Genomic DNA, 55,970 nt, shown 5'->3' on the forward strand with positions numbered 1-55,970 from the left:
CGGGCCGACGGTGTTCATCTGCGACGAATGCGTCGAACTGTGCATGGACATCATCCGCGAGGAGAACAAGACCTCGATGGTGAAGTCGCGCGAGGGCGTGCCGACCCCGCAGGAAATCCTCAAGGTTCTCGACGACTACGTCATCGGCCAGCCTTACGCCAAGCGCGTGCTGTCGGTGGCCGTCCACAACCACTACAAGCGCCTCGCCCATGCCGGCAAGAACAACGACGTCGAGCTGGCGAAGTCGAACATCCTGCTGATCGGCCCGACCGGCTGCGGCAAGACGTTGCTGGCGCAGACGCTGGCCCGCATCATCGACGTCCCCTTCACCATGGCCGACGCGACGACGCTGACCGAGGCCGGCTATGTCGGCGAGGATGTCGAGAACATCATCCTGAAGCTGTTGCAGTCGGCCGACTACAATGTCGAGCGCGCCCAGCGCGGCATCGTCTATATCGACGAGATCGACAAGATCTCGCGCAAGTCGGACAATCCCTCGATCACCCGCGACGTCTCGGGCGAGGGCGTGCAGCAGGCACTTTTGAAGATCATGGAAGGCACTGTCGCCTCCGTGCCGCCGCAGGGCGGCAGGAAGCATCCGCAGCAGGAATTCCTGCAGGTCGACACCGCCAACATCCTGTTCATCTGCGGCGGCGCTTTCGCCGGCCTGGACAAGATCATCTCGGATCGCGGCAGGAAGACCTCGATCGGTTTCGGGGCCATCGTCGCTTCGCCCGAGGATCGCCGCACCGGCGATGTTTTCCGCCTGGTCGAGCCTGAGGATCTGTTGAAGTTCGGCCTCATTCCAGAGTTCGTCGGCCGTCTGCCTGTCTTGGCGACGCTGGAGGACCTCGACGAGCCGGCGCTGATCCAGATCCTGACCGAGCCGAAGAACGCGCTGGTCAAGCAGTATCAGCGGCTGTTCGAGATGGAGAATGTCGACCTGACCTTCCATGAGAACGCGCTGTCGGCGATCGCCAAGCGCGCCATCGAGCGCAAGACCGGCGCACGCGGCCTGCGTTCGATCATGGAAGCGATCCTGCTCGACACCATGTTCGAGCTGCCGGCACTGGAAGGCGTGCGCGAAGTGGTTATTTCGGAAGAGGTGGTGTCAGGCAACGCCAGGCCGCTCTACATCTATTCCGAGCAGAAGGAAAAGAAGGGCAACGTCAGCGCCTGACGTGAGCCGGCAATGGATTTTTCTGAAACGGCGCCGCAGGGCGCCGTTTTGCTGTCGCACACCGCGTGCTGGCTGCGGATTGGAGGGACGGACAGTGTTGACCCTTGATCTTTACCCCCCGGGCCTCCAACTAAAGGCGGAAGGCCGTGGTGCCGAATTCTGTGCTGTAAAACTCCCGTCACAAACGGTGGTAGGCGGAACGATCCCCGGTCGTTAATATGAGATTCGCGGTTGGCCGATTGGCGGCCGCGACATGAAAGGTTGGACAATGGCCAAATTATCCAAGGCTCCCAGCGACGGCGTCTTCGCAGTCCTCCCACTGCGCGACATCGTGGTGTTCCCGCACATGATCGTTCCGCTCTTCGTCGGGCGCGAAAAGTCGATCAAGGCGCTGGAAGAAGTGATGGGTCAGGAAAAGCAGATCCTGCTCGCGACCCAGATGAATGCCGCCGACGACGATCCGGAGCCCGATGCCATCTTTGACATCGGCACGCTCGCCAATGTGCTGCAATTGCTGAAACTGCCGGACGGCACCGTGAAGGTGCTGGTCGAAGGTGCCTCGCGCGCGAAAATCGTCGCGTTCACCGACCGTCCCGACTTCCATGAGGCCCGTGCTGCGGCGCTGGTCGAACCGGAGGAGGAAGAGGTCGAAGTCGAGGCGCTGGCACGTTCCGTGGTCACCGACTTCGAGAACTACGTCAAGCTGAACAAGAAGATCTCGCCCGAAGTGGTGGGTGCCGCCAGCCAGATCGACGACTATTCCAAGCTCGCCGACACGGTCGCCTCGCATCTTGCCATCAAGATCCCCGAGAAGCAGGAGATGCTCGCCACGCTGTCCGTCAAGGAACGGCTGGAAAAGGCGATGGGCTTCATGGAAGCCGAAATCTCGGTGCTCCAGGTGGAGAAGCGCATCCGCTCGCGCGTCAAGCGCCAGATGGAGAAGACGCAGCGCGAATACTACCTCAACGAGCAGATGAAGGCGATCCAGAAGGAGCTCGGCGAGGGCGAGGACGGCCGCGACGAGGCCGCCGAGATCGAGGCGCGCATCAAGAAGACCAAGCTATCCAAGGAGGCCCGCGAAAAGGCGGAAGCCGAGCTGAAGAAGCTGCGGACGATGTCGCCGATGTCGGCTGAATCGACCGTCGTGCGCAACTATCTCGACTGGCTGCTGTCGATTCCGTGGGGCAGGAACTCCAAGGTCAAGCAGGACCTGGCCTTTGCACAGAATGTGCTCGATACCGATCATTTCGGCCTCGACAAGGTCAAGGACCGCATCGTCGAATACCTCGCTGTGCAGAGCCGCCAGAAGAAGCTGAAGGGGCCGATCCTGTGCCTCGTCGGACCTCCCGGCGTGGGCAAGACCTCGCTCGGCAAGTCGATCGCCAAGGCGACCGGCCGCGAGTTCATCCGCATGGCGCTGGGCGGCGTGCGCGACGAGGCCGAGATCCGCGGTCACCGGCGCACCTATATCGGCTCGATGCCCGGCAAGGTCATCCAGTCGATGAAGAAGGCGAAGAAATCCAACCCGCTCTTCCTGCTCGACGAGATCGACAAGATGGGCCAGGATTTCCGCGGCGATCCGTCATCGGCTTTGCTCGAGGTGCTCGATCCCGAGCAGAACTCGACGTTCATGGACCATTACCTCGAGGTCGAATACGACCTGTCGAGCGTGATGTTCGTGACGACGGCGAACACGCTGAACATCCCTGCGCCCTTGATGGACCGCATGGAGATCATCCGTATCGCTGGCTACACCGAGGACGAGAAGATCGAGATCGCCAAGCGTCACCTGATGCCCAAGGTGATCCGCGACCACGCGTTGCAACCGAAGGAGTTCTCCGTCGGCGAGGACGCGATCCGCGGCATCATCCAGACCTACACCCGTGAAGCGGGCGTCAGGAGCCTGGAGCGCGAGCTGATGAAGCTCGGGCGCAAGGCGGTGACCGAGATCCTGAAGACGAAGAAGAAGACGATCAACATCACGGCGGACAATCTTGCCGATTACCTTGGTGTTCCGCGCTTCCGCTTCGGCCAGGTCGAGAGCGACGATCAGGTCGGCGTGGTCACCGGGCTCGCCTGGACGGAAGTCGGCGGCGAGCTGTTGACGGTGGAAGGCGTCATGATGCCCGGCAAAGGCCGCATGACCGTGACCGGCAATCTGCGCGATGTGATGAAGGAATCGATCTCTGCGGCGGCCTCTTACGTCCGCTCGCGGGCCATCGATTTCGGCGTCGAGCCGCCACTGTTCGACAAGCGCGATATCCACGTCCACGTGCCAGAGGGTGCAACCCCGAAGGACGGACCGTCGGCTGGCGTGGCGATGGCGACGGCGATCGTCTCGGTGCTGACCGGTATCCCGGTCAGGGCCGATGTGGCGATGACCGGCGAGATCACGCTGCGCGGCAGGGTGCTGCCGATCGGCGGCCTTAAGGAAAAGCTGCTTGCCGCACTTCGCGGCGGCATCAAGAAGGTGCTGATCCCGGAAGAGAACGCCAAGGATCTGGCGGAGATTCCGGAGAACGTGAAGAGCGGCATGGAGATCATTCCGGTCTCACGGGTTGGCGAAGTGTTGCGCCATGCGCTGGTGCGCATGCCGGAACCGATCCAGTGGGTCGAACCCGTCAATGCGCCGGCCGTGGTCGATGTCGGAGACGAGGCTGGTAAATCGCTGGCGCATTAGTGCTTGCTAAAGTTGCAATGCACAAAGAGAGAGCCGGGCCTTGAGCCCGGCTTTTTCATGTGAAGAACCGCGGATTTCCGGGCTTTTTTCGACTTTCCTGGCGCTTTTCGACTTGGTTGCCGGAGCGCTTCTTTCTAAAGTCCGTTTCCTGCCGGATGAGTCGAGTGTTCCGGTTTTCTCATGGAAGGGAATTTTTATGAACAAGAACGAACTGGTGTCCGCTGTCGCCGATGCCGCGAGTATTTCGAAGGGTGACGCGCAGTCGGCGGTTGATGCGGTGTTTTCCGTGATCACCGGCGAACTGAAAAAGGGCGGCGATGTCCGGCTTGTCGGCTTCGGAAATTTCACCGTGTCAAAACGCGCCGCGTCGACCGGCCGCAACCCGCAGACCGGTGCGGAAGTGAAGATCCCGGCGCGCACCGTGCCGAAGTTCTCGGCCGGCAAGGGCCTCAAGGACGCGGTCAACTAGGCGCCTCCTTAAGTCTTTCAGAGAAAAGAAAAGCCGGCATATCCGGTTTTTCTTTTCTGTTGGAAAAGGCGGCGCTATGCCGTCGGCGCGTCCGTGCGCATCAAGCCTTCTTTCTTGAGATCGGTCCACAGCGCCGATGGCAGCTTCGCGTCGAGCAGGGAGCGATTGCTTTCGACTTCGCCCGGCCGCTGGCCGCCGGGGATTACCGAGACAACGGAAGGATGCAGCAGCGGGAACTGCAGCGCCGCCTCGATCAGGCGCACACCGTGGCGTTTGCAGACGGCCTCGATGCGGGTGACGCGGTCGATGATGTCCTGCGGCGCCTCCGAATAATTGTAGTAGGCGCCGGGGTTCGGCCCGGTTGCCAGGATGCCGGAATTGTAAGGCCCGCCGAGAACGATGCCGATGCCGCGTTGCTGGCATAGCGGCAGGAAAGACTGCAGCGCTTCCTGCTCCAGCAGCGTGTAACGCCCGGCAAGCAGGAACAGATCGAAATCGCCGCGCTCGGCCAGCGTCTGGGCAACCTGCCACTCGTTGATGCCGCCGCCGAAAGCCTTGATCACGCCCTGGTCGCGCAATGCCAGCAATCCGTAGTAGCCGGAGCTCATGAATTCCTGGATGCGCTGGTCCGAGGCTTCCTTGCTGCCATGGGTGAAGATGTCGACATCGTGCACGAAGAGGATGTCGATGCGGTCGACGCCGAGCCGTTCCAGCGAGGCTTCGAAGGAGCGCATGACGCCGTCATAGCTGTAATCGTAGACCTCGCGGCGCGATGGGGTGTCGAAGAATTTGCCGAAGCCGGTGCGCTGTTCCGGCGGGCAGGCGCGCATTATGCGCCCGACTTTGCTGGACAGCACGTAGTCGTCGCGCTTCTTCGAACGCAGGAACGGATTGAGCCGCGTTTCGGCTAGGCCTAGCCCATAAAGCGGCGCGGTGTCGAAGTAGCGGCAGCCGACCCGCCATGCCGCCTCCAGCGTAGCATTGGCATCCTCATCGGAGACGGCGCGGTAAAGATTGCCGAGCGGTGCGGTGCCGAAGCCGAGCTCGGTGAAGGTGATGCCGCCATTGCCGATGCGGTCGAAATGCCGTGTCTTCATATGTCGTCGTTTCCTCATTCACGATTTGCCGTGACACTATCACGGCTGTAGCGCATCAAAAGCACTGCGTGTCGTTGGACACCGATTTTCGCGGTGATAGCATGAATGAAAACAAGCTGTTCGGGGCAAAGGTGACTGAGATATTCAAATGGTTCTCCGGCACCGGCAAGCTGGTGCAAAATGTCATGACGGACGCCGGCGAAAACCTGTTTGGGATTGCGCTGAACGAGCTTGGCACCGTGCTGGAGCGTATCGACGCAAGCCGCATCGACGCCGCTTGCGCCATCTTGGCCGGTGCGAAAAAGATCGTCACCTATGGCTGCGGCCGCGAGGCGCTGCAGGTCAAGGGTTTTGCCATGCGGCTCTATCATCTCGGTCTGCCGGTGTCGGTCGTCGGCGACATGACCACGCCGCCGCTGGGCGCGGGCGATGTCTTCCTCGCCAGTTCCGGCCCGGGTGAGACGTCGACGGTGCTGACCTTGATGCAGGTCGCGCGCGAGGTCGGTGCCACCGTCCTGCTGCTCACCGCGCAAGCCGACAGCACTGCCGCGAAGCTGGCCGACCTCACACTGCTTATCCCGGCTCAGACCATGGCCGACGACCAGGGGCAGGAAAAGACATCCGTCCTGCCGATGGGCTCGGTTTTCGAAGGCGCGCTGTTCGTCCTCTTCGAAGTGATGGTGCTGAAGCTCAGGGATCTGACCGGCGTCTCGCCGGGAGCGATGCGCGGCCGCCACACCAATATGGAGTAGGTGTCATGCGCTACGAATTGATGCTGCCGCATCAGATACGCAAGGTGATCGCCGAAAACCGGCCGGTCGTGTTGCCGCTGGGTGTGCTTGAATATCACGGCGAGCACATGGCCGTCGGCATGGACACGCTGGCGGTGGTCAAGAGCCTGGAACTGTTCGAAAAAGAAGCCGAGATCGTCATTCTGCCGCCCTTCTATTACGGCGCGGCGAGCTATGCTGTTGCAGCACCGGAGGGCAGTGGTTCGCTGCAGGTCGGCGGCAATGTGCTGGCGCCATTTGCGGAAGAACTGTTCTATAGCCTGCTGCGCATCGGCTTCCGCAACATCCACGCCATCATTCACCACCAGACCGAAAATTTTGCCGCCGGCATGCCAACCGATCTCGCCTTCAAGGCCGCCGGCCGGCAGGCGATCTTCCGCTTCCTGGAGAAAGAACGTGGCGAAGGCTGGTGGGGCTCTGCGGCGATGGCTGACTATTATGCCGAACACGCCGAGGGCAGCAATTTCTTCAACTGGGTGCAGGTGCATCCGCTGATGCCGGCCTCACTGCACAGCCAGTACCCGTTCGACCATGCCGGCATCGGCGAGACGTCGCTGATGCTGGCGCTGTGCCCGGAGGCGGTGGATGCCGGCCGCTTCGCCGACAACACCGGCTGGTACACGGCAAGTGCGCCCGAAGCTTCGGCGGAATTGGGGCAAAAAGGGGTTGCCATGATCCTCGAGCATTTGCGGGCAACGCTTTCGGGTTAGCGCGCTTTTCCCTTCTCCCGCAACAAGGGGAGAAGGGAGAGCCGGCGCAGTTATTTCACCGCGCCCGCTGTCATGCCCATGATCAGGTAACGCTCGAGCGCGATGCCGATGACGGCGAGCGGCGTGATGGCGGCGGTGGCAAGCGCTGCCATCGACCACCAGTTGATGCCTTGTGAGCCGGTCTGGCTGGCCACCATGACAGGAATGGTCTTTGCGTCGGTCGAGGTCAAAAGCGCTGCGAAGAAATACTCGTTCCAGCACAGCACCATCGCCAGGATGAAGGCGGCGACCATGCCCGGCAGCGCGATCGGCATGACGATGCGCAAGAAGGCGCCCCAGATCGACAGGCCGTCGACGAGTGCTGCCTCCTCCAGCTCCACCGGGATGGAGTTGAACTGGTCGCGCATGATCCAGATGACGATCGGCAGCACCATCAGCGTATAGAGCAGGATCAGCCCGACGCGTGTGTCGAGCAGGCCGACCTCCCGGTAAAGCACGAGGAAGGGCAAGGCCAAAACCACCGGCGGCAGGATCAGCTGAGACAGGAAGAAGAAGGAAATATCCTCGTTCCTGAACCAGGCAAACTTGTAACGATAGCGGGTCAGCCCGTAGGCGGCGAGGCTGCCGATGACGATGGCGAGGCTCGACGCGCCGACCGAAGTGATGACCGAATTCATGAAGCGCTTGATGAATTCGTCGCGGACCGTCGACGTCCGAAAGATCGAGTCCGGCGACAGGCCGAGCGAACGCCAGCCTTTCCAGTCGGGCCGGAAGTCGACGAACGGGATCAGATGGCCCTGGGTGACGTCGACCGCGGTCTTGAACGAAGTGGTTATCGTCCAATAGATCGGGAACAGGCAGATGAAAGCCCAGAAGATGAGCGCGCCATAGATGAAGACGCGGTTAGCGAGGAAGCTCGCCGGCGAGCGGATTTCGGAAGCGGCATAGTCGGTGGTCTGAACGCTCATCTTGCCGGCCCGATCAGTTGACGTTGCGCACGAAGCGGCTGGCGAACTTCAGCAGCCAGGTCACGAACACGATGATGATGATCAAATAGGCCATCGCCAGCATCGTGCCGTAGCCGACGTTCGAACGGTCGCGATACTCGCGGTAGATGAAACTGGACACCGAATCCGTCGCGCCGCCCGGGCCGCCGGAGGTGACGGTGATGATGATGTCGGCGAGCTTCAGCTTGAAGATGATGCGCAGGATGACCGCCGTCACCGACACCGGCAGCATCAGCGGGAAGGTGACCTGCCAGAAAGTCTGCCAGCCAGTGGCGCCATCGACACGCGCTGCCTCGAGCACCTCGCGCGACATCGCCTGCAGGCCGGCGAGCAGCATGATCATCATGAACGGGATGAACGTCCACGCGTCGAGCACCATGATCGAGATGCGGGCGGTGATCGGGTTGGAGAAGAAGGCCGGGTTTTCCCAGCCGAGATGCCGCGCCAGCGTCGCGGCGGGCCCGAAGCGGTATTCCATCAGCGACTTGCCGATCATCCACGACACCGCCACCGGCGACAGCATCAGCGGCATGAGAAACACGACGCGGAAGAATTTTCGTGCCCTAATCTGCGCGTTGAGCAGCAGCGCCAGGCCGAAGGCGATGACATATTCGACGAACACCGCCAGCACGTAGAGCACCATGTTGAACAGCGCGTTGCGATAATAGGCGTCGTTCAGCATCTGCCAGAAATTGTCGAGCCCGTTGAACTGCCGTCCGCTGAAGGAACTGAGGTTCCAGTCGGTCAGCGCGATGTAGAAGCCGAACAGCGTCGGGAAGATCACCATGGCAATGGTAAACAGCAGCGCCGGCAGCAGGAACAGCGCGCGCTGGCCGTCCTCGCCGCGCGTCAGCACCTGGCCGATGCCGAGCGCGACACCCCACAGCACGTAGGCGTAGACCACCGGCCGCCAGGTGTCGAAGCCGATGGTGTCGACCTCGCTCTTGTAGAGGATTTGCAGCGCGATCACCGCCAGAAGGCCGAGCGTCGCAGCAGCCATCAGCGCCCAGCCAAGCCGTTTGCGGCTCCGCGGAATCAGGTCGGATGGCACGGCGCCTGCCGGCCATTCACTTGTCGACAAAGTCTGGTCAGCCAGGGTCCGGTCAGCCACGCGTCTTGCCTGTTCACAGGAGGCTCGATGACCGGCCGAGCCGATAAAGGCCGGGCCGGTAAAGCGGATGTCCGGCGGCTGTGCGCCGCCGGACGAGGTTTCACGATCTCAGCCTACATGCCGAGCGATGCCTTGTAGAGCTTGACCTGTTTGTCGCGGCCGATCTGGTCGGTCAGCTTCTCCCAGGCGGCTGCGATGGCATCGGCGCCTTCCTGCGCCTTCATCTTGCCGGCAAAGGTGTTGGCCAAAATGTCCTCGGCGGCGCTGTAGTACTGGAAGATGCCGGGGATGCGCGGCTCGATCGCCGCGTTGGGATGGTTGTAGCTGTCGGCTTCCGACTTCAGATACGAGGTGATGAACGCCTCGTCGTAGCCCGCCGCCACCCATTCCGGAATGTTGAAATGCGAGTTGCGATAGGGCTGGAAACCCGACGGATAGGCCGCGCACCAGAGCGACAGGTCCTTGCCGCCGAGATGGGCAGCGGCAGACCATGCCGCCTTCTTCTTCTTTTCGTCGCTGTCGACGCGGGCCATGACGTAAACGCCCCAGCCGAGATAGGCGCAGTTCGGCGCATGGTTCGGGCCGCTGGCGAGCTTGTCCCACTGGCCGGTCTTGGAGTTGTAGACATCGTCCGAGCCCGGCAGGATCGAGAAGCCGGTGATGTCGCCGACGACCGAGGAATCGTTGGTCTTGACGTTCGAACCGACGTCGCCCCACCAGGTAACCATCGAACCGGTGCCTGCCAAGAATTGCTGGAAGGCGGTGGTGTTCGGGTCGGCGTTGATCTGGTCGGCAGGTTCGGAGGGCAGGGCATCGATGACGTCCTGGATCGCCCGCACCCATGCCGGATTGTTGACGCGCGGCTTCATCGTGTCGGCATCAAACAGCCAGGCCTTGTCATCGGGATGCTTGGCGTAGGCGCTGGCGCGGCTGCCGAGGAAATAAAAGCCGAAACCGCCCCAGGGCTTGGGCGCATCGAGATAGCCAAAGACATCCTGGCCTTTCACCTGCTTGCCCTTGAGGAATTTCGTCACCGCCTGCACCTGCTGCCAGGTCTTCGGCACGCCCCATTCGCCTTCTCCGCCGCCGTCCTTCCAGGCCTTGGCGAGGTCGGCATCGGCGAACACGTCGGTGCGGTAGTTGAAGTTATGCGCGTCGCCGTCAACGGTCACGCGATATTGCTTGCCGTCCCAGGTGCCGACCGGCGGCTGCAGATAGGCCACGACATCCTTCATGTCGATCTGGTCCTTGACCCAGTCCGGCATCTCGGAGGTGAGACCCTTGCCGCAGACGTCGCCTTCGAACGGTGCCCCCATTTCGATGATGTCGAAATCGACGGTGCCGGTCGCGATCGACTGCTGCAGGCGGGCGTTGTAGTCAGCCTGCGCCAGGTCGATCCAGTTGATCTTGGCGCCGGTATAGGTCTCCCACGGCTTCAGGAAGCCGCGAAACAGCACATTGTGCAGGTTCTGGTTGTTGAGGCCCATGAAGGTGAGTTCGACACCGGCGAATTCGCCTTCCTTGACATTGGCCTTGGTGGCGGCAAGGCAAAGCTCGCCGACCTGCTGGAAGTCGGCATCGGTCGGCTGACCCTTGCCGACACCCGGAATCTGCAGGATCTGCGCACGCAGGTCGTCGGCGGCCGCAGCCGTGCGCGTCAGCGCACCAAGCCCGGCGCTTGAGGCCGCCGCGAGGGCGGCCATGCTGGCCGCTCCCTTCAGCACGTCGCGGCGGGTGGCCCCGGCGCGGACAAGTTGGTTATAAAGGCTGACTTTCATTTCGTTCCTCCCAGAAGGTCAATTGTGAATTGGTTCAGATGGTGGAGCGCCGATTATGTTCCCCAACGACAGCGACTCCCGTAAATAGCGGCCCGAATTCTCCCTCCCGCGACGCTTGGCATTCAGTGCCGGACAAGCGTACCGGTGCGCCCGGAACAGGGTCATAAGCCGGACACTGTCACTATTCGCACAACGAAGTGCGGTGTCAACGTGAATGGGTTTTTTATCTATAAGAGACTGACTTGCCCTAGCCGTTTGCGTTGTTTAGCTTCACGGCAACTGAAGGGGGAATGATGGCTCAAGTCGCGATCCGCAATGTGGCCAAGGCGTTCGGAACCGTCAAGGTTCTGCACGATGTCAGCGTCGACATCGCCGACGGGCAGTTCGTGGTGCTGGTCGGGCCTTCCGGCTGCGGCAAGTCCACGCTGCTGAGGATGGTGGCCGGGCTGGAAACGGTCTCCGGCGGCACCATCGCCATCGGCGAGCGCATCGTCAACCATCTGCCGCCGGCCAAGCGCGACATCGCCATGGTGTTCCAGAACTACGCGCTCTATCCGCACAAGACGGTCGAGCAGAACATGGCCTTTGCTCTCAAGCTGCGCAAAACCGACCCGGCGGTGGTCACTGAGCGGGTCAAGCGCGCCGCCGACATCCTCGACCTCAATCCCTACCTCAAGCGCTATCCGCGCCAGCTCTCTGGCGGGCAGCGCCAGCGCGTCGCCATGGGCCGCGCCATCGTGCGCAACCCGCAGGTGTTCCTCTTCGACGAGCCGCTCTCCAATCTCGACGCCAAGCTGCGTGTCCAGATGCGCACCGAGATCAAGGAACTGCACCAGCGGCTGAAGACCACCACCATCTACGTCACCCACGACCAGATCGAGGCGATGACCATGGCCGACAAGATCGTGGTGATGCGCGACGGTCGCATCGAACAGGTCGGCGCGCCGCTGGAATTATTCGACCGGCCGGCCAACCTGTTTGTCGCCGGCTTCATCGGCTCGCCCTCGATGAACCTGCTCAAGGGCGTCGTGCGCAAGGGCGACAAGCCCGTCGTCGAGATCGCCGGGACGCCGTTCCCGATTGCGGCGACCAGTGCCGTCGAGGATGACCGTAATGTCGTCTACGGCGTGCGGCCCGAGCACCTCGAAATCCATCCCGATGGTGTTCCGGCGAAGATTTCGGTGGTCGAGCCGACCGGCTCCGAGACTTTGGTGTTCCTGCGCTTCGGCGAGGGCGAGATGGTGGCGCTGTTCCGTGAGCGCCACGACTTCAAGCCGGGCGACACACTGCACCTGAAACCGCGGCTCGACCAGGTGCATCTCTTCGACGCAGAGACCGGCAAGCGTCTCTGATTTCGCCCCAGCAAACTTCGCGAGGAATGCCATGCTCAAAGGAATCAATCCGCTGCTCAATGCCGATGTGCTGCAGGCGCTGCGGGCGATGGGCCACGGTGACGATCTGATTATCGCCGACACCAATTTCCCGTCCGATTCGGTGGCGCGCCAGACCGTGCTTGGCCGGCTGCTGCGCATCGATGCGTCGGCGGCCGACGTGGTCAAGGCGGTACTGTCGCTCTATCCGCTGGACACCTTCGTCGACGATGCCGCCGCGCGCATGGAGATCGTCGGCAAGCCGGACGACATTCCCGCCGTGCAGAAGGAAGTGCAAAAAGAGATCGATGCCGCCGAGGGCAAGGCCTGGCCGATGATCTCGGTCGAGCGCTACGCCTTCTACGAACGCGCCAAGAAGGCCTATTGCGTCATCCAGACCGGCGAGCGCCGCTTCTATGGCTGTTTTGCGTTCCGCAAGGGCGTCGTGCCACCGGATGCGGAGTAGCGGGATGCCGGCGAATCCGATCGTCATGAAGCCGGTTGTCATATTGGGCGTCTTCGTCGCCGATACGGCCTACCGCGCCGCCCGCCAGCCGCGCATGGGCGAGACGATCCTGGGCACGTCCTTCACGCTCGGCCCCGGCGGCAAGGGCTCGAACCAGGCGGTGGCGGCCGGCCGGCTCGGCGCCGACGTCACCTTCCTTACCCGCCTCGGCGTCGACCCCTTTGCCGATATGGCGAGACAGACCTGGTCGCACGCCGGCGTGAAGAGCGCCGTCATCGACACACCGGAAAGCTACACCGGTGCCGCCTATATCTTCATCGAGGAGACGAGCGGCAACAACGCGATCATCGTCAGTCCGGGTGCGGCGATGCTGATCTCGCCCGCCGATATCGAGGCAAATGCCGGCCTGATCCGCGCGGCCGGCGTTTTCGTCACCCAGCTCGAACAGCCGATCGAGGCGGCGCTGCGGGCGCTGGAGATCGCGCGCGGGGCAGGGGTGACCACCATCCTCAACCCGGCGCCCGCGGCCAGGCTTCCGGACCGCATCTACACGCTTTGCGACTATGTCACGCCGAACGAAACCGAGGCCGAGGAACTGACCGGCATCAAGGTGTCCTCGATCGACGACGCCCGCCGTGCCGCCGACAGCCTGCTTGAGAAGGGCGTTGGGGCAGTCATCGTGACGCTTGGCGAAAACGGTGCGCTGCTGCACACGGCCGACCGTTCCGAGCATGTCGCAGCGGTCGCCGCCGGCCCGGTGGTCGAGACCACAGGCGCGGGCGACGCCTTCAACGGCGGCCTGGCTGCCGCGCTGTCGAGGGGGATCGAACCTCTGGAAGCGGTGCGCTTCGCCTGCGCCGTCGCCGGCATCTCGGTGACGCGCCCGGGCACCGCGCCGTCCATGCCGACGCTGCAGGAAGTCGAGGCGCTGCTCGCCAAGAGGTGAGACCGTATGGATTACATCATGAACGACGACGGTTTTTGACAAATCAACGTCGACATTTCTCCGACACCAGGGGACGTGACCCCAAAGGAGAAATGGCGCGAGTGACGGGGCTCGAACCCGCGACCTCCGGCGTGACAGGCCGGCACTCTAACCAACTGAGCTACACCCGCGCATGGACGAGCACGTGTCAGCCGTGTTCGTCGTTGGGGCGGTGGATAAGGGGTAAGCCACCGGGTGTCAAGCGGACCCGGACAGCATAACAGCAAACAGCAGAAGGTTTTTTGACAAGCCGAACTTTGTTGCCGAAACCGGCTCCCGGCCAAGCCACTGGCCGCTCATTTGGCCTTGCGAAGCCGGTCCTAACTGCTTAAAGGTCCGGCCCGGAGCGGGCGATTAGCTCAGTTGGTAGAGCGCTTCGTTTACACCGAAGATGTCGGCGGTTCGAGCCCGTCATCGCCCACCATTTTCCTCGATGTGTTCAGTTTGGGCTACACCGCTCAAGCTGATCGTCAGGTGAGACGCATCCGACCACTGTGCTACTCGGACTTTGGTCTGATTCAAACTGTCTTTCCGCAGGGACTTAAGTCTGATCTGCTTGCCTCTCATGAGGGAAACGATTGCCGAAAGCTACAACTTGCAGTATCTCAATTGCGTATGGGCATGGGCGGGAGCGAAAATATTCCTGGATGGCTTGCGAGTCATCTTCCGGACGATCCCGTGATCGCAGGAGATCTCGCGGATAAGATATCGAAGGAAGCTGAAAAAAACCGGCTTCCAGGCGATCGGGTTGTGAAGACAACCCGTAACGAAGAAGACACCTTCAAGAAAGAACAAGTCGAAGCTTATCCCGACGCCGCGGTTGCAGGAGTCTTTGCCAGCGGTTCATTCCTCGCCCTGTTGATATTAGCCATTTATCTGCTTTATGTGCTCTCGATTGTGGCCGGGGGAACGGTCGCGGATGTTCCCCTGCCGCCCATACTGCACTAGTAGACGCTCCGCCAACACTCTGATTAGCCCGCACCGTGTTGGCCTGGCGCCTTCCAGAAGGTTCGGTTGGTGCGGCAAAGGTGTTCACGCGGAGGCACATGGTTGCTGCAGCACCGCAGCATTGTACTTCCATAATCCTCCCGGTCAGTGTCCATGCAGGTTGTGCGATTGCTTGCCGCGGCTCAGCGTGCAGCTTCTGCCCGATGAGCAAGCCGTTTTCCGATGTAAACGCAATGCATCGGCAGGTCCGGGTGCTGCAGCACCCGAAATCCGATCGTCCTATAAAACCTTAGCGCACCATCGTTCTCCGGCATGACTTCGAGGTGGATGCCGGTCGAGCCGCTCGCGGCAAGGCGCTGCTCGAGGAAGGCCATCGCGCGCCTGCCGATGCCTTTCCCGCGCGCTTGCGGCAACAGGTCGATATGGCCATGCGACGGGTAGGCCGCCAGCGCAGGCGGAACAGCGAAATCGGGGTGGTGGATCCGGTACCGCGCCCAGTCGCTGCCGCGCCAGCGCGAGTTGTCGGGTCCCGGGTCTACCACGCGCCGCTGCAGGTCCGGATACCAGTCTGATGCCAGGCTGGCATTGAAAGCGCCCGTATCGGCTGCGCCAAGCAGATAGCCGGCCGCACCTGTGGGGCTATCGATAATAAAGGCCAGATCGGGTTCGAGCACCTGGTAGGGAATAGTGTAGAGGAGGCCGAGCAGGTCCGGGTCGTCCTCGCGGCCGCTGGCATCCTTGCCGGCATCGCCGGTCTTGAGACAGATCATCGCAAGCGCTGCATGATCGGCGGTGGTCGCCCGGCGCAGGAAGAAACCGCCGCCGAAATCGAGGATCATGGCGGCAGCAGCCGGAAATCCTTGCCCTCGGGCAAAAGCTGCCCGCCGTCGACGATGATGGTCGTGCCCGTGATGTAGCTGGCGTCGTCCGAGGCCAGAAACAGGAAGGCGTTGGCCACGTCGCGCGGGCTGCCGAGCCGGCCGAGCGGAATGGCGTCTTCCATGTTCTTGATGAAGGCCGCACCGCGATGCTGCTCTATGCCTTCGGTGAGGATGTTGCCGGGCTCGACGCCGTTGACCGTAATGCCGTAGCCCGAGAATTCGAGCGCAGCCGAACGGATCAGCCCATTGATGCCGGCCTTGGTCGCTGAATAATGGCCGTGGCCGGGGCTGGTGACATGCGGGCCGGTGATCGAGGAGGTGAACAGCATGCGGCCAAAATGCTGTGCCTTCATCGGCACCAGCGCCGCGCGTGCGGCGATGAAGCTGCCGCGCAAGTTCACCGCCATGACCCGGTCCCAGTCGTCGGGACTGGTGTTTTCCAGCAACTGCCAGGGATAGATGCCGGCATTCTGCACCATGATGTCGAGCCGGCCGTGACGGTCGAGGGCCAGCGCCACGGCGGCTTGCGCATCGGCCATCTGCGAGATGTCGGTGCGGATGAAGGCGGCGCCGAGTTCGTTCGCGGTCGCTTGCCCCGCCTCGGCCTCGGTGTCGGCCAGGACCAGCTTCGCGCTCTCTTCGGCAAAACGCTGTGCGATGCCCTTGCCGATGCCACGTGCGCTGCCGACGATCAGCGCGACTTTGTCTTCCAGACGGCCGGTCATGCCAGCCTCTGGCGTATCGTCTGCTTGAACGCATCGAGCAGCACGGCGGCAAGCACCAGCAGGCCATGGATCACCTGGGTGAAGTTGGCCGGCAGGCCCATCAAATTGATCGCCGTGTTGATGGCCGAGAGCAGCAGCACGCCGGCATAGACGCCGGGCAAGGTGCCGACGCCGCCCTTCAGACTGACGCCGCCGATGACGACCGCGGCGAAGGCATTGAACAACAGGCCGACGCCGAGATTAGCTGTCGCGCCGGAGGTACGGATCGCCAGCAGCCAACCGGCAAGGCCGGCGATGGCGCCGGCGAGAACGAAGGCTATGACCAGGTTGCGGTTGACGCGGATGCCGGCGCGAAAGGTCGCCGTCTCGTTGCCGCCGATCATGACCAGGTGCCGGCCGAAGGGCGTCTTGGCCATGATCAGCGAGAACACCACGAAGCACGCAATGGCGATCCAGGCAGTCAGCGGCAGGCCACCCAGGCGCTGGATGGCGAACCAGCGGATTGCCGGCGCCAGATCCTGTGCCGAGCGGCCACCGGAAATAACCAGCACCAGGCCGCGCACCCAGATGTATGACGCCAGCGTGATGATGAAGGCGCTCATCTTCACCTTGACCACGAGGACGCCGTTGAAGGCGCCGATGAGGCCGCCGACGGCAAGCGCGATGAGCAGCGAAACCGGAACCATCAGCCATTGCGGCTGCAACTGGATGCCAAGGCCGATGCCCGACGAGCAGAACAGGATGCCGACCGCCATGGCGCTGAGCGCCGCGACCGATTCGACCGACAGGTCCATATGGCCGGCGATGATGACCAGCGCCAGGCCGATCGACATTACGCCGAGCACGCTCGACGCCTCGATGATGTTGGCGAAGATACCGAGTTGGAAGTAGTTCGGGATAAGGATGGAAAAGACCACCAGCACGAAGACCAGCATGAACCAGACAAGATTGTCGAGGATGAACTCGAGGGTTTGGCGCGTGCGGGGGTTCATCTCAGGATCCGGTTGGCGCCGACCCCGAAAAACCACTCGGTTTTCGGACTATCAGGCGTGGTTGAAAATTGCTGCAGCATTCCCGCGCGCGTCCGTTTGAACGCACCCGGGCTGCAGGGCTGGGCTCCGGGCCGGCATGGCCCGGAGCTTCTGGCGAGTTCGCTATTCGACCGGCTTTATGGTTTCGGTCGGCGGCTTCATGTTGCCCCAGAAGGCCGGGTTATCGACATTTTCCTTGGTGATCGCAGCGCCGGGGATCTTGATGTTCGGTCCCCACGCTTCCTTGGTCAGGGTTGATTTCAGGCCAAGCACATCATATTCGCCGGGCTTGATCTCCTGCTTGTTGACCACCTTGTCCATGAACATCGCGACCGCCGCGGCCTGGGCGTAGAGCGGCTGCTCGACTTCGACGTTGAGCCAGCCCTTGCGGATCAGGTCGAGGCCGACCGGAGCGCCGTTCGAGCTCATCAGCATGACGTCGCCCGGCTTCTTGCCGGCGGCCTCGAGCGAGGCGACGGCAGCGACCGAAAGATGCGCGGCATGGCTGAAGATCAGGTCGATGTCGGGGTTGGCGAGCATCTGGTCGGCAACGATGGTGCCGGCGTTGCTGGCCTCCCATTGCATGGCCGGCAGCGAGATGATCTTGACGTCCGGGAACGCCTTCATTTTCTCCTCGAAACCCTTCTGGATGTCGAGCGTGTAGGGATCGCCCGGATCGCCGAGCACCTGCAGGATATTTCCCTTCACCGAGCCGTTCTTCGCGGTCAGGAGCTTTTGTGCCTGGTCGGCGGCGACGTAGCCGATCTCGACGGTTCCGGCCACCGAGGTGAAGTCGGACGGGGTCGAGGTGATCTGGCGGTCGAACTCGACGACCGGGATGCCGGCGGCACGGGCCGCCTCGATCGACGGTTTCAGCGCATTGAAATCGACGGCGGCAAGGATGATCGCCGCCGGCTTCAGCGCGATGACGTCGTTCATCTGCGATTGCTGAGCGTCGGTCTTGTTGTCGGCGTTCAACGTCTTCATCTCGTAGCCGACCTGCTTCAGGAACAGTTCCAGCGCGCTCACCGAGCCGGTCTGGAACTCATCGAGCAATGTCGGCACCATGTAGTAGACGGTGCCCTTGGACTGGGCGAATGCCGGCGTGAGCGTGGCAAAGGCCAGTGCCAGGATACCGAAGACGGAAAGAAGTATTTTCTTCATGTCGTTCGCTCCTCTTGCGCCGGACCCCTCATTTGTCCCTCAGCTCGCCGGTCCGGCACCGGCGAGCGTCTCTCCGGTGATCATGTTGATCACCGCGTCGGGACTTGTTTTGTTGCGTGCGACGTCGCCCGCCACGACGCCTTGCCGGATCACCACGATCCGGTCGGCGACCTGGAAGGCCTGTTGCATGATATGGGTGATGATGACGACGCCGATGCCCTGGCTCGCCACCTGGCGGATCATGTCGAGGCCGCGCCGCGTCTGCTCGACGCCGAGCGCTGCGAACGGCTCGTCGAGAAGCACCAGCTTGCCGCCAAAATGCACGAACCGGTTGAGCTCGATGGCCTGCCGCTGGCCGCCGGAAAGATGCTCGACATTGGTGCGAAGCGAGGGAATGCGGGTGCCGGCGCTGGCCAGCGCCTTTTGCACCACCTGCTCCATGGCGCGCTCGTCGAGCACCGGAATGCCGAGAACCTTCCTGGTGATCTCGCGGCCCATGAAGAAATTGGCGACCACGTCGACATTGGTGCAAAGCGACAGGTCCTGGTAGACCGTCTCGATCCCCGCGGCCTTGGCCTCGGCGGGAGATTTGGCCAGGAATTCCTTGCCTTCGAACAGCATGCGGCCGGAGGTCGGCTCCAGGCCGCCGGCAATGATCTTGACCAGCGTCGATTTGCCGGCGCCGTTGTCGCCCAGAAGCGCCACCACTTCGCCCTTGTCGATCGAAAAGCTGATGCCTTTCAGCGCTTCGATGGCGCCGTAATTCTTGGCTACGTTGTCGAGCACCAGCAGCGGTTCGCTCATGCTGCGATCCCCTTGTTATGCAAGAGATCTCGTCCGCGTTCGCGCTCGGCGGTGAAGATCTGGCCGAAGCGTGGCGAAAGCACTCCTGAGACGGCAAGCGCGGCGGCGCCGCGCAACACCGCATGCTGGCCGCCGCGCGCGACGCTGACGCGGGGCGTCGTGCGATCGCTTCGCGCCGACACCGAATTGGGCAGGTGCACGGCCGCGCCGGCAAGCCTTTCGAGCAGCTCGGTGGACGCCAGCCCGCCGAGGATGATGGTTTCGGGATCGAACAGGTTTTCGATGATGGTGACGGCGTTGCGGAAGATCGGCGCAATCTCGCTCACCCACTCGGCGTCGGCGATGTTGCGGCGCCGCAGCGCCTCGAGCGAGAGATACCGTTCGAGGCAGCCGCGATTGCCGCACGGGCAGGGCTCGCCGCCCGGCACCGCGGGAATGTGGCCGATTTCACCGGCGTTTCCCCAGGCGCCGCGCAATGCCGCCCCGTCATGCACCATGACGCCGCCGAGACCGACGCCGAAATAAAGATAGTAATACTCGGAATATGCCGTTCCGAGGCCGTAGAGGCGCTCGCCGATGGCAGCCGCCGCCATATCGGTTTCGAAAAAGGCCGGCAGTCCGGTCGAGGCGGCCAGCCGCTCGCGCAGCGCCACATCCTTCCAGCCGGTCATGGTGGTCGGCCCGACAAAGCTCATGGACTCCACGCCGAACGGTCCGGGCAGCGCCATGCCGATGCCGAGAACGCGGCCACCGGGCCGCAATGCCGTCAACTCGAGCACCATGGCGCCGATCAGCTCGAAAGCGTGGTCGGGCGTTGCATTTGGGGCTTCGCGGTAGGTGCTCTCGATAACATCGCCGCTTAGGTTGATCAGGGCGGCATTGATGCCCAGCGGGGTGACGTGGATGCCGACGGCATAGCCGCCTTCCGGATTGATGCGCAGCGTTGCCGGTGGCAGGCCGCGCCCCTTGGGCTCTTCGCGCAACGACAGCACGTAACCGTGCTCTTCCAGCTCGCGAACGATGGTTGACACCGTCTGCACGGTGAGTCCGACCCGCCTGGCGATATCGCCGCGGGCGATCGGTCCGTGAAGGCGGATGGATTCGAGCACGATGCGCCGGTTATACGGCCGCCCGAACTCCTGATTGGTCCCGCGCAATGCCATGTCTGGCGCCCTCTCGAGAGAGCAGAGGTTCGCACCGAATATTTATTCAGTCAAATGGAATTCAAAAATAATTCGCCTGTGGCCAAGGCCTTCTAACGCCGGCGGATTCGCGCCCGCCGGCGGATGGGCCAACTCTGGCAATTTTCCAGTATGAAGCGCCACCGGCTGGACGGGACGCCAGGCATGACCTTTGACCGGCATTCCGATCAGCGCCCTGAAGCCCATTTCGGAACCCGGCTGTGAGCCGGCCAGGGATCGGAGTTCGTTGCGCCTTTCCGTTGCGGGGAGCATACTTCCTCTCGCCGGTCTGCGGGAGGAGATGCGATGCCGAAGCTGACCCTCGACGGGATTGATCTCGGCTATGAGGTGCGGGGCGACGGGCCGCCGGTTCTGTTCGTCCACGGCAGCGTCACGAACGGCATGATGACATGGTCCGCCCAGCTACCGCTTGCGGAGCGCTGGAAGCTGGTTGTGGTCGACCGGCCCGGATACGGATCAAGTTCCCCTGCCGAACGCGAGGATTTCGTCGTCGACGCCAGACTGGTTGCCGGATTCCTCGATCGGACGCATGACCTCTGGGACGAAAGCCGCGTCCATCTGGTCGGGCATTCCTATGGCGGCGTCATCTCTCTTCTTGCAGCAGCGATGCGCCCGCGAGCAATCCGTTCGCTCACGGTGATCGAGCCGCCGGCCTTTGACCTTGCGCGCGGGGATGTTGCCGTCAATGAACTCGTGACGCGCCTGAAGGCCCACTGGCAAAGCGGACCTCGCGACGATCCCACGCTTTTCTTGCGCCAATTCCTCCATCTGGTCGGCTCGGCGACACAATTGCCAGACCCGCTGCCGCCCCCGCTCGCGCAAGGCGCGGCCATGCTCGTCGTCGAACGCGGGCCATGGGAGGCCGAAATTCCGCTTCGGCAACTTGCCGATGCGCCGTGCCCGAAACTGGTGGTATCCGGCGGGCACAGCGCAGCATTCGACGCCGTCTGCGACGTGCTCGAAAACGTGCTTGGTGCCGATCGTGCCGTGATCGCCGGCGCGGGGCACAGCGTTCAGCAGACCGGTGAGCCGTTCAACCGGCGGCTCGGCGCGTTCATGGCTGCTGCTGAGGGCTGAAAGCGATCTATCTTTGATATTGCCTGGCGGGCGGTTGGCCGCGCGCCAGGCTTCACGCCGAATGAATCGCCGGCTCTACAGATACCGCTCGACCTTCTTGCCGACGGTCAGGAAGCGCAGCGGGTCGATTGCCTCGCCATTGTGGCGGACCTCGTAATGCAGATGCGGGCCGGTCGAGCGGCCACTGTTGCCGGTCTTGCCGATGATGTCTCCGGCATCGAGCTTCTGGCCGACGGCGACGTCGATTTCGCTGAGATGCCCGTAACGCGTAACAAAACCGTTGCCGTGGTCGACCTCGATCATGCGGCCGTAGCCGCCGTTCCAGCCGGCCTTGACGACAACGCCGGCTGCCGTGACCTTGGCCGGCATACCGATCGGCGCCCTGAAATCCATGCCGGAATGCAAGGCGGCCGTGCCGAGGATGGGGTCGGTGCGCACGCCGAATGGGCTGGTAACGCTGCGGCCGGGGGCGGGGTTGGCGAGCGGCAGCCGGCGCGCTTCCTTTTTAAGATGATCCAGCGCGTCAAGCGCTTCGTCCAACTCTTTGACTTTGCTATCGAAGACCAACGAGCTGTCGAGTGGTATCAGCGGGCCGCCGACGTCGCTCTTTTCGAATTCGCTGTCGACCGGCAGGCCGGCGGCCTCGAGCGCCTGCGAGATCGCGTCGGCGCTCTTGTAGGCATTGTCGGCAAGTGTGGCGATGCGGGTGAGCTGCTGGCTCTCGATGGCCTTCAGCGAGTTGTTGATCGAAACGAAGAGCTTGTCTGCCCGGTCGGCCGCGCTTTCGCTCGGCAGCGGATCGGCGCGGGTCGACCACAGCGAGAACGGCCTGGTGTCGTTGCTGGCAAGGGGGGCGGCAAGGCTGGCGACGGAATAGGCCGTCGGCTGGATGCTGCCGGTCGCGTCGGCATGTTCGTCCGGCTTTGCCGCCGGCACGGGCGGCGTTGCGACCTCGTTTTCGGCTCGTTCGAGGATCGGGCCGAGACGGCCGTGACGCAGGCTGAGCTGGCTCTGCCGTTCCAGCAGCTCGCTGACCTTGGTTTCCATCAGCTGCTGATCGAGTAGCTGGCGGCTGGTGATGCGGTCGACCTGGCTGCGCAGTGCCGAGATACGGTCTTCGTAGGCCTGCTGCATGCGCGCCTGCCGCGCCGTCGTGGCGCCGATCAGATCGTCGCGCAGCACCAGATAGGAGGTCGCCAGCAGGTAGCCGATGACGATCGCCGCCAGCGCCGAGCCGCAAAATGCCGCAAGCCACGGGCGTATGGTGAAATGCCTTATCTGGTCGCCCCGGGCGATGATGACCGTGTGGGGCTCTCTGCGTCTGCCGAAGACCGCTGAATGACTGGCTACGTTCACGGGACCAAGCTTTCGTTACGACACCAACGACGAGCCTGATTACACATTATTAGGGTTAACAAAGTTTTGCCGGATCGAAGGACAGGCAAAGGTCTTCGCGCAAAACGGGTATCGAATTGCAGCGGCCTGGCGCAGCTCTCAAAGGGCGCGGGCCGCCTCCAGCACTTCTTCGGCGTGCCCCTTGACGCGGACGTTGCGCCAGATCCTGGCGATGCGTCCGTCCCGGCCAATCAGGAACGTCGCCCGCTCGACGCCCATATAGGTGCGACCGTAGAGCTTCTTTTCCACCCACAAACGGTAAGCTTCGATCACTTTGCGCTCTTCGTCGGCGACAAGGTCGACGCTCAGATCGTATTTCGCCTTGAATTTGTCGTGTTTCTTGACGCTGTCCGGCGAGAGCCCGATGACGACGGCGCCGGCCTTCTCGAACTCCGGCTTCAACTGCGAAAAGCCGATCGCCTCGTTGGTGCAGCTTGTGGTGTCGTCCTGTGGGTAGAAATAGAGTACGATGGGTTTTCCCAGCAATGCGGCGAGGCTGAGTGAACCGCCGCCGTCGCGCGGAAGATCGAACTGCGGCGCAACATCGCCCACGTCGAGGTCAGCCATACCGATGCCCTTGTTTGAAGTTACGCGCCAGGCTGCATCGATATAATGTCGAGCGGGGATTCGTCCACGATCGAATTCGTTTCAACGGAAGATTGCGTGGATCAGGAGCTACCGCAGCACGAGAAGATCAGGTTCAGGCGTGACGAGATCACCGACCTGGGAACCTTTCCGTCCGCGTGCCGCGTCCCGCCGCTCGGCCAGGCGTCGATCGGTCGCGGCGTCCGTTTGGTGGCGCGGCTGTTTGCCGGCCTTGTCGCCCTTGTGCTGCTGGCTGGCGCCGGCGTCTACGCGATCGGCGTGTCCGGCTTCGGCTCGGAGCGGCTTCGCGCGGAAGCCGAAACGGCAATCGAGAGATTGGCCGGCTTCGATGTCGACGTTGCCGTCGGGCCGGCCCGGCTGACGCTTGACGGGTCGAGCTTCATTGCGCTGCAGGTCAGCGACGTCAGCCTCAAGACCGCCGACGGAAAACCAATGGCCGATGCCGGCCGGGTCCGCTTCGGCATCCGGCTGATCCCGTTGCTTTCGGGCGAGGTACGGCTGACCAGCGCCCGGATTTCCGACGCGCACATCGTCATGGCGGCAATGCCGTCCGGCGGCGACTGGACGGCCGGGCTGCGCAACCAGGACGGCCTCATCGATCCGGAAAAACTTTCCGCCGCCGTCTTCGCCAACGTCAACCGCGCGCTCGATGCGGTGCGCGAGGATTCGATGCGCCAGATCGATCTGCGCAACGTCGAGCTGGAACTGCCCGAGACCGGATCGGTCAAGTCGGTCACCATCGCCGACGCCTCCGTGTCGCAGACGGGACCGGGAAGCATGGAGTTTTCATCCGATGCGGATGTCGACGGCAGGGCGCTTACCATCGCCGCTTCCGCCACCCGCGATCCGGCGACGCGACGCATCACCACGCTGGACGCCAGCATCCAGGCGGCGGATGCCGAAGCTGCGGCAGCAGGCGGCAAATTGGGCGCGATCGCCTTGAAGCTGGCGGGGTCGGAAGGGACCGGCGACAACAGTTCGCGGCTGACCGCCGCCCTGTCACTGACCGGGTCGGTGCTCGATCTCGGTTCGCGCGGCCTGCTTCCGGCCGACATCGATCTCGATGCGACGCTCGTCGCCGGGTCGAACAAGATCCAGGTCGAAAGCTTGCTGGTGAAAACCGGCCGCTCGACCTTCGATTTCGCCGGTTCGATCGGCCCGAAGCCCGCTACCGGCGCAGCGGGCGAGGAGCCATCCTATCGTTACGACCTGACCAGCGACGGTTCGACCCTGGCGCCTTCGGATTCGCCGGAGCCGGCGCTCAGCTTCATTGCCCGTATTGCCGGCGTCTACCAGCCGACGAGCCAAAAGCTGGTCGCCGAGCAGATCGGCGTCCGGTCCGGACCGGGCAGCGAAGTGCTGGGCACGGCTTCGGTTTCATTCGTCGCCAACCAGGCGCCGGGCATATCGGTGGCGCTCAATGTCCACGACATGCCGGTCTCGCACGTCAAGCAATTATGGCCTTGGTTTTCGGCGCGCAATGCCAGGCTGTGGGTGCTTAAGAACCTGTTCGGCGGCCGCGTCGTCGATGGCAGCCTGCAGTTCCAGGTCGTGCCCGGACGGCTCGGCAACGGCGTGCCGCTTTCCGCCGATGAAGTGTTCGGCCGATTCCAGGTCGAAGGATCGCGCTTCGACACGGCCGGCCGCATTCCGCCGATCCGCGATGCCGTCGGCGTCGTCGGCTTCCACGGCAATGACGTCGACGTCGCGCTGTCGTCGGGCAGCGTCTATATGCCGAGCGGCCGCACGGTGGCGGCGAGCAACGGCACGCTCACCGTCAAGGCGGCGAACCATCCGCCGGTGATCGGCGCGCTCGACATCGACGTCGCCGGCGAGGCGCCGGCAATCGCCGAGCTGGCATCGTTTGACCCGATCAACGCCATGCGCCATGTCGGCCTGCTGCCGGACGACCTGTCCGGCACGGTGACCGGCCACGTCAAGGCCGATATTCCGCTGCAGTCCGGTGTCGACTCTTCCAAACTCGATTGGCTGGTGGCGCTCGACTACCAGGACCTGTCGCTGGGCAAGCCGTTCGAGGGCCAGACGGTCAGCCATGCCGACGGCTCGATCACGGTCGCGCCCGACCGGGCGGTGATCTCGGCGAAGGCGCTGCTCAACGGCATTCCGGCCGAGCTCGACCTGATCGAGCCGCTCAGGGATGGCGGCCCGCCGCGCAGTCGTAAAGTGGCGCTGGTGCTCGACGACAAGACGCGCGCCACCGCCATGCCTGGCCTGTCGACGCTGCTTTCCGGAACCATCAAGGTGGCGATCGACAAGAGTGGCACCGGCAACCAGAACGTGTCGGCCGACCTGACCAATGCCAGGCTGGACATTCCCTGGGCCGGCTGGAGCAAGGGCCCCGGCATTCCCGCCAAGGTCGTCTTCGCCATGGCGAAGACCGGCGACACCACGACGCTCTCCAATTTCGAACTCGATGGCAAGACCTTTTCCATCGACGGCAGCGCGGTGCTGGTCAAGGGCGCCTTGTCCTCGGCCCAGTTCAGCAAGGTCACCTTGAACAGGGGCGACGACGTCGCCGTCTCGGTGAAGCGGTCGGGCAAGGCCTATGCTGTCGAGGTCAGCGGCAGCGCGCTGGACGCACGCTCGCTGATCAAGCAATTCACGTCCGATGTCGACACCGCCACCAAGACCACCGGCGTCGATGCGATCTCGGTCAGCGCCGACGTCAGCTCCCTGACCGGCTTCCACGACGAGGTGCTGTCGAATCTGAAGCTCGACTACAGCGCCGCAGGCTCCCGGGTGAACGGGCTCAAGGTGAGCGCCACGGCAAGTTCGGGAGCCGCCATCACCATCAGCAACACGGCCGGCGGCGGCCTGCGCACGCTCAACATGAAGTCGGCCGACGCCGGCGCCATACTGCGCTTCCTCAACATCTACGAGCATATGGAAGGCGGCTCCATCACGCTGGCGCTCACCGGGGCCGGCGACGGTCCGATGAAAGGCCAGGTCGACGCCAAGGACTTCTTTGTCGTCAACGAGCCGAAGCTCGCCTCGATCGTGTCGACGACGCCGGCCGGCGACAACCGCAGCCTCAACGAGGCGGTCAAAGGCAATCTCGACACGTCGAGGGTGAAGTTCGAGCGCGGTTTCAGCGAGATCGATAAGGGCAGCGGCTATCTCAAGCTGCGCAACGGCGTGCTGCGCGGCTCGCGCATCGGCACCACCTTCCAGGGCACGCTCTACGACCAGAACAACAATATGGACATGACCGGCACGTTCATGCCGGCCTACGGCGTAAACCGCATCTTCGGCGAACTGCCGCTGATCGGCGCGCTGCTCGGCAACGGCCGCGACCGCGGCCTGATCGGCGTCACCTACAGGCTCAAGGGCAACGCCAACAAGCCCAACCTGGAGGTCAATCCGCTATCGGTGATAGCGCCCGGGATTTTCAGGTCGATCTTCGAGTATCGCTGAGGTCAAAACCCAATTACCTCGAGCGACCGAGTTTTGATCTTAAGCGGCCGCTCGTCCGCCCCGCGAATTCACGCCCATGATCCAAAGGCGACTGACGTCCGCCCGGGCCTAAATGGCCGCTTTGCGCCTAATGTCGGCCGTTAAAGTTAGTTGTGCCACCTTACAGCGGACGTCACCGGCGACCGCGCTTGAGGGCGTAGTTGCGCCAGGAGCGGTCATTCGATGTTCTGCCGTTGAACGGCTTCATTCGCCAGTTTAGCGGAAATTGGGCGACAGCATGGTTGCCTGAACAGGGAAGTTCGAAACCCTCTTGGTCCGCGAATCCCGCTGATTGCACGCTGCGGTGCGATATTCTGCAAGATAGCCACCCAACCAACGCCGATAGCCGCATTGCTCTCGACAAGAGCACTCCTGCCGCAGACCACCTAGCTGGCAGACACTTGGCTGATCCCGGCATCGACCCAGGCACGCGTCTGCTCAAGCACTTCATCCGAGAGCGCGGGATCGTCGATCGCCCGGGCGAGGATTACTGCCCCCACCATCGCTGCCCAGCTTCCAATCGCCGTGCGGCGTCTGTCTGCCGGATCCAACTCCGGGAGCGCCTTGCCGATACGGTCGATCTGCGATCGTAGGCCTTCCGTCATGGCCGAGCGTGCAGCCGGGGTCTGATGGCGGATGGCTGCGGCAAGGCCCGCCGTCGGGCAACCGCCGGCGCAGTTGTCGCGATGCCGGGGCGAAAGATAGGAACCTACATAAGCGCGAAGATCGCCCCCTCCGCCTGAGTCCGCGGCGAGGACGTGGGCAAGGGTCTGCGCGATCAGGTCGTCCTTCGAACTGAAATGGCCATAGAAGCCGCCATGGGTGAGCCCGGCGGCCTTCATCACTTCCGCCACGCTGACCGCGTCGAACCCCTTCTCGCGAAACAGCCGGCTGGCCGCATCCAATATCCGGTGACGGTTCTCCGCCATCTGCTCTCGACTGACCTTCATTTCAAAATTCTCCGTCGGCCCCGTTGACATTTACATGATGCCCATCATATTTAGCCGCAATCATGATGATCGTCATGAATATAGGTTCCATCAAAGAAAAGAGCAATGCCATGACCACCATTCCATCAGTCCTCATCACCGGCGCCTCCACGGGCATCGGAGCTTCCTATGCCGAACGGTTCGCCCGCCGCGGACACGACCTCGTGCTGGTTGCCCGTGACGTGGCACGAATGGAGGCACTGGGAGCCCGGCTCCGTCAGGAAACTGGCGTTGCGATCGATATCATCCAGGCTGATCTTACGCAGCCTGCCGAGCTTGCAACGGTAGAGACGAGGCTGCGCGATGACGCCCGCATCGGGATTCTAGTCAACAATGCCGGAACAGCCATCGGCGGAAGCTTCATCGAGCAGAGTACCGATGACGTCGCACGGCTGGTTGCGCTCAACACGACCGCACTTCTGCGGCTTGCCAGCGCCATGGCCCCGCGTCTTGCGAAAGCTGGCGAAGGGTCGATCGTCAACATCGGTTCCGTGGTCGGGCTGGCGCCGGAGTTCGGCATGACGGTCTACGGCGCAACCAAAGCCTTCGTGCTGTTTCTGTCGCAGGGGCTCAGCCTCGAGCTTGAGCCGAAGGGCGTCTACGTCCAGGCCGTGCTGCCCGCCACGACGCGAACCGAGATCTGGGGCCACGTCGGCGCCGACATCAACACGCTCTCCAACGTGATGGAGGTGGACGATCTGGTTGACGCGGCGCTGGTCGGCTTCGACCGCCGCGAACCGGTGACCATCCCGCCACTCCCCGATGCCGGTCAGTGGGACGCGCTTCAGGCCGCGCGCCAGGCCATGCTTCCGAACTATCGGAACGAGCATCCCGCCGAGCGGTACCGCAAGGTCGCCTGAGCACCAACGAATCCATTTGATAACGACCTCGTCGCGGCGGGGACAAACAAGGTGACCTATGACCAACAAAGCACTTTTTGAGCCTTATTCTCTCGGCTCGCTGACGCTCTCCAATCGTATCGTCATGGCGCCCCTCACGCGCAATCGCGCTGGCCCGGGCTTCGTTCCGGGCGATCTTGCCGCCGAGTATTACGGCCAGCGGGCCTCCGCCGGCCTGCTGATCTCCGAGGCCACGCAGATCTCGCGGCAGGGACAAGGTTACCAGGACACGCCCGGCATCTATTCTCAGGCTCAGATCGACGGCTGGCGAAAGGTCACGACCGCGGTGCACGCCAAGGACGCGCGGATTTTCCTGCAGCTCTGGCACGTCGGCCGCGTCTCGCACGTCGATCTGCAGGAGAACGGCGCCGCGCCCGTCGCGCCCTCGGCAATCCGGGCCGCCACCAAGACGTTCGTGAACAACGGCTTTGTCGAGATTTCGGAGCCCCGCGCGCTGGCGCTCGACGAGCTTGCGGGGATCGTCAACGATTTCCGGCAAGCAGCCGCGAACGCCATTGAGGCCGGCTTCGATGGCGTCGAGATTCATGGCGCCAACGGCTATCTGCTGGACCAGTTCGCCAAGGACGGTGCCAATGTCCGCACGGATGCTTATGGCGGATCGGTCGAGAACCGCGCCCGGCTGATGCTGGAGGTTGCGACTGCGGTGGTCGAGGAGATCGGCGCAGAGCGCACCGGCATCCGGATTTCGCCCGTCTCGCCCGCCAACGGCGTCTCGAGCAGCGCCCCCCAGGCGCAGTTCGACTATATCGTCGATAAACTCGATGCTTTGGGCATCGTCTATATCCATGTCGTCGAGGGCGCCACGGGTGGATCGCGCGATGTCGCGCCGTTCGACTTCGGATCGCTCCGCCGGCGCTTCAACAATACCTATATCGCCAATAACGGCTACGACCTCGACCTCGCGGCGTCGCGGCTCGCCGAGGGCAAGGCGGATCTGTTCGCCTTCGGGCGCCCGTTCATCGCCAATCCCGACCTTGTGGAACGGCTGAAGACGCGCACGCCGCTGACGGAGTTCAACTCGGCGACGCTCTATGGCGGCGGCTCCGCTGGCTATACCGACTATCCCGCGATCGCCGCCTCAAGCCGCCCATGAGCTATCGGAGGGCGGCGCCTGCGAGGCAGCCATCCCACGTGACAGCAGCGCCTCAGGGCATCTCTCTGGCGTTCCGCTCGAACTGGTGTCCAAACCCAGGGATTCAGGAGGGCCATGGAGGGCTATAGCATAGACGTTAGCTCCTCTGGTCCGCCCAGGACCAGCCAGGCGAGATTCGTAGCACGTCGTACGTTCGCTTTACCGGCGCAAGCGGACCCGTTCACCGTGATTTCGACTGTCGTGAATGGGTCAGATCGCGTCGACACATGGAGGCGCCTGAATGTCCGCTTCTCACATTCCAAGCCTCCAAGCCGCAAGTCAGCTTCCGTGAACCGAACAAGACGTTCATCGAAGCGCCGCAGAACGTCCGCTATTTGCGCTACCTGCTCGATCCGATCGATGAGACGAATGGCACCTCGGCCATTCTCGGGAGCTAGCTGATTAACCTCGGCGGTGATTCCGAACCGAAGGTCAGCGCCGCAAGATGAAACCGGTTTCGGAAAAGATCTAACAGGAAGTACCGGGCCCTGGTCAGACCGGCCGCACCAGAACGTGTTTCTTCTTGCCGAGCGACAGTTTCGCGACGTTTCCCGGGCCAAGATCCTGCAGCGTCACCATCCTGCGATCGTCGGAAACTGGCTGGTCGTTGAGGCGCACGGCGCCGCCCTGGATATGCCGCCGTGCCTCGCCGTTGGACCCGGCCAGCCCGGCGGTGACGAACAGCGACAATATGCCGACGCCGGCTTCAAGATCGGCCCTGCCCACCTCGACGGTTGGCAGTGTTTCGGCGAGCGCCCCTTCTTCGAACGTCTTACGCGCCGTTTCGCTGGCCTCCTCCGCCGCCTCGCGGCCATGCAGCATGGCGGTGATTTCGGTGGCGAGGATCTTCTTGGCTTCGTTGATCTCCGAGCCGCCGAGCCGTTCGAGGCGTCCGACCTCGGCGAGTGGCAGGGTCGTGTAGAGCTTCAGGAAACGGCCGACATCGGCATCCTCGGTGTTGCGCCAGTATTGCCAGAACTCGTACGGGCTCAGCATCTCCGCATCGAGCCAGACCGCGCCCGAGGCCGACTTGCCCATCTTGGCGCCGGAGGAGGTGGTGAGCAGCGGCGTCGTCAGCGCATAAAGCTGCGCGCCTTCCATGCGATGGCCGAGATCGATGCCGTTGACAATGTTGCCCCACTGGTCGGAGCCGCCCATCTGCAACCGGCAGCCGAGGCGCTTGTAGAGCTCGACGAAGTCGTAGGCCTGCAGGATCATGTAGTTGAATTCGAGGAACGACAGCGACTGCTCGCGATCCAGCCGGAGCTTGACCGAATCGAAGGCCAGCATGCGGTTAACCGAAAAATGCCGGCCGACATCGCGCAGGAAATTGACGTAGTTGATGTCCATCAGCCAGTCGGCATTGTTGATCATGACGGCGTCGTTGGGGCCGCCGCCAAATTTGAGGTAGGGCGTGAAGTTGCGGCGGATGCCGGCGAGATTGTCCTCAATATCCTGCGGCGTCAAAAGCTTGCGCGCCTCGTCCTTGAACGACGGATCGCCGATCATCGAGGTGCCGCCGCCCATCAGCGCGATCGGCCGGTGGCCGGTCTGCTGCAGCCAGTAAAGCATCATGATCTGGATGAGCGACCCGGCATGCAGGCTCCTGGCGGTGGCGTCGAAGCCGATATAGGCGCTCACCGTTTCCGTGGCGAAAAGTTGGTCGAGGCCGGCATCGTCCGAGGTCTGGTGGATGAAACCGCGCTCGCTCATCGTGCGCAGGAAATCGGATTTGAAGACGGACATTTTCTTTCCCGAAAAGCTTCCGGCCGAACGCGGCTCGGCTATGCATGAAGGCGGGCGTTTAGCACTCAAGCGCGATCAGCAAAAGTGGAATCCGGTTTTTGCGACACCCTCTTGCCTTCTCCCCTTGTGGGAGAAGGTGGATTGGCGCGCAGCGCCGAGACGGTTGAGGGGTGTTGGACGGAGTGCCGTCGTTGCCAAGCTGGAACACCCCTCATCCGACCGCGCTTCGCGCGGCCACCTTCTCCCACAAGGGGAGAAGGGAGAACCCCAAGCGTGCGGCCTGCTTGCGTCATTGTTTCGGCTGGCGTAATGAGGCGCCGCGCCAGCGGGGCTCTTCCACTGGACCGCGCGGCATCGATCGAATGCCATATCCTGTGACAGAGTCGAGATGCCGGAGATATCCATCGTCATTCCTTGCCGGAACGAGGCGGCGAACCTGCCGCTTCTGCTCGACGAGATCGGCACTGCCATGGCCGGGCGGGACTTCGAGGTCATTGTCGTCGACGACGGCTCGACGGACGATACGCCTTCGGTGCTTGCCGCAGAGGCAGCGCTTCGCCGGTTTCCGCTGCGCCATCTCAGGCATGAAAAATCCGCCGGACAGTCGCTCTCGGTGCGCTCGGGCGCCTGGGCGGCGCGCGGCGATATCGTCGCCACCATCGATGGCGACGGTCAGAACGACCCCGGCTACATCCCGGTGTTGATCGACGCGCTGCGGCAGGCTGGTCCCGAAGTCGGGGCCGCGCAGGGACAGCGTCTGAAGCGCCGCGACAGCAAGATCAAGCAACTGGCGTCGCGTTTCGCCAACGGGCTGAGAAAAGCCATCCTGCACGACGAGACGCGGGATACCGGCTGCGGCCTCAAGGCGATCTACACCGACATTTTGCGGAAATTGCCGTTCTTCGACGGCACCCACCGCTTTGTTCCGGCGCTGGTCATCCAGGAGGGCTACCGCGTCGTCCATTGCGATGTCGTCGACCGCTCCCGCCGTCACGGCAAATCGAATTACGGCATCTTCGATCGCGGCCTGCAGGGCGTGCTCGATCTTGCCGGCGTCTGGTGGCTGCGCCGCAGGCGCCGCAGAATGCCCAAAGTAGAGGAAATCAGGCATGGGTAACGTGCTTCAGGAATTGGCGACCTGGCTTCACGATGTTTTCGTCAAGCAATTCGATGCCTGGGTTCTGCTCGGCTTCGTCGCCCAGTTCTTCTTCACCATGCGCTTTCTGGTGCAGTGGGTGGCGTCGGAAAAGGCCAAGCGCAGCGTCGTGCCGATCGCCTTCTGGTTCTTTTCGCTGTTCGGCGGCGGCCTGCTGCTGATCTACGCCATCCAGCGTCAGGATCCGGTGTTCATCGCCGGCCAGGCCATGGGCCTGTTGATCTACATCCGCAATCTCTGGCTGATCGCCAACGAGCGCAAGGCGGCGATGACCAAGGTCGATTGAGCCCGCCACCGCGGCCTGAACCGGTCGAGCAAGCAATCCGGATTACTTGCCGTCCAGCCCGCCGTAAGACCTTACCAGCCGGACCATGTCGGCCGAATCGGCAGTCTCGCTCTCGAGCCCCTCGGCGACACCGACGCGGTCGGCGGCCGGGCGGTTCTGGCTGACTTTCCATTTGCCGCTGATTTCGGTGATTTCGATCTCCAGGCCGACGATGCCTTTGATCTGCGACTGGATGAAGGGTGCCGGCGCGTCGGTCACCGCCCACGGCGCCGAGCGGCTGCCCTCCTGCGACATCGTCAGATCGGAAATCTGCTCGGCCAGCCAATCTTGGTCTTCGATCACCGTGACGCTGCCGCGCACCTGGACGATGGCGTAGTTCCAAGTCGGTACCACCTTGCCGGTTTCACGCTTGGTCTCGTACCAGGACGGCGTCACGTAGGCATCGGCGCCCTGGAAGACGACCAGCACCGGCGCCGGGGGATTGTCGGCCAAAAGCCGCCATTGCGGATTGGCTTTGGCCAAATGGGCGCGCAGCCTGCCGTTCGGTGGCACATCCGCGTCTAGAAGAAAGGGAATCGCGTTGGCGACCGGCCCCTCGACGCCGTTCGACACCAGCAGGCCAAGCGGATGCGCCCGGACCAGCCCGTGCAGGACGTCCGGCCGTGTTTCCTGGAAGTGAGGCGGTTGGTACATCGCCGATTATCTCAGCCGCTTCGGCCGTGGGTCGGACAGTTCCCCGGCCAGCCGGCGATCCAGATAGTCCGCGCATTCCTCGATCAGAAGCTCCGCATGGTTGGCAAAGAAATGGTTGGCGCCGGGCAGGGTCTTCTGGGTGATGGTAATGCCCTTTTGCGTGTGCAGCTTGTCGACCAGGCCCTGCACGTCCTTGGGCGGCGCGACCTTGTCGGCGTCGCCGTGGATGATCAGGCCGGACGACGGGCATGGCGCCAGGAACGAGAAATCATAGGTATTGGGCTGCGGCGCGACCGAGATAAAGCCCTCGATCTCCGGCCGGCGCATCAGAAGCTGCATGCCGATCCACGAGCCGAACGAATAGCCGGCAACCCAGCAGCTCTTGGAATCCGGATGCAGCGACTGCACCCAGTCGAGCGCCGCGGCGGCGTCGGACAATTCGCCGGTGCCGTGGTCGAACTCGCCCTGGCTGCGGCCGATGCCGCGGAAATTGAAGCGCAGCGTGGTGAAATTGCGCTTCTGGAACATGTAGAAGAGGTCGTAGACGATCTTGTTGTTCATCGTCCCGCCGAACTGGGGGTGCGGGTGCAGGACGATGGCAATCGGCGCGCTCTTTTCCTTCGAGGGCTGATAACGACCCTCCAGGCGGCCGGCCGGACCGGTGAAAATGACCTCAGGCATGAAATACTCCACTTGGCATAAATTGCGCGGCGCCCGGAACAACTCTTCCTCTGGCCCCAGTCTTCCCTAGGCCTTGACGCAGGGCGAGCGTCTTTCTAGAAGCTAGTTTAGAATTGTTCAAAACTGGGCGGCCAAAAATTGTGGCTCGGCCACCCGCGCCGCAAGCCGCGTAAATAGGACGTCTTGCCTTGCAATTTCAAGGAAATAACGCGCTATCTTCGCGGAACGGCTTTTGAAGGGACCAGTTGGACGGAAATGGCCGGAGCACGCGCCTATCTCGACTACAACGCCAGCGCGCCGCTGCTTGCCTCGGCGCGCGCGGCGGTGGTGGCTGCGCTCGACGTTGCCGCCAACCCGTCCTCGGTTCATGCCGAGGGCCGCGCTGCACGGCGGCTGATCGAGGACGCCAGGCGCGACGTGGCGCGACTGGTCAACGCCAAAGCCGAGCATGTCGTATTCACCTCCGGCGCGACGGAAGCGGCCTCGACGCTGCTGACGCCGGACTGGCAGATGGGGCGCGGCGCTGTCCGTATGAGCCGGCTCTATGTGTCCGAGGCCGATCATCCTTGCCTGCTGAACGGCGGGCGTTTCCCAGCGGCGCAGGTGACACGGATCGGCGTCGACGCCGACGGCGTCGCCAGGCTCGACGTTTTGGCCGAGGCTCTCGCCCAGCATGACAAGGCCGAAGGCTTGCCGCTGGTGGCCATCCACGCTGCCAACAATGAGACCGGCGTCATCCAGCCGGTTGGCCGCATTGCCGAAATCGTCAAGGCGGCGGGTGGCATCCTGGTTGTCGATGCCGTGCAGGCGGCGGGCCGCATTCCGCTCGATATGTCAGCGGGTTACGCAGACTATCTGATTCTCTCCTCGCACAAGATCGGCGGACCCAAGGGCGTCGGCGCCATGGTCGCGGCGTCGGACCTGATGATGCCGAAGCCGCTGGTCAGCGGCGGCGGCCAGGAAAAGGGCCATCGCGGCGGCACCGAAAACCTGGCGGCGATTGCCGGGTTTGGCGCGGCGGCGCGTGAGGCGTCTGCCGGCTTGCAAACGATCGAAACGGTGCGGCAGCGTCGCGACGAAATCGAGGCGATCGTGAAAACGCTTGTTCCGGACGCCGAAATCTTCGGGACCGGCGCGCCAAGGCTTGCCAATACGACATTCTTCGCTATTGCCGGCATCAAGGCCGAGACGGCGCAGATTGCCTTCGACCTAGCCGGTGTGGCGCTCTCGGCTGGATCGGCCTGTTCGTCGGGCAAAGTAGGGCCGAGTCACGTGCTGAAAGCCATGGGTTATGGCGACAGCCTCGGCGCGTTGCGCGTGTCCGTCGGCCACGCGACCAGCGCTGAAGACATTGAGCTGTTCCGTTCGGCGCTGGCGACGATCGTCGCGCGCCAAGCCGGTAAGGAAAAGGCAAGCAGGGAACGAGCCGCCTGAGCGCGGCAGACGAAATGTAGGGCTTGCGGCCTGGTAGAAGCCGTGCGTTCGAATTTGGCCGGGTGAATTTCCGGCATGAACGCACTATATGAAGCTTACGCCGCCTCGGGTGCCTGATGGGTGCTCGTTTGCGGTGCCATAGTTTGAAAACTGCCGGGCCTTGACCCCGGCGTGGATGGAGAACGCTGATGCCTGCTGTGCAGGAGACGATCGATCGAGTTCGAAAGATCGATGTCGACCAGTATAAATACGGATTCCAGACCGAAATCGCGATGGACAAGGCCCCCAAGGGCCTGAGCGAAGACATTATCCGCTTCATTTCGGCGAAGAAGGACGAGCCATCCTGGATGCTGGAATGGCGCCTGGAAGCCTATCGCCGCTGGGTGACGCTGGACGAGCCGAAATGGGCGCGCGTCCACTATCCTAAAATCGATTTCCAGGACCTCCACTATTACGCCGCGCCCAAGAGCACGCCGGGGCCGACTTCGCTCAGCGAGGTCGATCCCGAACTGCTGAAGGTCTATGAGAAGCTCGGCATTCCGCTCAGGGAACAGGAAATCCTCGCCGGCGTGCAGAAGACCGATGCGTCGGAGTTCGAGGAAGCCAGCGACAACGTCTACAAGTCGGGCCGCGTCGCCGTCGATGCGGTGTTCGATTCCGTCTCCGTCGTCACCACTTTCAAGAAGGAGCTGGCGCAGGCCGGCGTCATCTTCTGCTCGATCTCGGAAGCCATCCGCGAGCATCCGGAGCTGGTGAAGAAGTATCTCGGCTCGGTCGTGCCGACCTCCGACAATTTCTACGCAACGCTGAATTCGGCCGTGTTCACCGACGGTTCGTTCGTCTTCGTGCCCAAGGGCGTGCGCTGCCCGATGGAATTGTCGACCTATTTCCGCATGAACGAGAAGAATACCGGCCAGTTCGAGCGCACGCTGATCATCGCCGAGGAGGGGGCTTACGTCTCCTATCTCGAAGGCTGCACGGCGCCGCAGCGCGACGAGAACCAGCTTCACGCCGCGGTGGTCGAACTGATCGCGCTCGACGATGCCGAGATCAAATATTCGACGGTGCAGAACTGGTATCCCGGCGACGCCGAAGGCAAGGGCGGCATCTACAATTTCGTCACCAAGCGCGGCGACTGCCGCGGCCATCGCTCGAAGATTTCGTGGACGCAGGTCGAGACCGGTTCGGCGATCACCTGGAAATATCCGAGCTGCATCCTGCGCGGCGACGATTCCTCTGGCGAGTTCTATTCGATCGCCGTCTCGAACGGCTACCAGCAGGTCGACAGCGGCACCAAGATGATCCACCTCGGCAAGAACACGTCGAGCCGCATCATCTCCAAGGGCATCGCCGCCGGCTACTCGCAGAACACCTATCGCGGCCAGGTCTCGGCGCACCGCAAGGCGACCAACGCCCGCAACTTCACCAATTGCGACTCGCTGCTGATCGGCGACCAGTGCGGCGCACACACCGTGCCCTACATGGAAGCCAAGAATTCGACCGCGCAGTTCGAGCACGAGGCGACCACTTCGAAGATTTCAGAGGACCAGAAGTTCTACGTCATGCAGCGCGGCATTCCGGAAGAAGAGGCGATCGCGCTGATCGTCAACGGCTTCGTCAAGGACGTCATCCAGCAGCTGCCGATGGAGTTCGCGGTCGAGGCGCAGAAACTGATCGGGATCAGCCTCGAGGGGAGTGTAGGGTAGTAACGTCGCCATGAACCTTGTTGACAGAGACGTATCCCCACATACCGACGCGCAGGAGTTTGTGCGCGAACAGAATGCTCGTGGGGAAGACCCGATTAAGACGATCAAGGAGATTCGCGGACGGTATGGGCTCGAACTCCAGCCGGCTCGTGATTTGGTCGTGACATCTGACGAAGTTGAAAAATTTCTTAGCAGTCAGCGGGCGTCGGGCGTTTCGCGTTTGGACGCGCGGCGTTCGGTAAAACGTCGGTTCGGCTGCGGCGGGAAGGAAGCGCTCGGCTTTATTGACGGGTCCGGCCTCTGGTCTGAGGAGGGCACGAGTCCATGAAGGCGAGATTGACGTAACACATTCATTCAGCGGCTAACGCCACGATCCAATACGACTGAAAGACTGCAAAAAATGCTTGAGATAAAAAACCTCCATGCCCGTATCGTCGACGACGGCACCGAGATCATTCGCGGCCTGAACCTGACGGTCAGGGCCGGCGAGGTCGCCGCCATCATGGGGCCGAACGGCTCGGGAAAATCGACGCTGTCCTATATCCTTGCCGGGCGCGAGGATTATGAGGTCACCGAGGGCGACATCCTCTACAACGGCCAGTCGATCCTCGAAATGGATCCCGCCGAGCGCGCAACCGCCGGCATCTTCCTCGCCTTCCAGTATCCGATGGAGATACCGGGCGTGGCGACGATGGAATTTTTGAAGGTCGCGATGAACGAGCAGCGCAAGGCGCGCGGCCAGGAGCCGCTGAAAATCCCGGAATTCCTCAAGCGCGTGAAGGAAGCTGCCGCCTCGCTCAACATGGACATGGCGATGCTGAAGCGGCCGCTCAATGTCGGCTTTTCCGGCGGCGAGAAGAAGCGCGCCGAGATCCTGCAGATGAAGCTGCTCGAGCCGAAGCTGTGTGTCCTCGACGAGACCGATTCCGGACTCGATATCGATGCGCTGAAGATCGTCGCGGACGGCGTCAACACGCTGCGCTCGCCGGATAGGGCCATTGTCGTCATAACCCACTACCAGCGCCTGCTCCAATACATCGTGCCGGATACGGTGCACGTGCTCTACAGGGGCCAGGTGATCAAGTCGGGCGACAAGTCGCTGGCGCTCGATCTCGAGGCCAATGGCTATGCCGGCGTGATCGGGCAAGCCGCGTGAGATGCCGGAAGGCGGGACGAAACTGATGAATATGCACACGACACCCCAGCGAACATTGGCCGAAACGGCGCTGATCGACGCCTTTGGCGAGCGGCTGTCGCTGCTGCCTGGCGACGGCGCGGTGATGCTGAAGCGCGACGACGCCATCGAGGCGATCAAGAGCGGCCTGCCGACGCGGCGCATCGAATCCTGGCACTATACGGACCTGCGCCGGCTGCTGACCTCGGTGCCGGACTTCGATCCGGCAGCGGTCGCGAAAGCCATTGCGCCGATCGTCGAAGGCTCCTCGGTTTTGCCGGTGCTGAACGGCGTTTCGAGTACGAAACTGCCCGGTATCGAAGGCGTTGCCGTGCAGCGCCTGTCGGAGAAGCTGACCGACGGCAGCATCGCCCCGGGGCTGGATTCCTATGGCAGCGACGACGCCATCGGCGCGCTCAACACTGCCTTTGTCGCCGACGGCTATTTCGTCGACATCGCCGACGGTGCCCAACTGGAAAAGCCGATCGAATTGCAGAATTTGCAGGCCGGTGGACAGACGCATGTACGCCTGGCCGTCCGTGTCGGCGCCGGCGCCAAGGCTGTCGTCGTCGAGCGCCAGGCAGGCGAGGGGGCGGCGCTGGTCAGTTCGGTCAGCCAGCTTGTGCTTGGCGAGGGCGCCGAAGTGACATGGCTCATCGTGCAGGAGCATCCGGATACGGCGACGCACCTTGCCCAGTTCAAGGCGCATCTCGGCAAGAATTCGAAACTGACGCTGTTCGTCATGAATGCCGGCGGCAAGCTGGTGCGCCAGGAGGTCGTTGTGAAGACGACCGGCGAGGGCGCCGAATTCACCTTGCGCGGCATCAATCTGCTCGCCGGCGATACCCATACCGATGTCACTATGGTGCTCGACCACGCCGTACCGCACACAGCCTCGACCGAAGTCATCCGCAATGTGGTGACCGGCAAGGCGCGCGGCGTCTTCCAGGGCCGCATCAACGTCCACCAATATGCGCAGAAGACCAACGCCAAGATGGCCTGCAACACGCTGCTTCTGTCGGACGACGGCGAGTTCTCGACCAAGCCGGAGCTCGAAATCTTCGCCGACGACGTCGTCTGCGGCCATGGCGCGACCGTCACCGAGATCGACCACAGCCATCTGTTCTACCTAATGGCGCGCGGCGTCGACGAGAAGACCGCGCGCGGCTTGCTGGTCAAGGCCTTCGTCGCCGAAGTGATCGAGGAACTGGACGACGAGGCCATCGTCGAGGCGCTGGAAGCACGGCTCGACGATTGGTTTTTGACGCACGGGTAGAGGTGACTGAGGGGTTGGTGCCAACACCCCTCATCCGTCGCCTTCGGCGCCACCTTCTCCCACAAGGGGAGAAGGAGAGGCGCTCTTCCTTCTCCCCTTGTGGGAGAAGGTGGCCGAGCGAAGCTCGGTCGGATGAGGGGTGCTGGACAGAATGAGGCGGTGCCTCGAGAGAGCTTGTAATGGACCAGAAAGTCGAAAACATCCCCTATGACGTCGAGGCGATCCGCCGCGACTTCCCGATCCTGTCGCGGCAAGTCTACGGCAAACCGCTGGTCTATCTCGACAATGGCGCCTCGGCGCAGAAGCCACAGGCGGTGCTCGACGCTATCCAGCACGCCTATTCCCAGGAATATGCCAACGTCCATCGTGGCCTGCATTTCCTGTCGAATGCCGCGACCGACGCCTATGAGAAGGCTCGCGAGACGGTGCGCCGTTTCCTCAATGCGCCGAGCACCGACAACATCGTCTTCACCTCGAATACCACGGCGGCGATCAACACGGTCGCCTATGGTTTCGGCATGCCGAATATCGGCGAAGGCGACGAGATCGTGCTGTCGATCATGGAGCATCATTCCAACATCGTGCCGTGGCATTTCATCCGCGAGCGGCAGGGCGCGAAGCTGGTCTGGGTACCGGTCGACGATCTCGGCGTTTTTCACATCGAGGAATTCGAAAAGCGGCTGACCGATCGGACAAAACTGGTCGCCATAACCCATATGTCGAACGCGCTGGGCACGGTGACGCCGATGAAGGAGATCGTGCGCATCGCGCACGCGCGCGGCATTCCGGTGCTGGTCGACGGCAGCCAGAGCGCCGTGCATATGCCGATCGACGTGCAGGATCTCGACTGCGATTTCTTCGTCTTCACCGGCCACAAGGTCTATGGCCCGTCGGGCATCGGCGTGCTCTATGGCAAGAAGGATATTCTGGAGCGCATGCGCCCGTTCATGGGCGGCGGCGAGATGATCGAGGAGGTGACGCAAGACATCGTCACCTACAACGATCCGCCGCACCGTTTCGAGGCCGGCACGCCGCCGATCGTGCAGGCAATCGGGCTTGGTGCCGCGCTCGAATACATGGAAAAGATCGGCCGCGAACGCATCGCCGCGCACGAGGCCGATTTGAAGGACTATGCGCATCAAAAACTGCGCGCCATCAACTCGCTGCGCATCTTCGGCGATGCGCCCGGCAAGGGCGCCATCATCTCGTTCGAGCTGCAGGGTATCCATGCCCATGACGTGTCGATGGTCATCGACCGGCAGGGAGTGGCGGTCCGCGCCGGCACGCATTGCGCGCAGCCGCTGTTGAAACGCTTCGGCGTAACATCCACATGCAGGGCGTCGTTCGGCATGTATAATACCAGGGCCGAAGTCGATGCTTTGGCCGATGCGCTGGAAAAAGCGCGAAAATTCTTCGGGTGACGATCATGGATGATGCCAGCCACACCGCCGAGACCAATTCGGAAGCGACGACCAATGCGGCGGTTTCCGGATCGACAATCCCCGCCGACGAATTGGCGCGGCTGACCGACGACATCGTCTCGGCGCTGAAGACGGTCTACGACCCGGAAATCCCGGCCGACATCTACGAGCTAGGCCTGGTCTACAAGATCGACATCGAGGACGACCGCTCGGTCAAGATCGACATGACGCTGACCGCGCCCGGCTGCCCGGTGGCCGGCGAAATGCCGGGTTGGGTCGAAAATGCCGTCGGCGCCGTCGAAGGCGTTTCCGGCGTCGAGGTCAACATGACCTTCGATCCCCCCTGGTCGCCCGACCGCATGTCGGAAGAGGCACAGGTGGCGGTGGGCTGGTAGTAGCATCCGACCAGACAGAGGCTGGCGCACTTGCGCCGGGTACAAAACTTCACCATTTTAGGTGAGGAATCATTCGGCAGGCCTTGAACCTGCAAAGAATAGAGAAGGAAAGACATGGGACGCTTCGCCGTCATCACGATGACCGAAAAGGCTGCCGACCGGGTGCGCGAGATCGTCGCGACCCGTGAGAATGCGCATGGCATTCGCCTTGGCATCAAGAAGGGCGGCTGCGCCGGCATGGAATATACGGTCGATCTGGTGACCGAGCCGAACACCAAGGACGACCATATCGAGCGCGATGGCGCCCATGTCTATGTCGCGCCGGAGGCGGCACTTTTCCTGTTCGGCACCGAGATGGATTTCGAGCAGACGACACTGCGAACCGGCTTCACCTTCCGCAATCCGAACCAGAGCTCGGCCTGCGGCTGCGGCGAATCGGTCGAATTGAAGCCGGCTGATCTGAAGGCACTGGCCGAGGCGCGCGCTTCGGCCTGAGGTTTTCGTTCTCCCCGTCACTATACGGGGAGAAGGTGGCCCGAAGGGCCGGATGAGGGGCCGAGCCGGCGTTCGCAATGTTTGCGCCGCCCCACATCTGCCTGCCGGCATCTTCTCCCCGTATAGCGACGGGGAGAAGAACGCTAATCCACCCACATCCCCGTTCGCTTGTGCCAGTCTGCGATCGACTCCTCCGGGTAGACGTCGAAGACCTTGTCGCCCTTGCCGATATCCGGCTCGACCCAATTCGCCTTGTATTTCAGCATCAGATGCACCTTCTCCGGCGGTTTCGGCAGGTCTGTGTCGACAGCCGAGGCGAACGGATGCACAAGCTCCGGCCAGGTCGGATCGTAGAGCCAGAGTGCCGTCCCGCATTTCGTGCAGAAGTTCCGCTCGCCCGTCGAGGTCTCGCGTTGCGGGTGCTCGTCGTCCTCGATCTCGGCGCGGTAGACGCCGAGATGGCGCTTGCCCTGGATTTTCAGCGTCTCGTAATCGGCGCCGAGATTGATGGCAAAACCGCCACCGCCCTGCTGCTTGCGGCAGATCGAGCAGTAGCACAGCATGAACGGCACCGGCGTGTGGCTTTCCACCTCGAAACATACGGCATTGCACCGGCAGGACCCTTTGAGCAGAAGCGGCATGAAAAACTCCGACGAAATTGATTCTGAACTTGTCAGGATGGTGCCGGTTGCGTCGATGACAAGGGGAAATCCGGGTGACATGATCGCCGCATGGACAACGAGCGCATAGAAGAGCTTTTCGAAGGCCTCGGCCCGGTCAGCATCCGCAAGCTGTTCGGCGGCAAGGGCATCTATTTCGACGGCGTCATCGTCGCCATCGTCATCGGTGGCGAATTGATGCTGAAGGCCGACGCCGAAAGCGCCCCGGATTTCGAAGCGGCCGGCTGCCGGCAATGGACCTATACCGGCTCGCGCCACGGCAAGCTCGTGTCGATGCCCTATTGGAGCGTTCCCGACAGCGCCTTCGACGATCCCGACGAGATGGCGATCTGGGCACGCCGCGCCTACGAGGCAGGACGGCGCGCCGGCAAATAGGCTGCGTCATGCTTCGGCAATTCCGGGCCGCACTTCATACCAGTCCCGCGCTTCGGGCACGAGCGCCAGCGCCTCGGCAAAGCCGGCGCCGGTGAGGGCGGCACCCTCGACGGCAAGCATCGCTGCGGCAACGCCTTCCCGCAGCGCTGCGCGCAGCGTCAGGCCGCGCAGCAGGGCGGCGATCGTCGCGCCTGCCAATGCGTCGCCGGCGCCGGCAGCATCGGTCCGCTTTTGTAGCGGCGGTGGCGAGATCGAGAACGCGCTCAATTCGTCGAAACCGAGCACTGGTTCGTCGCCGGCGGTGATCACGCCGCTTTTCAGCCCGGCGCGTCTCAGGCCGTCGACGATGCCTTGATCGATTTGGACGCCGGCGAGCACGCCGGCCTCGTGCCGGTTCATGAAGGCCATCGCCAGACGGTCGAGCACCGGCGTCAGCCGCGCCGCTTTGTTGGGCGAGACCGCAAGCGCAAACACCGGCTTGCCAGCGGCGAGTGCCGCTAGCCGCTCCAGCGCGGTCGACGGCAGGTTGGCGTCGCACAGCACCGCGTCGGCCGAACCGATCGCTTCCCGCACCTTGGCGCGGCGGATCTGCTTGGGAAGCGCCAGCTCGTAGAGCACCATGTCGGCAAGGCCGGCGATCAGCCCGCCGTCGCTGTCGATCAGCATCGTATGGCTTGGCGTCGCGCGGTCGAGGAACACCGCCGACAGGTCGGCAACGCCGGCCTCGGTGACGGCGCGTAAGACCGTGTCGCCAAGCGCATCGCCGCCGCGCACCGAAAGCAGCGCGGCCGAGGCGCCGCGTCGCACCGCATAGCGCAAGGCGTTGAAGACGGCACCGCCGACATGCTCGCGCATCGTGCCGGGGTTGGAAGCGGCCGCCACGAAGGCGCCGGCAACCCGGCCGCGCCGCTCGATATAGGCGCCGCCCACGGCCAGGATCGTCGGGGATTTGATCATGCCGTCAAAATGCCCTTTAGTTGTTGCCCGGGGGAGACTAGGTCGCCGGGCGGAACCCTGCAATCGCGGGTCCGATTCGGTTGGTGACGGCAACGGCGCCGCATGCGAGGCGAGACACATCGGAAGCAATAATTGCGAAACAAAAATAGAACAAATAGGGATATGCGTTATTTTTCAAGCCCTTGGTGCTCATTGACAAATGAGAACAAATGAGGTACATTCTTTTAAGGATTGCGGGATTGTCCGGCCTCCATTGACGACCACGGGGTGATGTATCATGGCTCAGAATTCTTTGCGGCTTGTAGAGGACAAAGCGGTGGACAAATCAAAGGCTCTGGATGCGGCGCTGTCGCAAATTGAGCGTGCCTTCGGCAAGGGCTCGATCATGCGGCTCGGCGCGAACGAGCAGGTCGTCGAGATCGAGACGGTGCCGACCGGCTCGCTTGGGCTGGACATCGCGCTTGGCGTCGGCGGCCTGCCGCGCGGCCGCATCGTCGAGATCTACGGGCCGGAAAGCTCGGGCAAGACGACGCTGGCGCTGCACACGGTGGCCGAAGCCCAGAAGAAGGGCGGCATCTGCGCCTTCGTCGATGCCGAGCACGCGCTCGACCCGGTCTATGCCCGCAAGCTCGGCGTCGATCTCGAAAACCTTTTGATCTCGCAGCCCGATACCGGCGAGCAGGCGCTGGAGATCTGCGACACGCTGGTGCGCTCCGGCGCCATCGACGTGCTGGTGGTCGATTCGGTGGCGGCGTTGACGCCGCGGGCGGAAATCGAAGGCGAGATGGGCGATTCGCTGCCCGGCCTGCAGGCCCGCCTGATGAGCCAGGCACTGCGCAAGCTCACCGCCTCGATCTCGCGCTCCAACACCATGGTCATCTTCATCAACCAGATCCGCATGAAGATCGGCGTCATGTTCGGTTCGCCCGAGACGACGACCGGCGGCAATGCGTTGAAATTCTATGCCTCGGTCCGCCTCGACATCCGCCGCATCGGCTCGGTCAAGGATCGCGACGAGGTCGTCGGCAACCAGACCCGCGTCAAGGTCGTCAAGAACAAGCTGGCGCCGCCCTTCAAGGTGGTCGAGTTCGACATCATGTATGGCGAGGGCGTCTCCAAGACCGGCGAGCTGGTCGATCTCGGCGTCAAGGCGGGCGTGGTCGAAAAGTCGGGCGCCTGGTTCTCCTACAATTCGCAGCGTCTTGGCCAGGGCCGCGAAAACGCAAAACTGTTCCTGCGCGACAATCCCGACACGGCGCGCGAGATCGAGCTGGCGCTACGGCAGAATGCCGGGCTGATCGCTGAGAAATTCCTTGAGAACGGCGGCTCAGAAAGCAGCGACGACGGTTTCGAGGACGACGCTGGGGTGATGTAGGGCAAGCGACGCCTCGCTGAGCCTCAGCCAGGTTTCGATTTGATGTTTTGATTTTGAGTTTGCGTAATCGATGCGTTTCGAACCGCCGGCCCAGGCCGGCGGTTCGCGTTTGACGGCGAGGCAGACGCATTTCAAGGCGCTGGTGAAAGCCGGGATTTGAGCCCATTTGGTGTTTCTGGACAGGCTGCGGTGCGACCGCTAAAAGGCCATGTCTATTTTCCGCCGGCAGCCGGCGGTTCTCTCGAAAAGGCAGTATTCATGAGCGGCGTCAACGAGATCCGGTCGGCATTTCTCGACTATTTTCGCAAGGAAGGTCACGAGGTCGTCGCGTCAAGCCCGCTGGTGCCGCGCAACGACCCGACGCTGATGTTCACCAATGCCGGCATGGTGCAGTTCAAGAACGTTTTCACCGGTCTGGAGAAGCGGCCCTATTCGCGCGCCACGACTGCCCAGAAGAGTGTTCGCGCCGGCGGCAAGCACAACGACCTCGACAATGTCGGCTACACCGCGCGCCACCTGACCTTCTTCGAGATGCTCGGCAATTTCTCCTTCGGCGACTATTTCAAGGAGCGGGCCATAGAGCTTGCCTGGAACCTGATCACCAGGGAGTTCGGGCTGAAGAAGGACAAGCTGCTGGTCACCGTCTACCACACCGACGACGAGGCGGCTTCGTACTGGAAGAAGATCGCCGGCCTTTCGGACGATCGCATCATCCGCATCGCGACTTCGGACAATTTCTGGGCGATGGGCGACACCGGGCCTTGCGGGCCGTGTTCGGAGATATTCATCGACCGTGGCGAGCATATCTGGGGCGGCCCTCCCGGCAGCCCCGAGGAGGACGGCGACCGTTTCCTCGAGTTCTGGAACCTGGTGTTCATGCAGTATGAACAGGTGACGAAAGACGAGCGCATCGACCTGCCGCGTCCGTCGATCGACACGGGCATGGGCCTCGAGCGCATGGCCTCCATCCTGCAAGGCGTTGAAAGCGTCTTCGAAACCGACCTGTTCCGTCACCTGATCGACGCCGCATCGTCGGCGCTCGGCCGCGGTCCGGATGCGGACGCCGTCGCATCGTTGCGCGTCATCGCCGATCACCTGCGTTCGTCCTGCTTCCTGGTCGCCGACGGCGTGCTGCCGTCCAACGAAGGCCGCGGCTACGTGCTTCGTCGCATCATGCGCCGCGCCATGCGCCACGCGCAGTTGCTCGGCGCCCGCGATCCGCTGATGTGGCGCCTGGTGCCGGCGCTGGTCCGCGAGATGGGCCAAGCCTACCCGGAACTGGTGCGCGGCGAACAGATGATCACCGAAACGCTGAAGCTGGAAGAGACGCGCTTCCGCAAGACGCTGGTGCGAGGCTTGGGCTTGCTTTCGGAGGCGACGGAAAAGCTGGCCTCCGGCGACATGCTGGATGGCGAGACAGCGTTCAAGCTCTACGACACCTATGGCTTTCCGCTCGATCTGACGCAGGACGCGCTGCGCCAGCGCAACATCTCGGTCAACCTTGCCGGCTTCACCGAGGCGATGGAGCGGCAGAAGGCGGAGGCGCGCAAAAGCTGGGCCGGCTCCGGCGACGTGGCGACCGAGACGGTTTGGTTTCCGGTGCGCGAGAACGCCGGCGCCACCGAGTTCCTCGGCTATGAGACCGAGCAGGCGGAAGGCCTCATCCAGGCGCTGGTCAGGGACGGCAAGACCGTCGACAGCGCCGGCAAAGGTGACGCCGTTGCCGTGGTTGTCAACCAGACGCCGTTCTATGGCGAGTCCGGTGGCCAGATGGGCGACACCGGCGTCATTTCGGGCGACGGGTTCTCGATCGAGATATCCGATACCCAGAAGAAGGCCGATGGGCTTTTCGTCCATCTCGGCAAGGTGGCTAACGGCACGGTCAAGACAGGCGCGACCGTCGAGCTGAAGGTGGACCACGCGCGCCGCTCCAGGCTGCGCGCTAACCATTCCGCCACGCATCTGATCCATGAGGCGCTGCGCGAGGTGCTGGGTACCCATGTGGCGCAGAAGGGCTCGCTGGTTGCGCCCGAGCGTCTGCGCTTCGACATCTCCCACAACAAGCCGATCTCGCCTGACGAGCTCGAAGAGGTAGAGCGCATGGCAAACGAGATCGTCGTTCAGAACGGCCCTGTAACCACGCGGCTGATGTCTGTCGACGACGCCATTGCCGAAGGCGCCATGGCGCTGTTTGGCGAGAAATATGGCGATGAAGTGCGCGTCGTTTCGATGGGCACGGGCTTGCATGGCGCCAAGGCCAACCGGCCTTATTCGGTCGAGCTATGCGGCGGCACGCATGTCAGGGCGACCGGCGATATCGGCCTGGTGCGTATCCTGTCCGACAGCGCGGTCGCTGCCGGCGTGCGCCGCATCGAGGCGTTGACCGGCGAGGCGGCCAGAAAGCATCTCGACGAACAGGACAAGCGGCTGAAGGCGGCCGCCGCAGCGCTGAGGATTTCGGCGGCCGATGTGCCGGCCCGCGTCGAGGCGCTGCTCGACGAACGCAAGAAGCTCGAAAAGGAGCTGACAGAGGCGCGCAAGAAGCTGGCGCTGGGCGATCGCTCGCCAGCCGGTGTGCCGGCGGAAAACGAAACCATTGCCGGTGTCGGTTTTCTCGGCAAGGCGGTATCGGGCGTCTCGCCAAAGGATCTTAAGCCGTTGGCCGATGCCGGCAAGAAGTCGCTCGGCTCCGGCATCGTCGTCTTTGTCGGCGCCGGCGAGGACAACAAGGCAAGCGTCGTCGTCGCCGTCACCGATGATCTGACCGGCCGCTTCAGCGCCATCGATCTGGTGCGCGTCGCGTCCGCGGCATTGGGCGGGCAGGGCGGCGGCGGGCGACCCGATATGGCTCAGGCCGGCGGCCCGGACGCCTCGAAGGCCGAAGACGCGATCGCTGCGGTGAAGGCGGCTCTCGAAGCGGCGTGAACCTGCACCCGGGGCGGCACGGCCGAAATGGCGCGTCGCCCAGTGGATATCTCTGAGGGCCGATATGCCGACGCTGACGATGTATCAGGTCGATGCCTTTGCCGAACGGGCCTTCCAGGGTAACCCTGCCGCCGTTCTCCTTTTAGAGGAATGGCTGTCGGAGCAGGTAATGCAGGCCATCGCCAACGAAAACAATCTTGCTGAAACCGCGTTTGTGCGGCCGAATGGCAAAGGTTGGGATTTGCGCTGGTTCACGCCGGTCCACGAAGTCGACTTCTGCGGCCACGCCACTCTTGCGGCCGCCCATGTGCTGGCCACGGAATACAATGGTCAGGGCGAAATGGCCTTCGCCACCCGGGTCGGCGAGCTGCGGGTTTCCCGGTGGGAAGGGGGCTATCAGCTCGATCTGCCTTGTTTTCCGCCGCAGCCCGTCGAGGAAGAGCTGAACTCGGCGCTGCAAGCGATATTGCCTCAGCGGCCGGTTGCGAGCTTCCGCAATTTCGAGAACCTGATTGTCGAGCTTGCCGACGAGACAACCGTGCGATCTTTCGTTCCCGATCTGCTCAGGATCGGACGTTTTCATCCTCTCGGCCTGGTTATTACCGCGCCTGGGCGAGCCCACGATTTCGTCTCCCGTTACTTCGTGCCTGGGGCGGGCATTCCCGAGGATCCGGTAACCGGCTCCATTCATGCGACGCTGGTGCCTTATTGGTCTGAAAAACTCGGCAAGATGCATCTGTCGGCATTCCAATGCTCGCAGCGCGGCGGGCATTTGCTATGCGAACTGGCCGGAGATCGCGTGCTGATCACAGGCCGTGCGAAGACCTTCATGAAGGCGGAGATCTACCTTCCCGATTGAGCGGCTTGCCTCCGGTTCCTCGCCCCCACGAAGTGGGGGAGAGGTGGCCGCGAATCGGCCGGAGTGGGGGCCAGCGCAATCAAAAGGCGCTTTTGGAATGCGCCGATTTCCCCTCTCCGTCTCGGCTTCGCCGAGCCACCTCTCCCCGCAAGCGGGGCGAGGAACCCAGGTCGTGCGAAGTTGCCGCGCCTCGCCGCGGTTTCACCCTGCCTTTTCGGTTTTCGCAAAACTCGCGCGTTGAGTGATGCGCGCATACCAATCCCGAATCTCGGCAAACTCGGCCAGCAGGGCTTGTCCCTCGGCGACCTTGACGAAATAGCCGATGATCGGCGCGGCGTGCAGGTCGGCCAGCGTCAGGTCCGTCCCCAACAGCCAAGGCCCTTCGGCTTTCAGCGAAGAGAGGGCCTGCAATGTCGTTCTTGCCTGCCGCAACCCGTTGGCGATCACGGCTTCGTCGGGCGACGTTTTTTCCAGCCGCTCGACAGCGACATCCCAGACCATGGCCCTGTAGGCGTAGGCGTCGAGCAGGCCGGTGATCTGGTTCAGGCGTGCTCGAGGCCGGGCTTCGACCGGTTGCAGCGCCGGGCCGCCAAAGGCTTCGTCGACATAGCGGGCAATCGCGCCGGTCTCGTAGAGGCGAAAGCCGTCATGCTCGAAGGCCGGGATGCGGCCGAACGGCTGGTGCTCGAAATACCAGCCGGGAATGCCGTCCGCGGCAAAGATGTCGACGGGCACGAGCTCGTAGCCGACGCCCTTTTCCTCCAGCACCAGCCGCACGATGCGCACGTAGACGCTGTAGTCCGCGCCGTAGACGACGGGCTTGCCCATGCTGGTTGGGCTCAGGCCATCGCTTTCTGCAAATTCTCGTCGATCTTGTCGAGGAAGCCGGTGGTCGAAAGCCATGGCTGGTCGGGGCCGATCAGCAGCGACAGGTCCTTGGTCATGAAGCCGGACTCGACCGTCTGGATGCAGACCCTTTCCAGCGTCTCGGCAAAGCGCCTCAGTTCGGCATTGTCGTCGAGCTTGGCGCGGTGCGCGAGGCCGCGCGTCCAGGCAAAGATCGAGGCGATCGAATTGGTCGAGGTCTCCTCGCCCTTCTGGTGCTGGCGATAGTGGCGGGTGACGGTGCCGTGCGCGGCTTCCGCCTCGACGGTCTTGCCGTCCGGCGTCATCAGCACCGAGGTCATCAGGCCGAGCGAGCCGAAGCCTTGCGCCACCGTGTCGGACTGCACGTCGCCGTCATAATTCTTGCAGGCCCAGACATAGCCACCCGACCATTTCAGGCTCGAGGCCACCATGTCGTCGATCAGCCGGTGCTCGTACCAGAGCTTCTTAGCTTTGAATTCTGTTTCGAACTCCGCCTCGTAGACCTCCTGGAAGATGTCCTTGAAGCGGCCGTCATAGGCTTTGAGGATGGTGTTCTTGGTCGAGAGGTAGACGGGGTAATTACGCAGCAGGCCGTAGTTCAGGGAGGCGCGGGCGAATTCGCGGATCGATTCGTCGAGATTGTACATGGCCATGGCGACGCCGGCGCCGGGTGCGTCGAAGACGTCGTGCTCGATCACCTGGCCGTCCTCGCCGACGAATTTGATTGTCAGCTTGCCCTTGCCGGGGAAGCGGAAGTCGGTGGCGCGGTACTGGTCGCCGAAGGCGTGGCGGCCGACGATGATCGGCTTGGTCCAGCCGGGCACCAGCCGCGGCACGTTCTTCATGATGATCGGCTCGCGAAAGATGGTGCCGCCGAGGATGTTGCGGATGGTGCCGTTCGGCGACTTCCACATCTTTTTCAGCTTGAATTCCTCGACGCGCTGCTCGTCGGGCGTGATCGTCGCGCATTTCACGCCGACGCCGTATTTCTTGATGGCATTGGCCGAATCGATGGTCACCTGGTCGTTGGTGGCGTCGCGGTGCTCGATGCCGAGGTCGTAATATTCGAGCTTGAGGTCGAGATAAGGGTGGATCAGCTTGTCCTTGATGAACTGCCAGATGATGCGGGTCATCTCGTCGCCGTCGAGTTCGACGACCGGGTTCGCCACCTTGATCTTCGCCATGGAAAGAATGCCTCACTTTTGGGGAACGGAACGGCCTTGCCCGCACGGCTGCCGGCCCTAGGATGCGGCCCGTATATCAAAGGCTTTTTGGCCGCGCAAACGGCGAACCGCGCCGTAGTGTCGGCATTCCTTGCGAAAGCTTCATTTTCGCCGCCAAATGTGGCAGGGGACTGCGAAATGCCGCAAACAGCAGTTCACTGACAACCATGGCCGCTACCCAGGATCCCGCCACCCCTCTTGCCTCCGGAACTCCAGCGTCCGGACCGGCGATCATCCTGGTCGAGCCGCAGCTCGGCGAGAATATCGGCATGGTTGCGCGCGCCATGGCCAATTTCGGCCTTACCGAGCTGCGGCTCGTCAATCCGCGCGACGGCTGGCCGAGCGAGAAGGCGCGAGCCGCCGCAAGCCGCGCCGACCACGTCATCGATGCCGTCACGGTGTTTGATGACCTCGCCTCGGCGGTTGCCGATCTGAACTTCGTCTTCGCCACCACGGCGCGCGCGCGCGACAATTTCAAGCCGGTGCGCGGTCCGGTCGAGGCGGGCAGGGCGCTGCGGGCGCGGCAGCGGGCCGGCCAGCGCACCGGCATCCTGTTCGGCCGCGAGCGCTTCGGCCTCTATAATGACGAGGTCGGCCTCGCCGACGAGATCGTCACCTTCCCCGTCGATCCAGCCTTCTCCTCGCTCAACATCGCCCAGGCGGCCCTGCTGATGTCCTATGAATGGATGAAGTCCGGCCTGGAAGACGAGACCAGGACCAACTTCTCCGGCCCCGAAATGCCACCGGCTGCCAAGGAAGAATTGCACGGCCTGTTTGCGTATCTGGAAGGTGCACTGGAGGCGCGCGGCTATTTCCGCCCGGCAGCGAAGAAACCGAAGATGGTCGACAATTTGCGCGCTGTGCTGACCCGCCCCGGCTTTGCCGAGCCGGAGCTCAAGGTGCTGCGCGGCATAATATCATCGCTGGACAGGTTCTCGCCGGCCATGCCGCGCGGCGACGGATCGCCCGGCGACGATCCAAGGCGGCTCCCGGCGGCCGCGGCACGCGCTGCGAGGGCGAAAGACAAAGAATAGCCTCGGAACTGCCCATACCTCACCAGTAACCGAATGTTATTTGGTGTGATCCATTGTCTGGAAAACGATGGATCCTTTCGATGTTCAATTCAAATATCGGGCGTCTTCGCTTTTTCTTCTATTCCGCGGCCTTGCTGGTTGCGGAAATCGTGACATTCGTGCTGTGCGTCGTGGGGACCGTCGGCTTCGAGGGTTTGGCCAATTCGAGGCCCGGACCTTCCAGGGAAGGGCTGGCCGCGGCTGTTCTCGTTACCTCGCTGGTGATCGTCCTGTTCCGCGCGAATTTCGCCTGGCGTCGAAGCCGCGACGCGCAAGGGTCGGGTTGGATCCTTTGGTCGTATATCGTGTTCTCGACGCTGTTCGCGATCCTGCAGGCCGGCACTGTTCTTGTCGTAAAATTCGACGGCGAAGATTCGCATTCCGGCCTTGACCTGCTGGGATTAGCTCTTGTCGGGCTGTGGGCCGTCATCTTGGCGGGCAAGCCGGCGGGCGGTGGCTCTGCGTATATGGCGTCATCCCTGAGTTTCGACGATTTCGACCCGCCCGGGCCGCTGCGCGGCACCGCCGCGCTCCATTCAGCGTCAGCCGCCGGCGCGACGGCCCTGGCTCCAGCCTACGCCGCGCGGGCCGCGCCGGTGCCGTCGAACCACCCTGCATCTCAACCTGCATCTCCGGCGAACGGCCGGCCGCGGCCCGGCGGCTTCGGCAAGCGCGGCCTTGTGTGACCGGCTCGCCGCATCAAGGCCATGATGGTTCCACATAGAAGCGGCCGGGATAAAGCATCATTAGCCGAAGCAGAAAGCATGGGCCGGGCCTTCCCTCGTGATCTCGTTTGTGATTCCCAGCCCTTAGTGACTCAATGACAATGACCGATCCATCGAGCGCCCGTCCGATCCTGATGTTCGATTCCGGCATTGGCGGCCTGACCGTGCTGCGTGAGGCGCGCGTGCTGATGCCTGATCGCCGCTTCATCTATGTCGCCGACGACGCGGCGTTCCCCTTCGGCGGCTGGGAGGAGCCGGCGCTGAGAACACATATCCTGGAGTTGTTCGCCAAGCTGCTCGACCGGTTTTCGCCGGCCATCTCGGTCATCGCCTGCAACACTGCCTCGACGCTGGTCATCGATGCCTTGCGCGAGAGGTTTCCCGGCCACCCTTTCGTCGGCACCGTGCCGGCCATCAAGCCGGCGGCGGAACGCACGCGCTCAGGCCTGGTTTCGGTGCTGGCTACGCCCGGCACCGTCAAGCGCCAGTACACGCGCGACCTGATCAGCAAATGGGCGCAGAAATGCCACGTCCGCCTGGTCGGCAGCGACAGGCTGGCTGGATTGGCCGAAGCCTATATGCGCGATGGTTTTGTCGACGAGGACGCCGTGCGCGCCGAGATCGCGCCGTGCTTCGTCGAGCATGACGGGCTGCGCACCGATATCGTCGTGCTTGCCTGCACCCATTATCCGTTTTTGGCCAACCGCATGCGCAAGACAGCACCGTGGCCGGTCGACTGGCTCGACCCGGCCGAGGCGATCGCACGCCGGGCGCTGTCGCTGCTTGCCGATACCGAAGCCGGTTATCGCAGAGAGGCACTGCCGGAAGGCGCCGACCTTGCATTCTTCACCTCGAACAGCGCCGATTTTCCGACGCGCCGGCTGATGCAGGGATTTGGCCTGGCGGTATCCTGACCCCAGGCACTTGGTGCTCCGGGAACATCAGCCCAGGCCGATGCGTTCTCTTCTCAGTGAGGAACAGGAGAAACGATCATGCCAGCCACCTCGAAAGCCCAGCAGAAAGCCGCCGGCGCGGCACTGTCCGCCAAGCGCGGCGAGACCAAGAAGGGCGCGCTCAAAGGCGCGTCGAAGGGAATGTATAAATCCATGAGCGAAAAACAGCTCGAGGAATTCGCCGAGACCAAGCGCAAGGGCCTGCCGGAAAAGAAGTCGAAACACTGATCTCGCAGCTTGGACCTCCTTTGCGGTAAACGCCGGTCAAAATCAGAGCCCGCGGCTCTGGCCGCGGGCTCTGATTTGATTAGGGGATCGTTCCACCGGCGCAAGCGCGCTTACCAGATCCAGTGGCAGCGCCGGACCTTGTAGCGGATCACCTTGCGATGACCATGCCGCCACACCACCTTCTTCTTGACCACCATGCGGCAGACCTGGTGATGCCCGTACCAATGCCGGGCCTGCGCCGGCTCCGGCGCGACCGCCATCGTGCCGGCCATCACCGCGGCACCTACCAACGTAAGGAAGAACTTCTTCATGCGAATTCCAGCTCCTCTGACTTCAGTCCCTTCCTGATACCGCTGGCGCAACCTCCCGCCACATCCGGCATGCTCTACAACCGTAACACTATCCGGTTCGGCGATTCGCGCCAGCCGGAAGCTTGACAGCGGTTAAATCTCCGTTTAACCAGCCCACCAACACCGGGCCGCAATGCCCGGTGGTTTTCTTTATGTGTGCAAGACGTTTGGGAAGCCGGTTTACTTTCCCTATGTCTTGTTTGAAATGACGTGTCCCGTGGGTTTTCCGTCGCGTTGCGTGGAAAACCCTGTCAGGTCTCGAAAACGGAGGCCAGAGGAGGGCGCGTTTCCTTCGCCCGGACCATGAGGTTCCGGGTGTGTTGTTTTGAAAGGGAATGCGATGAGCAAGCGCGAATCCGCGAAGTACAAGATCGACCGCCGTCTTGGCGAAAACATCTGGGGCCGCCCGAAGTCCCCGGTCAACAAGCGTGAATACGGCCCCGGCCAGCATGGCCAGCGCCGCAAGGGCAAGCTTTCCGATTTCGGCCTGCAGCTGCGCGCCAAGCAGAAGCTGAAGGGCCACTATGGCGACGTGTCGGAAAAGCAGTTCCGCAAGGTCTATGAAGAGGCGGACCGCCGCAAGGGCGACACCTCGGAGAACCTGATCGGCCTGCTCGAATCGCGCCTCGACGCGGTCGTCTACCGCGCCAAGTTCGTGCCGACCATCTTTGCGGCGCGCCAGTTCGTCAATCACGGCCACGTCAACGTCAACGGCAAGCGCGTCAACATCGGCTCGTACCGCTGCAAGCCGGGCGATGTCATCGAAGTGCGCGAGAAGTCGAAGCAGCTGGTCATCGTGCTGGAATCGGTGGGCCTGGCCGAGCGCGACGTGCCCGATTATATCGAGGCCGATCACAACAAGATGACCGCGGCCTTCACGCGCATCCCCGGCCTGGCGGACGTTCCGTTTGCCGTGCAGATGGAA

Annotated in this window: 54 protein-coding genes and 2 tRNA genes (2 of these 56 running past the window's edge); 33 read left to right on the top strand and 23 right to left on the bottom strand. The window is 62.9% G+C overall.

Annotated features, from left to right (window positions below):
* The 3 genes from clpX to NKH41_RS13110 all read left to right on the top strand — a co-directional run.
* A protein-coding gene (gene clpX / locus NKH41_RS13100; RefSeq protein WP_006332719.1) for an ATP-dependent Clp protease ATP-binding subunit ClpX crosses the window boundary here: on the top strand, window positions 1–1,180 show its 3' portion. It extends 95 nt beyond the left edge of the window; only the last 1,180 of its 1,275 coding nucleotides appear in the window; its start codon lies beyond the left edge, outside the window; its stop codon occupies window positions 1,178–1,180.
* A 268-nt stretch (window positions 1,181–1,448) separates the two neighbouring features.
* The gene (gene lon / locus NKH41_RS13105; protein ID WP_352501552.1) at window positions 1,449–3,860 is read left to right on the top strand and encodes an endopeptidase La; all 2,412 of its coding nucleotides are present in this window, start codon (window positions 1,449–1,451) and stop codon (window positions 3,858–3,860) included.
* A 196-nt stretch (window positions 3,861–4,056) separates the two neighbouring features.
* Entirely contained in the window at window positions 4,057–4,329 is a 273-nt protein-coding gene (locus NKH41_RS13110; protein ID WP_006201846.1) for an HU family DNA-binding protein, read from the top strand.
* 74 nt (window positions 4,330–4,403) lie between these two features.
* Here the strand turns inward: NKH41_RS13110 and NKH41_RS13115 are convergent, their stop codons facing one another.
* Entirely contained in the window at window positions 4,404–5,426 is a 1,023-nt protein-coding gene (locus NKH41_RS13115) for an aldo/keto reductase (protein ID WP_352932846.1), read from the bottom strand.
* A 185-nt stretch (window positions 5,427–5,611) separates the two neighbouring features.
* Between NKH41_RS13115 and hxlB the strand changes: the two genes are divergently transcribed.
* On the top strand, window positions 5,612–6,178 hold the full coding sequence (gene hxlB / locus NKH41_RS13120) for a 6-phospho-3-hexuloisomerase (protein WP_352932923.1): 567 nt from the start codon (window positions 5,612–5,614) through the stop codon (window positions 6,176–6,178).
* Window positions 6,179–6,183: 5 nt separating this feature from the next.
* Window positions 6,184–6,927, top strand: a complete 744-nt coding sequence (locus NKH41_RS13125; protein ID WP_352833280.1) for a creatininase family protein — start codon at window positions 6,184–6,186, stop codon at window positions 6,925–6,927.
* A gap of 50 nt (window positions 6,928–6,977) precedes the next feature.
* Here the strand turns inward: NKH41_RS13125 and NKH41_RS13130 are convergent, their stop codons facing one another.
* The 3 genes from NKH41_RS13130 to NKH41_RS13140 form a co-directional block, all read right to left on the bottom strand.
* Window positions 6,978–7,895 carry a carbohydrate ABC transporter permease gene (locus NKH41_RS13130; RefSeq protein ID WP_352471960.1) on the bottom strand — a complete coding sequence of 306 codons (918 nt, stop codon included), beginning with the start codon at window positions 7,893–7,895 and terminating at the stop codon, window positions 6,978–6,980.
* Window positions 7,896–7,908: 13 nt separating this feature from the next.
* Window positions 7,909–9,030: a carbohydrate ABC transporter permease gene (locus NKH41_RS13135; RefSeq protein WP_352932926.1), complete on the bottom strand. Its 1,122-nt coding sequence runs from the start codon at window positions 9,028–9,030 to the stop codon at window positions 7,909–7,911.
* A 128-nt stretch (window positions 9,031–9,158) separates the two neighbouring features.
* Window positions 9,159–10,823: an ABC transporter substrate-binding protein gene (locus tag NKH41_RS13140; RefSeq protein WP_352926053.1), complete on the bottom strand. Its 1,665-nt coding sequence runs from the start codon at window positions 10,821–10,823 to the stop codon at window positions 9,159–9,161.
* 293 nt (window positions 10,824–11,116) lie between these two features.
* Between NKH41_RS13140 and NKH41_RS13145 the strand changes: the two genes are divergently transcribed.
* From NKH41_RS13145 to rbsK, 3 genes are read left to right on the top strand one after another with little or no spacing between them, the layout of a single operon-like run.
* The gene (locus NKH41_RS13145; RefSeq protein ID WP_352932929.1) at window positions 11,117–12,175 is read left to right on the top strand and encodes an ABC transporter ATP-binding protein; all 1,059 of its coding nucleotides are present in this window, start codon (window positions 11,117–11,119) and stop codon (window positions 12,173–12,175) included.
* Window positions 12,176–12,206: 31 nt separating this feature from the next.
* On the top strand, window positions 12,207–12,659 hold the full coding sequence (locus tag NKH41_RS13150) for an RbsD/FucU family protein (RefSeq protein WP_352471958.1): 453 nt from the start codon (window positions 12,207–12,209) through the stop codon (window positions 12,657–12,659).
* 4 nt (window positions 12,660–12,663) lie between these two features.
* Window positions 12,664–13,605, top strand: a complete 942-nt coding sequence (rbsK, locus tag NKH41_RS13155; protein ID WP_352501556.1) for a ribokinase — start codon at window positions 12,664–12,666, stop codon at window positions 13,603–13,605.
* A 93-nt stretch (window positions 13,606–13,698) separates the two neighbouring features.
* Here rbsK and NKH41_RS13160 read toward each other — a convergent pair.
* Window positions 13,699–13,775 (bottom strand) — tRNA-Asp (locus tag NKH41_RS13160).
* A 217-nt stretch (window positions 13,776–13,992) separates the two neighbouring features.
* Between NKH41_RS13160 and NKH41_RS13165 the strand changes: the two genes are divergently transcribed.
* Window positions 13,993–14,068: transfer RNA gene (locus NKH41_RS13165), tRNA-Val, on the top strand.
* A gap of 20 nt (window positions 14,069–14,088) precedes the next feature.
* Complete coding sequence (locus tag NKH41_RS13170) at window positions 14,089–14,592, top strand: hypothetical protein (protein ID WP_352932849.1); 504 nt, start codon at window positions 14,089–14,091, stop codon at window positions 14,590–14,592.
* A 182-nt stretch (window positions 14,593–14,774) separates the two neighbouring features.
* Here the strand turns inward: NKH41_RS13170 and NKH41_RS13175 are convergent, their stop codons facing one another.
* The 7 genes from NKH41_RS13175 to NKH41_RS13205 form a co-directional block, all read right to left on the bottom strand.
* Window positions 14,775–15,431 (bottom strand): GNAT family N-acetyltransferase, encoded by a 657-nt coding sequence (locus NKH41_RS13175; RefSeq protein ID WP_352471954.1) that lies wholly within the window; start codon window positions 15,429–15,431, stop codon window positions 14,775–14,777.
* Window positions 15,428–16,198 carry an SDR family oxidoreductase gene (locus NKH41_RS13180; RefSeq protein ID WP_352932852.1) on the bottom strand — a complete coding sequence of 257 codons (771 nt, stop codon included), beginning with the start codon at window positions 16,196–16,198 and terminating at the stop codon, window positions 15,428–15,430. Before NKH41_RS13180 ends, NKH41_RS13175 begins: the two co-directional genes overlap by 4 nt.
* On the bottom strand, window positions 16,195–17,190 hold the full coding sequence (locus NKH41_RS13185; RefSeq protein WP_352471952.1) for an ABC transporter permease: 996 nt from the start codon (window positions 17,188–17,190) through the stop codon (window positions 16,195–16,197). The genes NKH41_RS13180 and NKH41_RS13185 overlap by 4 nt, the downstream gene beginning before the upstream one ends.
* 162 nt (window positions 17,191–17,352) lie before the next feature.
* On the bottom strand, window positions 17,353–18,393 hold the full coding sequence (locus NKH41_RS13190; protein WP_352932855.1) for a sugar ABC transporter substrate-binding protein: 1,041 nt from the start codon (window positions 18,391–18,393) through the stop codon (window positions 17,353–17,355).
* A 39-nt stretch (window positions 18,394–18,432) separates the two neighbouring features.
* A complete protein-coding gene (locus tag NKH41_RS13195) occupies window positions 18,433–19,197 on the bottom strand; it encodes an ATP-binding cassette domain-containing protein (protein WP_292663106.1) in 765 nt (254 codons plus the stop codon).
* A complete protein-coding gene (locus NKH41_RS13200; protein WP_352833266.1) occupies window positions 19,194–20,360 on the bottom strand; it encodes an ROK family transcriptional regulator in 1,167 nt (388 codons plus the stop codon). Before NKH41_RS13200 ends, NKH41_RS13195 begins: the two co-directional genes overlap by 4 nt.
* A gap of 42 nt (window positions 20,361–20,402) precedes the next feature.
* On the bottom strand, window positions 20,403–20,651 hold the full coding sequence (locus NKH41_RS13205; protein ID WP_352542602.1) for a hypothetical protein: 249 nt from the start codon (window positions 20,649–20,651) through the stop codon (window positions 20,403–20,405).
* 33 nt (window positions 20,652–20,684) lie between these two features.
* On the opposite strand from NKH41_RS13205, the gene NKH41_RS13210 reads away from it, so the two are divergent.
* A complete protein-coding gene (locus NKH41_RS13210) occupies window positions 20,685–21,476 on the top strand; it encodes an alpha/beta fold hydrolase (protein ID WP_352932858.1) in 792 nt (263 codons plus the stop codon).
* Between the two features lie 75 nt (window positions 21,477–21,551).
* Here the strand turns inward: NKH41_RS13210 and NKH41_RS13215 are convergent, their stop codons facing one another.
* Both NKH41_RS13215 and NKH41_RS13220 read right to left on the bottom strand, forming a co-directional pair.
* Window positions 21,552–22,832, bottom strand: a complete 1,281-nt coding sequence (locus NKH41_RS13215; protein WP_352932861.1) for a M23 family metallopeptidase — start codon at window positions 22,830–22,832, stop codon at window positions 21,552–21,554.
* Between the two features lie 138 nt (window positions 22,833–22,970).
* Complete coding sequence (locus NKH41_RS13220) at window positions 22,971–23,438, bottom strand: peroxiredoxin (protein ID WP_352932864.1); 468 nt, start codon at window positions 23,436–23,438, stop codon at window positions 22,971–22,973.
* A gap of 96 nt (window positions 23,439–23,534) precedes the next feature.
* Between NKH41_RS13220 and NKH41_RS13225 the strand changes: the two genes are divergently transcribed.
* Window positions 23,535–26,912 (top strand): hypothetical protein, encoded by a 3,378-nt coding sequence (locus NKH41_RS13225; protein ID WP_352932867.1) that lies wholly within the window; start codon window positions 23,535–23,537, stop codon window positions 26,910–26,912.
* A 425-nt stretch (window positions 26,913–27,337) separates the two neighbouring features.
* On the opposite strand, the gene NKH41_RS13230 is transcribed toward NKH41_RS13225, so the two are convergent.
* Window positions 27,338–27,901, bottom strand: coding sequence for a TetR/AcrR family transcriptional regulator (locus NKH41_RS13230; RefSeq protein WP_352541455.1), 564 nt, complete (start codon window positions 27,899–27,901; stop codon window positions 27,338–27,340).
* A 110-nt stretch (window positions 27,902–28,011) separates the two neighbouring features.
* On the opposite strand from NKH41_RS13230, the gene NKH41_RS13235 reads away from it, so the two are divergent.
* The gene (locus NKH41_RS13235) at window positions 28,012–28,800 is read left to right on the top strand and encodes an SDR family NAD(P)-dependent oxidoreductase (RefSeq protein WP_023674677.1); all 789 of its coding nucleotides are present in this window, start codon (window positions 28,012–28,014) and stop codon (window positions 28,798–28,800) included.
* Window positions 28,801–28,858: 58 nt separating this feature from the next.
* Window positions 28,859–29,953, top strand: a complete 1,095-nt coding sequence (locus tag NKH41_RS13240) for an alkene reductase (RefSeq protein WP_352932870.1) — start codon at window positions 28,859–28,861, stop codon at window positions 29,951–29,953.
* Between the two features lie 531 nt (window positions 29,954–30,484).
* Here the strand turns inward: NKH41_RS13240 and tyrS are convergent.
* Window positions 30,485–31,738, bottom strand: coding sequence for a tyrosine--tRNA ligase (tyrS, locus tag NKH41_RS13245; protein WP_352932873.1), 1,254 nt, complete (start codon window positions 31,736–31,738; stop codon window positions 30,485–30,487).
* A 388-nt stretch (window positions 31,739–32,126) separates the two neighbouring features.
* Here tyrS and NKH41_RS13250 point away from each other — a divergent pair, with 388 nt between their 5' ends.
* Together NKH41_RS13250 and NKH41_RS13255 are read left to right on the top strand one after the other, a co-directional pair.
* Entirely contained in the window at window positions 32,127–32,855 is a 729-nt protein-coding gene (locus NKH41_RS13250; protein ID WP_352474713.1) for a glycosyltransferase family 2 protein, read from the top strand.
* Window positions 32,848–33,180, top strand: a complete 333-nt coding sequence (locus NKH41_RS13255; RefSeq protein ID WP_023674681.1) for a lipid-A-disaccharide synthase N-terminal domain-containing protein — start codon at window positions 32,848–32,850, stop codon at window positions 33,178–33,180. The genes NKH41_RS13250 and NKH41_RS13255 overlap by 8 nt, the downstream gene beginning before the upstream one ends.
* A gap of 42 nt (window positions 33,181–33,222) precedes the next feature.
* On the opposite strand, the gene NKH41_RS13260 is transcribed toward NKH41_RS13255, so the two are convergent.
* Together NKH41_RS13260 and NKH41_RS13265 are read right to left on the bottom strand one after the other, a co-directional pair.
* Window positions 33,223–33,873, bottom strand: a complete 651-nt coding sequence (locus NKH41_RS13260) for an FMN-binding negative transcriptional regulator (RefSeq protein WP_352932876.1) — start codon at window positions 33,871–33,873, stop codon at window positions 33,223–33,225.
* Window positions 33,874–33,879: 6 nt separating this feature from the next.
* On the bottom strand, window positions 33,880–34,554 hold the full coding sequence (locus tag NKH41_RS13265; RefSeq protein ID WP_023674683.1) for an alpha/beta hydrolase: 675 nt from the start codon (window positions 34,552–34,554) through the stop codon (window positions 33,880–33,882).
* A gap of 255 nt (window positions 34,555–34,809) precedes the next feature.
* On the opposite strand from NKH41_RS13265, the gene NKH41_RS13270 reads away from it, so the two are divergent.
* The 8 genes from NKH41_RS13270 (at window position 34,810) to sufA (ending at window position 42,455) form a co-directional block, all read left to right on the top strand.
* The gene (locus tag NKH41_RS13270; protein ID WP_352932879.1) at window positions 34,810–35,988 is read left to right on the top strand and encodes a cysteine desulfurase family protein; all 1,179 of its coding nucleotides are present in this window, start codon (window positions 34,810–34,812) and stop codon (window positions 35,986–35,988) included.
* Between the two features lie 188 nt (window positions 35,989–36,176).
* Window positions 36,177–37,694, top strand: coding sequence for a Fe-S cluster assembly protein SufB (gene sufB / locus NKH41_RS13275; protein WP_352932881.1), 1,518 nt, complete (start codon window positions 36,177–36,179; stop codon window positions 37,692–37,694).
* A 10-nt stretch (window positions 37,695–37,704) separates the two neighbouring features.
* Window positions 37,705–38,022 (top strand): hypothetical protein, encoded by a 318-nt coding sequence (locus tag NKH41_RS13280; protein ID WP_352681965.1) that lies wholly within the window; start codon window positions 37,705–37,707, stop codon window positions 38,020–38,022.
* A 72-nt stretch (window positions 38,023–38,094) separates the two neighbouring features.
* Window positions 38,095–38,850, top strand: a complete 756-nt coding sequence (sufC, locus tag NKH41_RS13285) for a Fe-S cluster assembly ATPase SufC (protein WP_352681963.1) — start codon at window positions 38,095–38,097, stop codon at window positions 38,848–38,850.
* Between the two features lie 25 nt (window positions 38,851–38,875).
* Window positions 38,876–40,144 (top strand): Fe-S cluster assembly protein SufD, encoded by a 1,269-nt coding sequence (gene sufD / locus NKH41_RS13290; protein WP_352926423.1) that lies wholly within the window; start codon window positions 38,876–38,878, stop codon window positions 40,142–40,144.
* 179 nt (window positions 40,145–40,323) lie between these two features.
* The gene (locus tag NKH41_RS13295; RefSeq protein WP_352926426.1) at window positions 40,324–41,565 is read left to right on the top strand and encodes a cysteine desulfurase; all 1,242 of its coding nucleotides are present in this window, start codon (window positions 40,324–40,326) and stop codon (window positions 41,563–41,565) included.
* A gap of 5 nt (window positions 41,566–41,570) precedes the next feature.
* Window positions 41,571–41,960: an SUF system Fe-S cluster assembly protein gene (locus NKH41_RS13300; protein WP_352932884.1), complete on the top strand. Its 390-nt coding sequence runs from the start codon at window positions 41,571–41,573 to the stop codon at window positions 41,958–41,960.
* A gap of 114 nt (window positions 41,961–42,074) precedes the next feature.
* The gene (gene sufA / locus NKH41_RS13305; protein ID WP_006206001.1) at window positions 42,075–42,455 is read left to right on the top strand and encodes a Fe-S cluster assembly scaffold SufA; all 381 of its coding nucleotides are present in this window, start codon (window positions 42,075–42,077) and stop codon (window positions 42,453–42,455) included.
* A gap of 143 nt (window positions 42,456–42,598) precedes the next feature.
* On the opposite strand, the gene NKH41_RS13310 is transcribed toward sufA, so the two are convergent.
* Window positions 42,599–43,096: a GFA family protein gene (locus NKH41_RS13310; RefSeq protein ID WP_352932887.1), complete on the bottom strand. Its 498-nt coding sequence runs from the start codon at window positions 43,094–43,096 to the stop codon at window positions 42,599–42,601.
* Window positions 43,097–43,186: 90 nt separating this feature from the next.
* On the opposite strand from NKH41_RS13310, the gene NKH41_RS13315 reads away from it, so the two are divergent.
* Window positions 43,187–43,510: a TfoX/Sxy family protein gene (locus NKH41_RS13315; protein WP_023674693.1), complete on the top strand. Its 324-nt coding sequence runs from the start codon at window positions 43,187–43,189 to the stop codon at window positions 43,508–43,510.
* 6 nt (window positions 43,511–43,516) lie between these two features.
* Here the strand turns inward: NKH41_RS13315 and NKH41_RS13320 are convergent, their stop codons facing one another.
* Window positions 43,517–44,467 carry a PfkB family carbohydrate kinase gene (locus NKH41_RS13320; RefSeq protein ID WP_352932890.1) on the bottom strand — a complete coding sequence of 317 codons (951 nt, stop codon included), beginning with the start codon at window positions 44,465–44,467 and terminating at the stop codon, window positions 43,517–43,519.
* Window positions 44,468–44,744: 277 nt separating this feature from the next.
* Between NKH41_RS13320 and recA the strand changes: the two genes are divergently transcribed.
* From recA to NKH41_RS13335, 3 genes are all read left to right on the top strand, one after another.
* Window positions 44,745–45,842 (top strand): recombinase RecA, encoded by a 1,098-nt coding sequence (gene recA / locus NKH41_RS13325; RefSeq protein WP_023674696.1) that lies wholly within the window; start codon window positions 44,745–44,747, stop codon window positions 45,840–45,842.
* Window positions 45,843–46,100: 258 nt separating this feature from the next.
* On the top strand, window positions 46,101–48,767 hold the full coding sequence (alaS, locus tag NKH41_RS13330; RefSeq protein WP_352932932.1) for an alanine--tRNA ligase: 2,667 nt from the start codon (window positions 46,101–46,103) through the stop codon (window positions 48,765–48,767).
* A 64-nt stretch (window positions 48,768–48,831) separates the two neighbouring features.
* Window positions 48,832–49,626, top strand: coding sequence for a PhzF family phenazine biosynthesis protein (locus tag NKH41_RS13335; RefSeq protein ID WP_352932893.1), 795 nt, complete (start codon window positions 48,832–48,834; stop codon window positions 49,624–49,626).
* A gap of 201 nt (window positions 49,627–49,827) precedes the next feature.
* On the opposite strand, the gene NKH41_RS13340 is transcribed toward NKH41_RS13335, so the two are convergent.
* Window positions 49,828–50,454: a glutathione S-transferase family protein gene (locus NKH41_RS13340; protein WP_352932896.1), complete on the bottom strand. Its 627-nt coding sequence runs from the start codon at window positions 50,452–50,454 to the stop codon at window positions 49,828–49,830.
* A gap of 11 nt (window positions 50,455–50,465) precedes the next feature.
* A complete protein-coding gene (locus tag NKH41_RS13345) occupies window positions 50,466–51,677 on the bottom strand; it encodes an NADP-dependent isocitrate dehydrogenase (RefSeq protein ID WP_352449387.1) in 1,212 nt (403 codons plus the stop codon).
* Between the two features lie 206 nt (window positions 51,678–51,883).
* Between NKH41_RS13345 and NKH41_RS13350 the strand changes: the two genes are divergently transcribed.
* From NKH41_RS13350 to NKH41_RS13365, 4 genes are all read left to right on the top strand, one after another.
* Complete coding sequence (locus NKH41_RS13350) at window positions 51,884–52,750, top strand: RNA methyltransferase (protein ID WP_352932899.1); 867 nt, start codon at window positions 51,884–51,886, stop codon at window positions 52,748–52,750.
* An 80-nt stretch (window positions 52,751–52,830) separates the two neighbouring features.
* Complete coding sequence (locus NKH41_RS13355) at window positions 52,831–53,475, top strand: DUF805 domain-containing protein (RefSeq protein ID WP_352932902.1); 645 nt, start codon at window positions 52,831–52,833, stop codon at window positions 53,473–53,475.
* A 140-nt stretch (window positions 53,476–53,615) separates the two neighbouring features.
* Window positions 53,616–54,428 (top strand): glutamate racemase, encoded by an 813-nt coding sequence (gene murI, locus NKH41_RS13360; protein ID WP_352932905.1) that lies wholly within the window; start codon window positions 53,616–53,618, stop codon window positions 54,426–54,428.
* A 78-nt stretch (window positions 54,429–54,506) separates the two neighbouring features.
* Complete coding sequence (locus NKH41_RS13365; protein ID WP_023674705.1) at window positions 54,507–54,695, top strand: DUF3008 family protein; 189 nt, start codon at window positions 54,507–54,509, stop codon at window positions 54,693–54,695.
* 110 nt (window positions 54,696–54,805) lie between these two features.
* Here the strand turns inward: NKH41_RS13365 and NKH41_RS13370 are convergent, their stop codons facing one another.
* Window positions 54,806–55,006 carry a hypothetical protein gene (locus tag NKH41_RS13370; RefSeq protein WP_352932908.1) on the bottom strand — a complete coding sequence of 67 codons (201 nt, stop codon included), beginning with the start codon at window positions 55,004–55,006 and terminating at the stop codon, window positions 54,806–54,808.
* A gap of 379 nt (window positions 55,007–55,385) precedes the next feature.
* On the opposite strand from NKH41_RS13370, the gene rpsD reads away from it, so the two are divergent.
* Window positions 55,386–55,970: the 5' portion of a 30S ribosomal protein S4 gene (gene rpsD / locus NKH41_RS13375; protein WP_023717376.1), read on the top strand. 33 nt of this gene lie beyond the right edge of the window; the window shows 585 of its 618 coding nt (coding positions 1–585); it begins with the start codon at window positions 55,386–55,388; the stop codon falls past the right edge of the window.

This window comes from Mesorhizobium sp. M1169 (assembly GCF_040318345.1).
Lineage (GTDB): Bacteria > Pseudomonadota > Alphaproteobacteria > Rhizobiales > Rhizobiaceae > Mesorhizobium.

Coding starts and splice junctions, on each gene's coding strand:
- lon (WP_352501552.1), top strand. CDS start 1,449: ATGGCCAAATTATCCAAGGCTCCCAGCGACGGCGTCTTCGCAGTCCTC.
- NKH41_RS13110 (WP_006201846.1), top strand. CDS start 4,057: ATGAACAAGAACGAACTGGTGTCCGCTGTCGCCGATGCCGCGAGTATT.
- NKH41_RS13115 (WP_352932846.1), bottom strand. CDS start 5,426: ATGAAGACACGGCATTTCGACCGCATCGGCAATGGCGGCATCACCTTC.
- hxlB (WP_352932923.1), top strand. CDS start 5,612: ATGACGGACGCCGGCGAAAACCTGTTTGGGATTGCGCTGAACGAGCTT.
- NKH41_RS13125 (WP_352833280.1), top strand. CDS start 6,184: ATGCGCTACGAATTGATGCTGCCGCATCAGATACGCAAGGTGATCGCC.
- NKH41_RS13130 (WP_352471960.1), bottom strand. CDS start 7,895: ATGAGCGTTCAGACCACCGACTATGCCGCTTCCGAAATCCGCTCGCCG.
- NKH41_RS13140 (WP_352926053.1), bottom strand. CDS start 10,823: ATGAAAGTCAGCCTTTATAACCAACTTGTCCGCGCCGGGGCCACCCGC.
- NKH41_RS13145 (WP_352932929.1), top strand. CDS start 11,117: ATGGCTCAAGTCGCGATCCGCAATGTGGCCAAGGCGTTCGGAACCGTC.
- NKH41_RS13150 (WP_352471958.1), top strand. CDS start 12,207: ATGCTCAAAGGAATCAATCCGCTGCTCAATGCCGATGTGCTGCAGGCG.
- rbsK (WP_352501556.1), top strand. CDS start 12,664: ATGCCGGCGAATCCGATCGTCATGAAGCCGGTTGTCATATTGGGCGTC.
- NKH41_RS13175 (WP_352471954.1), bottom strand. CDS start 15,431: ATGATCCTCGATTTCGGCGGCGGTTTCTTCCTGCGCCGGGCGACCACC.
- NKH41_RS13180 (WP_352932852.1), bottom strand. CDS start 16,198: ATGACCGGCCGTCTGGAAGACAAAGTCGCGCTGATCGTCGGCAGCGCA.
- NKH41_RS13185 (WP_352471952.1), bottom strand. CDS start 17,190: ATGAACCCCCGCACGCGCCAAACCCTCGAGTTCATCCTCGACAATCTT.
- NKH41_RS13190 (WP_352932855.1), bottom strand. CDS start 18,393: ATGAAGAAAATACTTCTTTCCGTCTTCGGTATCCTGGCACTGGCCTTT.
- NKH41_RS13195 (WP_292663106.1), bottom strand. CDS start 19,197: ATGAGCGAACCGCTGCTGGTGCTCGACAACGTAGCCAAGAATTACGGC.
- NKH41_RS13200 (WP_352833266.1), bottom strand. CDS start 20,360: ATGGCATTGCGCGGGACCAATCAGGAGTTCGGGCGGCCGTATAACCGG.
- NKH41_RS13205 (WP_352542602.1), bottom strand. CDS start 20,651: ATGCTCCCCGCAACGGAAAGGCGCAACGAACTCCGATCCCTGGCCGGC.
- NKH41_RS13210 (WP_352932858.1), top strand. CDS start 20,685: ATGCCGAAGCTGACCCTCGACGGGATTGATCTCGGCTATGAGGTGCGG.
- NKH41_RS13220 (WP_352932864.1), bottom strand. CDS start 23,438: ATGGCTGACCTCGACGTGGGCGATGTTGCGCCGCAGTTCGATCTTCCG.
- NKH41_RS13230 (WP_352541455.1), bottom strand. CDS start 27,901: ATGAAGGTCAGTCGAGAGCAGATGGCGGAGAACCGTCACCGGATATTG.
- NKH41_RS13235 (WP_023674677.1), top strand. CDS start 28,012: ATGACCACCATTCCATCAGTCCTCATCACCGGCGCCTCCACGGGCATC.
- NKH41_RS13240 (WP_352932870.1), top strand. CDS start 28,859: ATGACCAACAAAGCACTTTTTGAGCCTTATTCTCTCGGCTCGCTGACG.
- tyrS (WP_352932873.1), bottom strand. CDS start 31,738: ATGTCCGTCTTCAAATCCGATTTCCTGCGCACGATGAGCGAGCGCGGT.
- NKH41_RS13250 (WP_352474713.1), top strand. CDS start 32,127: ATGCCGGAGATATCCATCGTCATTCCTTGCCGGAACGAGGCGGCGAAC.
- NKH41_RS13255 (WP_023674681.1), top strand. CDS start 32,848: ATGGGTAACGTGCTTCAGGAATTGGCGACCTGGCTTCACGATGTTTTC.
- NKH41_RS13260 (WP_352932876.1), bottom strand. CDS start 33,873: ATGTACCAACCGCCTCACTTCCAGGAAACACGGCCGGACGTCCTGCAC.
- NKH41_RS13265 (WP_023674683.1), bottom strand. CDS start 34,554: ATGCCTGAGGTCATTTTCACCGGTCCGGCCGGCCGCCTGGAGGGTCGT.
- NKH41_RS13270 (WP_352932879.1), top strand. CDS start 34,810: ATGGCCGGAGCACGCGCCTATCTCGACTACAACGCCAGCGCGCCGCTG.
- sufB (WP_352932881.1), top strand. CDS start 36,177: ATGCCTGCTGTGCAGGAGACGATCGATCGAGTTCGAAAGATCGATGTC.
- NKH41_RS13280 (WP_352681965.1), top strand. CDS start 37,705: ATGAACCTTGTTGACAGAGACGTATCCCCACATACCGACGCGCAGGAG.
- sufC (WP_352681963.1), top strand. CDS start 38,095: ATGCTTGAGATAAAAAACCTCCATGCCCGTATCGTCGACGACGGCACC.
- sufD (WP_352926423.1), top strand. CDS start 38,876: ATGAATATGCACACGACACCCCAGCGAACATTGGCCGAAACGGCGCTG.
- NKH41_RS13295 (WP_352926426.1), top strand. CDS start 40,324: ATGGACCAGAAAGTCGAAAACATCCCCTATGACGTCGAGGCGATCCGC.
- NKH41_RS13300 (WP_352932884.1), top strand. CDS start 41,571: ATGGATGATGCCAGCCACACCGCCGAGACCAATTCGGAAGCGACGACC.
- sufA (WP_006206001.1), top strand. CDS start 42,075: ATGGGACGCTTCGCCGTCATCACGATGACCGAAAAGGCTGCCGACCGG.
- NKH41_RS13310 (WP_352932887.1), bottom strand. CDS start 43,096: ATGCCGCTTCTGCTCAAAGGGTCCTGCCGGTGCAATGCCGTATGTTTC.
- NKH41_RS13315 (WP_023674693.1), top strand. CDS start 43,187: ATGGACAACGAGCGCATAGAAGAGCTTTTCGAAGGCCTCGGCCCGGTC.
- NKH41_RS13320 (WP_352932890.1), bottom strand. CDS start 44,467: ATGATCAAATCCCCGACGATCCTGGCCGTGGGCGGCGCCTATATCGAG.
- recA (WP_023674696.1), top strand. CDS start 44,745: ATGGCTCAGAATTCTTTGCGGCTTGTAGAGGACAAAGCGGTGGACAAA.
- alaS (WP_352932932.1), top strand. CDS start 46,101: ATGAGCGGCGTCAACGAGATCCGGTCGGCATTTCTCGACTATTTTCGC.
- NKH41_RS13335 (WP_352932893.1), top strand. CDS start 48,832: ATGCCGACGCTGACGATGTATCAGGTCGATGCCTTTGCCGAACGGGCC.
- NKH41_RS13340 (WP_352932896.1), bottom strand. CDS start 50,454: ATGGGCAAGCCCGTCGTCTACGGCGCGGACTACAGCGTCTACGTGCGC.
- NKH41_RS13345 (WP_352449387.1), bottom strand. CDS start 51,677: ATGGCGAAGATCAAGGTGGCGAACCCGGTCGTCGAACTCGACGGCGAC.
- NKH41_RS13350 (WP_352932899.1), top strand. CDS start 51,884: ATGGCCGCTACCCAGGATCCCGCCACCCCTCTTGCCTCCGGAACTCCA.
- NKH41_RS13355 (WP_352932902.1), top strand. CDS start 52,831: ATGTTCAATTCAAATATCGGGCGTCTTCGCTTTTTCTTCTATTCCGCG.
- murI (WP_352932905.1), top strand. CDS start 53,616: ATGACCGATCCATCGAGCGCCCGTCCGATCCTGATGTTCGATTCCGGC.
- NKH41_RS13365 (WP_023674705.1), top strand. CDS start 54,507: ATGCCAGCCACCTCGAAAGCCCAGCAGAAAGCCGCCGGCGCGGCACTG.
- NKH41_RS13370 (WP_352932908.1), bottom strand. CDS start 55,006: ATGAAGAAGTTCTTCCTTACGTTGGTAGGTGCCGCGGTGATGGCCGGC.